The organism is Massilia aurea (genome assembly GCF_040790145.1).
GTDB lineage: Bacteria > Pseudomonadota > Gammaproteobacteria > Burkholderiales > Burkholderiaceae_D > Telluria > Telluria aurea_C.
Genome location: NZ_JBFMMP010000011.1, coordinates 56,864 through 114,534 on the forward strand (window position 1 = coordinate 56,864; position 57,671 = coordinate 114,534).

Genomic DNA, 57,671 nt, shown 5'->3' on the forward strand with positions numbered 1-57,671 from the left:
ATGCCGATGGCTTGCTGGTCGACTCGACCGGCAAGAAAGTCCAGGGCTATGGCCCGACCGTCGGCGGCGTGCTCGGCACGATGGGCGACATCGAGATCCCGACCGGCCAGATCCCGGCCGTGTCCAGCACCAGGGTGGCGTATGCCGGCAATATGTCGGGCGACTGGGTGACCCCGGCGGCCGCGTTCAATCCGGCCGACGGCAATACCTACAATATGGTCAGGCAATCGGTCGTGTACGACTCGCTCGGCACCCAGCACACGGTGTCGCAGTATTTCGTGCGCACCGATGCCGACACCGTCACCGTGCATTACAGCCTGAACGGCGCGGCACCGACCGGCGCCGGCTTCGCCATGAACTTCGGCACCAATGGGCAGATCCTGCCGACCACTACCACCGGCCCGGACCTGACCATTGCCGGCGCCGCAGCCGGCGCGGAAAACCTGGTCTTCAACTTCGACTATACCGGCACCTCCAAGTTCGCCGGCGAAGCGACCAACACCACCAACCGCTCCGACGGCTATGCCTCGGGCACCTTCGTGGGCGTCGAACTGGCCGAAAACGGCTCGATCGTCGCCAAGTACAGCAATGAGCAGCAGCAGGTCGTCGGCACCGTGGCCCTCGCCACTTTCCCGGACGAAGGCAGCCTGGTGTCGGTCAGCGACACGGCCTGGATCGCCAACGCCAATTCGGGCGCGCCGCTGTACACGACGCCGGGCGTCGGCCTGGGCGGCAAGCTGTCCAAGGGCATGCTGGAAGGCTCGAACGTGGACATCACGTCGGAGCTGGTCGGCCTGATGACGTCGCAGCGCAATTATCAGGCGAACTCGAAGGTCATCACCGCCGAGAACCAGATGATGCAGTCGCTGATGCAGGCACTGTAAGCGGCGCGTCATGGATAAGCTCATCTTCACCGCCGTCAGCGGCGCCGAACGCACGCTGCGCGCGCAGCAGGTGCGTGCCAACAACCTGTCCAATGCCGACACGCCGGGCTTTCGCGCCAATATCGAGCTGGCGTCGGTGCAGGCGCTGGCCGGCTACGGCTACGACGACGTACACCTGTCGCGCTCCGAGGCCGATGCGATCTCGACGCGCGCCGGCACCGTGCGCGACACCGGGCGCCCGCTCGACGTGGCCATCGCCGGCGACGGCTACCTGGCGGTCGAATGGGATGGCGGCGAAGCCTATACCCGCAGCGGCGCCATCGACATCGACGCCAACGGCGCGCTGTCGGTGGCCGGCCGCCCCCTGCTCGGCGAAGGCGGCGCGATCGTGCTGCCGCCGCATACTGCGGTCGACATCGCCAACGACGGCACGATCTCGGTGATGCCCGAGGGCGGCACGATCAGCCAGGTGGTCGATCGCCTGCGCCTGGTGAGCGCCGGCGGCGCCGCGCTGACCAAGAACGAGGCGGGCCTGATCGTGCCGCGCGGCGGCGAGCCGCTCGCGCCCGATCCGGACATCACCGTGCGCAGCCGCGTGATCGAAGGCAGCAATGTCTCGGCGGTCGAAGAAATGGTCGCCGTCATGGCCCTGAACCGCAGCTTCGAGATGCAGATGAAGATGTTCAAGGCCAGCGACAGCATGAACGAATCGGGCAACCGACTGCTCGGCGCCTAGCGCCGGCACAACCTACAGGAGCAACCATGAACCCAGCAATGTGGATCAGCAAGACCGGCGTCCAGGCACAGGATGCCAAGCTGCAGGCGATCGCCAACAACCTGGCCAACGTCAACACCGTCGGCTTCAAACGCGACCGCGTCGTGTTCGAAGACCTGTTCTACCAGGTCGATGCGCAGCCGGGCGCCCAGAATGCCGACAACACCGTCACCAACGGCGTACAGCTTGGCAACGGCGTGCGCGTGGTCGGCACCCAGAAGGCCTTTACCAACGGCAGCCTGCAACAGACCAGCCAGCCGCTTGACGTGGCGATCTCGGGCGCCGGCTTCCTGCAGGTGCGCCGTCCGAACGGCGAACCGGCCTACACCCGCGCCGGCCAGTTGCAGGTCGACGCCAACGGCACGCTGACCAATGCCCAGGGCTTGCCGATCGTGCCGCAGATCACGATTCCGCAAAACGCGTCTGGCGTGACCATCGGCGAAAATGGCATGGTGTCGGTGACGATCGCGGGCCAGCCGGCGCCGCAGGAAGTCGGCCAGCTGAACCTGACCGCCTTCATCAATCCGACCGGCCTGCTGGCGCTGGGCGACAACCTGTTCCAGGAAACCGCCGCCAGCGGCGCAGCCAACGAAGGCAGTCCGGGCGATGCCGCGTTCGGCAAGCTCAAGCAAGGCTCGCTGGAAGGCTCGAACGTGCAGGTTGTCGAAGAAATGGTCGACATGATCGCGGCCCAGCGCACCTACGAGATGAACACCAAGGTGCTGTCGGCAGCCGACAATATGCTGCAAACCTTGGCGCAGGCGGCACGCTGATGCGCGTGCCTGCCAACCCGTTGGCCAACGCCTTCGCCGCCGCGCTGTGCGGGTTGGTCCTGGCCGGCTGCTCGTCGCCAATGCCGGTGTCGCTGGCCGACGACGACGCCGTACCGCTGCAGCGCGCCGCGCGCGGCGGCATCTCGGGCGGCGTGTTCACGGCCGACACCGTGTCGCTGACGTCCGACAGCCGCGCCTACCGCGTGGGCGACGCCGTTACCGTGATCCTGCAAGAAACCACCCAGGCCAGCAAGCGCGCCGGCACCAGCATCTCGAAAGGCTCGTCGATCGGGATCTCGCCGCTGGCGGCCCTGGGCAAGATCTACGACAAGGCCGCGATCGACATTTCGGCCGACCGCGATTTCGAGGGCGACGCCACCAGCACCCAGCAAAACGCGCTGTCGGGCGCCCTGACCGTGATCGTGCAGGAAGTGCTGCCCAACGGCCTGCTGCGCGTGGCCGGCGAAAAGAACCTGATGCTCAACCAGGGTGAAGAATTCGTGCGCCTGAAGGGTTTCGTGCGCGCCGCCGATATCGACGCCGACAACCGCATCTCGTCGCTGCGCGTGGCCAATGCCCGTATCGCCTATTCCGCCCGCGGCGCCTTGGCCGAGGCCAACACGCCGGGCTGGCTGACGCGCTTCTTCAACAGCCCCCTGATGCCGTTCTGAGGATGGATATGACTTCGCGCCGGATCGTTCCACTCTTGCTCGCCGCGCTGCTGATAGGCGCGGCCCTGCCCGCGCAAGCCGCGCAAGCGCTGCGCAACCTCGTCAGCGTCGAAGGCGTGCGCGAGAATCCGCTGGTCGGCTACGGCCTCGTGGTCGGCCTGAACGGCAGCGGCGACTCGACCCAGGTGAAATTCTCGAGCCAGTCGGTCGTCAACATGCTCAAGCAGTTCGGCGTGCGCCTGCCGGAAGGCGAAGACGCCAGGAACAAGAACGTGGCGGCCGTGATGGTCTCGGCCACCTTCCCGCCCGGCTACCGGCGCGGCCAGTCGATCGACGTGACGGTGTCGTCGCTGGGCGACTCGAAAAGCCTGCGCGGCGGCACGCTGCTGCTGACGCAGCTGCGCGCGGCCGATAACGAAGTCTATGCGCTGGCCCAGGGCAATGTGGTGGTCGGCGGCCTGAACGCCACCGGCCGCAGCGGCTCGTCGGTCACCGTGAATACCCCGACTGCCGGCCGCGTGCCCAACGGCGCCCAGATCGAGCGCGAGATCGCGACCGACTTCGCCACCCGCCCGCAAGTCACGCTGCGCCTGCGCCAGCCGCACTTCGAAACGGCGACCAATGTGGTCGATGCGATCAACAAGCGCTACGGGCCGGTGGCCACCACGCAGGATGGCACCAGCGTCGAAGTCATTGCCCCCAGCAATCCGACCGAGCGCGTCGCGTTCGTCGCGCGCCTGAGTGCGCTGACGGTGGAATCGGGCATCGACGTGCCGCGCGTCGTGTTCAATTCGCGCACCGGCACCGTCGTCATTGCCGACGGCTTGCGCGTCAAGGCGGCGGCGGTTACCCACGGCTCGCTCAAGGTGATCATTTCGGAAGGCTCGCGCGTCAGCCAGCCGGGCCCGTTCAGCCGCGGCCAGACGGCCGTAACGCCGGAATCGAAGCTGTCGGTCGACCAGGGATCGGCCCAGATGTTCCGCTGGCCGCCGGGCGCGCGCCTGCAGACGATCATCGACACCGTCAACAGCCTGGGCGCCTCGCCCGACGACATCATGGCGATCCTTCAGGCGCTCGACCAGGCCGGCGCGATCGAAGGCGAACTGGTGGTGATCTGATGCGCATCGACGAACTTCGCAGCCCTGCCCCGGCGCCGGACGCCGAGTCCCCGGTCGCCACCAACCCATCCGGACACGACCCCGCCTACGTCGCCAAAGCCACCCAGGCGGCGGTCGAGTTCGAGCGCTTCTTCATCGGCCACATGCTGCGCACGATGCGCGCCTCGACCCGCGAAATGGCGAGCGAGGACAGCGTCTTCAACAACCGCGTCAACCACGACATGCAGGACATGGCCGACGATCTGCTCGCCGGCAATATGGCTGGCCAGCGCGCCTTCGGCATTGCCGACGCCATCCTGCGCCAGCTGGTGCCGGGCGCCACGGGCGGCAAATCCTGATTCTCGCCGTCCGTACGGGCAATTTCCGCGCAAGCTTAACGAGCGGCAATAATTGGTCGCCCTATCAAGATAACCCTGTCTCGAGAAAAATCTCACCATGACGATCATCAATAATGCCCTGTCCGGCGCTCTCGCCGCCCAGATTGCGCTGTCGGCCAGCAGCCAGAACGTCGCCAATCTGCAAACCAAGGGCTATACCCGGCAATCGGCGCTGTTCACCTCCGTTGGCCCCGATGCCAGCGGGCGTTCGGCCGGCAATGGCGTCCAGGTGAGTTCGCTGCTGCGCTTTTCGGACAACTACAAGAGCCAGGCCATGTGGCGCGCCGCGTCCGAGCAAGGCATGTATGCCCAGTCGCAGCCCTACCTGACCCAGCTCGAAAGCGTCATGGGCGACGCGTCGGCCAGCCTGTCGGCCGGCATCGACGACTTTTTCAAGGCCATCAATGCCGTGGCCGGCGACCCGGGCTCGAGCCCGCTGCGTCAGCAAGTGCTTACCTCGGCCAGCCTGATGGGCGAGCGCTTCAATGGCCTGAACAACGTCTTCAACTCGCAGCTGACCTCGGTGCGCCAGCAGCGCAGCGCGCTGGTCGACTCGGCCAACAGCGACATCGCCACGATTGCCCGGCTAAACCAGCAGATCACGGAAACCCAGGCCGGCGGCGTGTCGGCCTCGAGCCTGATCGATGCGCGCGACAACGCGATCGACGCGCTGGCCGCGAAGGTGGCGCTGGAAGTGTCGACCAATGCCGACGGCACGCGCGACGTTTCGCTCAAGAGCGGCCAGGCGCTGGTGATCGGCAGCATGCACGGCACCCTCGAGGCCGCAGCCACCGCCGACGCCCCGCAGGCGTTTTCGATTACCTTCGCGAATGCCACCTTCACGCTCGACGCCACCAGGATGGGCGGCCAGCTCGGCGGCCTGAGCCTGTACGAAGCCAATACCCTGGTGCCGCTGCAAACAGACATCGACGCGCTGGCCAGCACCATCGCCGAACGCGTCAACGACCAGCTGGCGGATGGTTTCACGGCGCCGGGCGCGGCTGGCACGCCGCTGTTCGTCTACACCCCCGGCAGCGGGGCAGACATGCTCAAGATCGTCGACGGTTTCAAGGCCCAGGACCTGGCGTTTTCGAGCGACGGCCTGCCGGGCGACACCGGCAACCTGCAACTGCTGGCCGCGCTCAAGGGCCAGCCGGTCAACCTGCCAGGCATCGGTAACGTGCTGCTGAGCGACGCCGACACCCAGTTGCTGGGCAAGCTGGCGGTCGACAGCAAACTCAATAAAGCCGCCCTGAAGACGACCGACACCGTGCGCATCCAATCGGTCGACGACTGGCAGTCGACCAGCGGCGTGAACGAAGACGAGGAAGCGGTCAAGCTGGTGGAATTCCAGCGCATGTACCAGGCGAATATGCGTGTGATCTCGGTCGCCAACTCGCTGTTCGATTCGATGCTCGCGATGATGGGCTAAAGGAGCAATGATGCGTATCGCAACTTCCCAGTACCAATCGACGATGAACGCGTCGCTCCAGGTGAACCAGGAGCGGGTCAGCTACATCATGCAGCAAATCGCCAGCAACAAGCGCATTCTGCTGCCGTCGGACGACCCGGTCGACAGCGTGCGCCTGTCGCGCCTGGAACGCGAGGAATCGTCGGTCCAGCAATACCGCGACAATATCGGCTCGCTCCAGCTGCGCCTGTCCAAGTCGGAAGGCTACCTGAGCAATATGGTCGGCGAGATGATCGAGGGCCGCGACCTGCTGGTCTGGGCCTCGGACGGCAGCAACGCGCCGGCCGACCTGAAGGCGATGCTCGCGCCGCTGCAGGCGCTGCGCGACAGCCTGTTCTTCACGGCCAACACGGTCGACCAGGAAGGCAACCACCTGTTCTCGGGCACGCTGACCCGGACCGCGCCGATGGCCTTCGATCCGGACGCGCCGGCGGGCACGCGCTATACCTACGCCGGCAACAGCAATAGCCAGAACGTCACGGTGGGCAATGGCCTGACCCAGCCCGCCAACGAAGACCTGGCGGGCCTCGAATCGCTGCTGAACCAGCTCGACGAAAGCATCCGCGTACTGACGGTGCCCGGCGCAACCGCCAACGACCCGGAAGTGCGCACCGTTCTGGCCGCCAACCTGGACGGTTTCGATACGACGCAAGGCTTGATCTCGGGCAAGATCGCCACGCTGGGCGGACGCCAGAACGTCATCCAGACGCTGGACGACAACCACGCCAACATCAGCTTGTCGAACAAGATGGCCATGACCGACATCGGCCAGCTCGACGTCGGCGTCGCCGCCACGGAGCTGAGCGGGTATTCGGCGGCGCTGCAGGCGACCTACAAGGCCTACGCCAAGATCGGCAACCTGTCGCTGTTCGATGCGCTCTGATGACCATGGACGCACTGACCAGAGCAACCGGCACGCCGTCGGCCGGCGCGGGTAGCAACGCCGCCAGCGGCATCGTCAGCGCCAACACCGGCGCCGCCGGGGCGCTGGCCATCAAGCCGTCCGACACCGAAGCCGGCGCCAGCGCCCGCGCCGCCGGCACCCCGGCGGCACCCGCGCTGCGCCGCCGCACGAACCACAACGTCAATCTGCAAAGCGACGTGGCCCGGGCCCAGCAGGCGCTCGATTATCTGGCGCGCCTGGCCAGCCAGCTCGAAGCGCTCAAGACCGACTTGAGCGCGCGCCTGGCCGGCCGAGGCGCCGCCTCGCGCCAGCTCGAAGTGCGGGCGCGCCAGCTCGGCGAGACGCTGGACGCGCGCCGCAGCGAAGGCGGCGCCGGCCTCGATGCCGAGCTCGACTTCGACAGCGCCCGCAGCGCGCAGCAGCGTTTTCGCATCGACGGCCTCGACCTCGCCAGCCTGCAGGCGGGCGGGCGCCAGACCCTCGGCTTCTCGGTCGGCAGCGCCGGCGGCCCGCAACTGGCGGCCACGTTCGAACGCGGCATGACGGACGAAGAGATCGCGCGCCGCCTGGACCGCACGCTGGCCCCGGTCGGCATTCACGCCGGGCTCGATGCGGGGCGCGCGCTCGTATTTTCCACACCCGAGGCCAACTTCGACGGCATCAAAGACGCCATCGCCGTGACCGGCCGTGGCCGGGTCGACACGGTGCCGCTGCCGGCCTCGCTGGCGCCCCAGGAATGGCAGCTCGGCAATCCGGACGCCTTGCGCCAGGGCCTGCGCGACGTGGTGCAGGCCCTGACCCGCGTGCGCCGCTCGCAGGACACCGCCACGCTTGCCCTGGGCATTGCGATGGCGCGCACGGCGCAGCCCGAGCTGCCGAACGCCGAACTGGCGCAGCTGGCCGCGAATTTCTCGGGCACCGCCGCCAGCCACGATTACCAGTCGCTGCTGGCGATTACGTCGGCCCTCGCCGGCGTCAGCCGCGACCGCGTGCAGGCGTTGCTCGGCCTGCGCTGACGATTGACCGGCGGCCGGTCGGTGCCACTACTCGACTATTCATTGCCAAAAAGGTACGATTACGTACTTAAATTTGTTCTGCGTGGAAGCAATGACCATAAGCTCGAAACAAACATCGACCATCGCCGGATTGACGCGTGACTGGGACTTTCAGCCATCGCTGGTGATGCGGTGGGAGCGACGCAGGATGATTGAAACCTTCGTCCGCGCCGCGCACCGCAGACCCGCCTGGAAGAAGATCAAGGCAATCGTCCCCAAGCCTGCGTGGGTGGCTTACTTCATTTACGCGCCAGATGGCGTCCTGTCATCCGCGCACCGGTTTACGCTTGCTCGCCTGAAGGACACCGGTTTCCCGCTGCTGGTCGTTTGCGCCTGCCCGGATGCACAGCGCCTCCCGGCCGATCTCCCGGGTTATTGCGACGCCTTGCTATGGAAAGACTTGATAGGACACGATTTCTCGGCTTACACACTTGCCCTGCGCCAGATCTGCAAGTACTCCCCTGGGGCAAATGTCATCGTTCAGAATGATTCGGTCTTCGGACCGTTTACTGACTTGCGGACGATTTCTGAACATAGTCGTTGGGATCTGACAGGTTTTACCGCGTCGAGCCAGATGACGAATCATATTCAGTCATACGCGTTCTGTCTCAAGCACGTAGATCGGGTAAAAATGGCGCATCTATCGCCAATATTTTTCCCTGTATTTGCACTGAGCGATCCGCAGGCCGTGGTTTATCTTCAGGAAATCCGTATGGCGCGCGTTGCCGCTCGCAGCATGAAGGTAGGTGCACTCTGGTTCAGCGATGTTAAACAGGTTCTGGATTCCACACTGGTACGGCCAATGGAACTGCTCGATACAGGCTTTCCATATCTGAAACGCTCTCTCGTCACGAAGCACAAGTCGTATATGGAGCGCGACCGTGTGCTCGAACGACTCGAACGATTTGGCCATCCCCTGGACGTCTGACATCACTTTCGACAAGCTCGGGTTGTTCGAAATAAAAAAACCCCGCTGCAAGCAGCGGGGTTTTTTTCGTTCTCTGGAGAACCTGGAAGGAATTAACCTTCGCGGTTCGCCTTCTTGCGCTCGTGCTCTTTCAGGTAGCGCTTGCGCAGGCGGATGCTCTTCGGGGTGATCTCGACCAGTTCGTCGTCCTCGATGAATTCGACCGCGTATTCCAGCGACATCTGAATCGGCGGCACCAGGCGCACTGCTTCGTCGGTACCCGACGAACGCACGTTGGTCAGCTGCTTGCCCTTGATCGGGTTCACGACCAGGTCGTTGTCGCGCGAGTGGATGCCGATGATCATGCCTTCGTACACCGGGTCGTTGTGCGACACGAACATGCGGCCGCGGTCTTGCAGTTTCCAGATTGCGTAGGCAACGGCAGCGCCGTCATCCTGCGAGATCAGCACGCCGTTGCGACGGCCGGCCATTTCGCCCTTGCTGTTGTCGACGGCTGCGTATTCGTGGAACACGTGGCTCATCAGGCCGGTGCCGCGGGTCAGGGTCATGAATTCGCCCTGGAAGCCGATCAGGCCACGCGCCGGGATCAGGTACTCGAGACGCACGCGGCCCTTGCCATCCGATTCCATGTTCTGCAGGTCGCCACGACGACGGCCCAGTTCTTCCATCACGCCGCCCTGGTTGGCTTCTTCGACGTCGACCGACAGGCTCTCGAACGGCTCCTGGCGCACGCCATCGACCATCTTGAACACGACGCGAGGACGCGACACGGCCAGCTCGAAGCCTTCACGACGCATGTTTTCCAGCAGAATCGTCAGGTGCAGCTCGCCGCGGCCCGAGACTTCGAAGATCGTGTCGTCGTCGGTTGGGGCAACGCGCAGTGCGACGTTGGCTTTCAGTTCGCGGTCGAGGCGTTCGCGCAGCTGACGGCTGGTGACGAACTTGCCTTCGCGGCCGGCCAGTGGCGAATTGTTGACCATGAAGTTCATGGTCAGCGTTGGTTCGTCGACGGTCAGCATTTCAAGGGCGTCCGGGGTGTCCGGTGCGCACACGGTCGAACCGATGCCGATTTCTTCGATACCGTTGATCAGCACGATGTCGCCGGCGACGGCTTCATCGACCAGCACGCGCTCGAGGCCCTTGAAGTTCAGGACCTGGTTGATGCGGCCCTTGATCGGGGTCGAACCAGGACCGTTCAGGACGATGACGTCCTGGCCAGCCTTGATGCGGCCGCGCGAGATACGGCCAATGCCGATCTTGCCGACGTACGACGAGTAGTCGAGCGAGGTCACTTGCATCTGCAGCGGACCGTCAGGATTGTCGTCACGCACTGGCACGTGTTGCAGGATCGCTTCGAACAGTGGCTTCATGTCGCCTTCGCGCACATCTTCGGTCAGGCCGGCATAGCCGTTCAGGCCCGATGCGTAGACGACCGGGAAGTCCAGTTGTTCGTCGGTGGCGCCCAGCTTGTCGAACAGTTCGAAGGTCTGGTTGATGGCCCATTCGGCGCGCGCGCCTGGACGGTCGACCTTGTTGACGACGACAATTGGCTTCAAACCGAGTGCCAGTGCCTTGCGGGTCACGAAGCGGGTCTGTGGCATCGGGCCTTCTTGCGCATCGACCAGCAGCAGCACCGAGTCAACCATCGACAGCACGCGCTCGACTTCGCCGCCGAAGTCGGCGTGGCCTGGGGTGTCGACGATGTTGATGTGGGTACCTTCGTACTCGACAGCGCAGTTCTTCGACAGAATGGTGATGCCGCGTTCTTTTTCGAGGTCGTTCGAGTCCATCACGCGGGTTTCCACCTGCTGATTTTCACGGAACGTACCGGATTGACGCAGCAGCATGTCCACCAGGGTGGTTTTGCCGTGGTCAACGTGGGCGATGATTGCGATATTACGAATCGCGCGTTTGGTGTTTGACATGGTCTCTGAGAAGTTGCGTTGTACGGAAGTGTACGGTCTGCCGAGGATCTGCTGAGTTCTAGTGCCGATTTCGGAAACCGACTAGTATAGCAGGTAAAGTTCCGGTCGAACCGGGGTGGCCGTTAAAAGCCTGGTATTTCAAATGCTTGCCCCGCCATGGGGCGCTATCTTCAAGGGTAGCCGCCCAGCATGACAGGGGCGTGACATCAAGCCGCGGTCGAGATCAGGCGCTCTGGCGCCAGGATCGCATACTCCCCTAACAGGCCGGTGCCCAGCAACCCGTCGTCGAGATACACGCGCACCCTCCCCTGTGTCTCTGGAACGACGATCTCTTCCTTGCCGAGCGCCAGGCGCTGGCCCTGCAGGAAGCGGCGCGCCAGCTCAGGCGTCAGCGCGATCGACGGAAAACTCGACAGCAAGGCGTCGACCGGCTGCAGCAGCGACAAGGGGTCGGGGTGCGCCAGCAGATCGTCCAGCGTGATCATGCCGGCGATCGTCAGCGGCCCGACCTCGGTACGGCGCAGCGCGTTCAAGTGCGCGCCGCAACCGAGCGCGGCGCCGATGTCTTCGCCCAGCACGCGCACATACGTGCCCTTGCTGCACGTAACGGCGATTTTCAGGAATGGCGCGTCGTAGGCCACCAGCGACAGCGCATGGATCGTCACCGGCCGCGCTTCGCGCTCGAGCACGATGCCTTCGCGCGCGTATTCGTACAAGGCCTTGCCATCGCGCTTGAGCGCCGAATACATCGGCGGCACCTGCAGGATCGGGCCCCGATAGCGCGCCAGCGCCGCCTCGATCTGCTCGAGCGTCACGTCGACCGGCTTCGTCTCGACGGCGTCGCCTTCGGTGTCGCCGGTGGTCGTCGTGATGCCCAGGTGGACGGTCGCGAGATAAGTCTTGTCGGCTTCGAGCAAGTCCTGCGAAAACTTGGTCGCTTCGCCGAAGCACAGCGGCAGCAGGCCGGTGGCGAACGGGTCGAGCGTGCCGGTGTGACCGGCCTTCTTCGCGTTGAGCACGCGCTTGGCCTTGATCAGCGCGTCGTTGGACGAAAAGCCCACCGGCTTGTCGAGCAGCAGCACGCCATTGACGAGGTCGCGCGGCTTTTTGGCGGGACGACCGTTCACTCCTTGTCCGCCTCTTCGTTTGCATCCACGGCCGCCGGCGGATTCGATTCCGGATCGTCCTTCGAGCGCGTGGCGTTGGCCTGGTCGATCAGGGCCGACATCTGCAGGCCGCGCACGGTTGACGTGTCGTGCACGAAGTGCAGCGCCGGCAGCGTGTGGATATGCAGGCGCTTGCCCAGCATATTTCGCAGGTAGCCAGACGCCTTGTTCAGGCCTTCCTGCGTCTGGCGCACTTCTTCGGGACCATCCTTGAGCAGGGTGAAATACACCTTCGCGTGCGCGTAGTCGGGGGTCAGCTGCACTTCGCTGATCGTGACCATGCCGACACGGGGATCCTTCAGTTCGAAGGCGATGAGTTCCGACAGATCCTTCTGGATCTGGTCGGCCACGCGCAGGCCGCGCTTGGGAATGCTTTTGCTGTGTTTAGCCATGATATGTACCGCTCATTGTTCTTTTGTTTGCTTCCGTCGTTCCCGCGAAGGCGGGAACCCAAGTCTATCCGAGCAGCCACGACGTCAAACACGGTGGCAATGCCATCACACTTGGGTTCCCGCCTGCGCGGGAACGACGTGCATGGTGTGCAGGCCAATACTCACGTCAAGGCCGGCAGCGAAAAAAGGGCCAGGCCCTTCGCGACGTTGCCGCGAAGCGTCCTGGCCCCCATGTTACGCCAACGTGTCGCTTACAGCGTACGTGCCACTTCGGTGACTTCGAACACTTCCAGGACGTCGCCGACCTGGATTTCGTTCTGGCCCTTGAGCGACAGGCCGCACTCGAGACCGGCGCGCACTTCTTTGGCGTCGTCCTTGAAGCGCTTGAGCGAATCGATCTCGCCAGTCCACAGCACGATGTTGTTGCGCAGCAGACGAACCGACGACGAACGCTTGACCACACCATCGGTGACCAGGCAACCGGCAATCGCGCCGACTTTCGAGACCAGGATGACCTGGCGAATCTCGACCTGACCGGTGATGGTCTCGCGCTTTTCTGGCGCCAGCATGCCCGACAGTGCGGTACGGACTTCGTCGATCGCATCGTAAATGATGCTGTAGTAACGAATGTCCACGCCGTTCGACTCGGCCAGCTTGCGCGCCTGGGCATCGGCACGGGCGTTGAAGCCGATGATGACTGCCTTCGACGCGGTTGCCAGGTTGACGTCCGACTCGGTGATGCCGCCGACCGCTGCGTGCACGATCTGGACCCGCACTTCCGAGGTCGACAGCTTCTGCAGCGAACCGACCAGTGCCTCTTGCGAACCCTGCACATCGGTCTTGACGATGAGCGGCAGGTTCTTGACTTCGCCTTCGGCCATTTGCTCGAACATGTTCTCGAGCTTCGCGGCTTGCTGCTTGGCCAGCTTGACGTCACGGAACTTACCTTGACGGAACAGGGCGATTTCACGCGCCTTGCGCTCGTCGGCCATGACCATGACTTCTTCGCCGGCGGTTGGCACTTCGGTCAGGCCCTGGATTTCCACTGGGATCGATGGACCGGCCGAGGTGATCGTCTTGCCGTTTTCGTCCAGCATGGCACGAACACGACCGAACGAGGAACCAGCCAGCACGACGTCGCCGCGCTTCAGGGTACCCGACTGCACCAGGATCGTCGCGACCGGGCCACGGCCCTTGTCCAGACGGGCTTCGACCACCAGGCCACGGGCCGGGGCTTCGGTCGGTGCTTTCAGTTCCAGCACTTCGGCCTGCAGCAGCACTTGCTCGAGCAGATCGTCGATACCGGTACCGATCTTTGCCGACACCGGCACGAATGGCGATTCGCCACCGTATTCTTCAGGCACGACGCCTTCGGCAACCAGTTCTTGCGTGACGCGGTCGGTGTTCGAACCCGGCTTGTCGATCTTGTTGATCGCCACGACCAGCGGCACACCAGCGGCTTTTGCGTGAGCAATTGCCTCTTTGGTTTGCGGCATCACGCCATCGTCCGCCGCCACCACCAGGATGACGATGTCGGTGGCCTTGGCGCCGCGGGCACGCATGGCGGTGAACGCCTCGTGACCCGGGGTATCAAGGAAGGTGATCATGCCGCGCGGGGTATCCACGTGGTATGCACCGATGTGCTGGGTAATACCACCGGCTTCGCCAGAGGCCACTTTTGCGCGACGGATGTAATCGAGCAGCGACGTTTTACCATGGTCGACGTGACCCATGACGGTGACCACCGGTGCGCGCGCGGTCGATTCGAACTCGGCGTGCTCGCCCTGGTCGGCCAGCAGTGCCTCGGGATCGTCCTCGGCGGCAGCGAAGGCTTTATGGCCCATCTCTTCCACCAGGATCATCGCGGTCTCTTGATCAAGCACCTGGTTCATCGTGCACATCTGGCCCAGCTTCATCAGTTGCTTGATGACTTCGGATGCCTTGATGGCCATCTTGTGCGCCAGTTCGGCCACGGTGATGGTTTCTGGCACGTGCACATCGCGCACGATCGCCTCGGTCGGCGCCTGGAAATTGGTTTCGCGGTCATCATGACCACGACGACCGCCACGGCCGCCACCAGCACGCCAGCCGTCACGGCCGCCAGTGCTGCTGCCCGCGCCGCCGCGCGTTTTCACGCTCGGGCCGCCACGTTTCTTGGCATCGTCCGACCAGGTCGACGACACATTGGCCGACTTGATCGACTTCTTGTCGCCTGGCTTCTTGGCGTCGTCTTTCTTGGCTTCGCCCGGCTTCTTGTCGGCAGGCTTGTGCAGCGTGCCGGCAGGAACTGCTGGTGCGACCGGCTTCGGTGCTGGCTCAGGCGCCTTGATCACACGGCGCGGCTGGCTCATCATCAGCTTGATCTGGGCCACTTCATCGGCCACGGCCTTGCGTGCGCGCTCGGTGGCGGCAACGCGTTCGGCCGCTTCCTTGCTCGCCGCTTCATTGCGGGCCTTGACTTCTTCAGCGGCGCGCTTGGCGGACTCGTCGGCCACACCGGCGGCGGCTTCCTTGGCGCCGGCAGCGGCTTCCTTGGCAGCACCGGCGGCGACGGCAGCGGCAGCCGATTTCTCGGCGGCGTCGCGCTTGGCTTGTTCAGCCGCATCGCGCTTGGCCTGCTCTTGCGCAGCCTGGGCTTGCGCCTTTTCTTCGGCTTCGAGTTTGATCAGGCGCTCTTGTTTCTCGCGCAGATCAGCCTCTTGACGGGCGATCGCTTCGTTCTGGCGCGCTGCTTCCTCTTCGCGACGTGCTTGTTCAGCAGCGTCGACGACCGGCTCTTCAGGTGCTTTGGTCGTGACCAGGTCGTCGCGCTGCACGAAGGTGCGCTTCTTGCGGACTTCGACCTGGATGGTGCGCGATTTGCCCGACGAATCAGCTTGCTTGATTTCGCTGGTTTCCTTGCGCGTGACCGTGATCTTCTTCTTTTCACCGGTGTCGGCGGCGCCGTGGGTACGACGCAGATGGTTCAGCAGCTTGTCCTTATCATCTTTCGACAACGGATCTGACGTCGAACTTTTTTCGACGCCGGCCGAGCGCAGCTGCGTCAGCAGCAGGTCTGCAGGCATCTTCAGCTCGGTGGCAAATTGGGCTACGTTGTTACTCGCCATTCAGTCCTCTTTTCTATGTGTCGCGACAGATGATAAAGATTTGCTCAAGCTTTGGCCGTTTCAGCCAGGCTCCAGGCTTTCGCCTGCAGTGCTTTCGCCCGGTCGTCGTACTTGCCATCGACCAGCTTCATCTCGTCGTCGGTCACATCATTAAATTCACTCTTGATCAGGTCGCGGGCACGTTCCGACGGCAGCGCCAGGATGGCGCCAAACTCGTCATAGGCCAGTGCCGCGAATGCTTCGACCGTCTTGATACCAGCCAGGCCAAGCTTGCCGGCAACGGTACGGTCCATGCCTTCCAGATTGACCAGAGCTTCTTCCATGCCTTCGAGGCCTTCTTCGGAAGCGATCGCCTCGGTAACCAGCGCATCGCGTGCACGGGTACGGAGTTCGTTGACGGTGTCTTCGTCGAACGATTCAATTTCCAGCATTTCGGAAATTGGGACATACGCGATTTCTTCCAGGCTCGAGAAGCCTTCTTCCACCAGGATGTCGGCCACTTCCTGGTCGACGTCCAGTTTTTGCATGAACAGCACGCGAATCGCGGCTGACTCTTGCTCCACCTTGTTGGCCGATTCCTCGGCCGTCATGATGTTGATCTTCCAGCCGGTCAGCTCGGACGCCAGGCGCACGTTCTGGCCCGAACGGCCGATCGCGATGGCCAGGTTTTCTTCGTCCACGACGACATCCATCGCGTGCTTTTCTTCATCGACCATGATCGACGAAACATTGGCCGGGGCCAGTGCACCGATGACGAACTGCGCCGGATCATCCGACCACAGCACGATGTCGACGCGCTCGCCGCCCAGTTCGCCAGTAACGGCCTGGACGCGCGAACCGCGCATGCCGACGCAGGTGCCGATCGGGTCGATACGCTTGTCGGCGGTGAACACGGCGATCTTGGCGCGCACGCCGGCATCGCGGGCAGCCGATTTAATCTGCAGCAGGCCCTGCTCGATCTCTGGCACTTCGAGTTCGAACAATTTCATGATGAAGTCAGGCGCGGTACGCGACAGGATCACCTGCGGGCCACGCATATTGCGGTCCACACGCAGGATGAATGCACGCACGCGGTCGCCAATACGCAGGTTCTCTTTCGGGATCATCTGGTCGCGCGGGAGGCGCGCTTCGATCTTGCCCGATTCGACGATCGCGTCGCCGCGTTCCATGCGCTTGATGGTGCCGGTGACGAGCGAATCGCCACGTTCCAGGAAGTCTTGCAGGATCTGTTCGCGTTCGGCATCGCGCACGCGCTGCAGCACGACCTGCTTGGTGTCCTGGGCGAAGCGGCGACCGAAATCGACCGATTCGATCGGCTCTTCGATGTATTCGTCGACTTCGATGTCCGAGATCTGCTCTTTGGCTTCAAAGTGCAGGATCTCTTGATCAGGCAACTGCAGGCCGGCTTCGTCGGGAACGACGTGCCAGCGGCGGAAAGTCTCGAATTCGCCGGTGTCGCGATCGATTGACACGCGAATGTCGACTTCGCCCTCATAGCGCTTCTTCGTGGCCTGTGCCAGCGCGAACTCGAGCGCTCCGAAAACGACTTCCTTGTCGACGTTCTTTTCGCGCGCAAGCGCATCCACCAGTAACAAAATTTCGCGACTCATGCTTTGCGACTCCTAAAATCCACCTGCGGCACCAAACGTGCCTTATCCAATTCGGCCAGCGTAAATTCCATCAACGCCGGACCATCTTTACTGTCAAATTCCAAGCCAACCTTGTCGTTCTCGACGCCGCGCAGGATACCGGTGAATGTCTTGCGGTTATCACTGCCCGGCACCGCGACACGCAGCTTGACCGTGCACTCATGGCCGGCAAAGCGCGCGAAATCGGCGAGGGTTCGTACCGGGCGATCGAGGCCCGGCGACGAAATTTCGAGTCGTTCGTAATCGACGTTTTCCACGGTGAAGACGTGCGACAGCTGGTGACTCACCTTGGCGCAATCTTCCACCGTGATCGGGCCCTTTTCGTCCGCGTCGGCAGCCGGAAAATCGATATACACACGCAGGATCCCGCGCTCGCCTCGTTCCACATCGACGAGTTCATAGCCGAGACCACCCACGGTCGTGGCGATTAAGTCAAACTGCTGCACGGCACTTCTCCAGGGCTTCTAAAACGATTTACCAAAAAAAAAATGGGCATCTGCCCATCTTTTTGTACTTGCAACCCAACCAAATATGACGCTTACACCGGATGCACGCTGAACAACACGTTGGGAAGGTCTTCGATTAGGCTGCAAATTATACTGCTTTTCGGCGTGCCTCGCAATCGTCACGCCGAAATGAACGGCTATACAACAGTTGGCAGGCTGCCATCGACAGCCGCCAAAAGATGCAGCATCAGCCGCGGCGACCGCGACGCGGCACCGCATGCTCGGCGCCACCGCGCGGCCCCTGGCCACCGCCGCCACCGCCGCGACGTGCGCCGCCACCGGTGTTGGCAAAGCCGAACGTGGTCTGCAACGGATCGGGCTGGCGTGGACGGCTGCTGCCGCCGGCGCCAGCGCCCTTGCCGCCCTGCCCGCCACCGCCGAAGCCGGCGCCGCGCCCCTTGCCGCCGCCCTGGCCACCCGGCCGGCCACCGACTGGCTTGCCGCCAGGCACTGGACCATTCAGGATGCCCTGGCCGCGGGTGCTGCCCACGCGCGCCACTTGCGGACCGAACGGATCGACGTTGCGGTTGGCATCGGCGCGGTCGATGCGGTTGCCATCGCTGCGGTCGCTGCCACGGTCGTCGTCACGCTCGGCACTGCGCACGTTGCCGCGCTCGGGGCCACGGCCGTTGCTACGCTCATTTCCGCGCTCATTGCCACGCTCATTTCCACGCTCACCGTCACGCGCGCCGTTCGGACGCGGACCCTTGCCCGGCTTGCCGCCCGACTTGCCGTTTTTCTCCGGCGCCGCTTTTTTCTCGACACCGAAGGCCGTCATCAGCGAACGGACATCGTTTTCTTCGAACTCTTCCCAGCGCCCGCGCTTGAGGCCGCTTGGCAGGGTCATCGCGCCGTAACGGGTACGGATCAGGCGCGAGACGGTCAGGCCGACCGCCTCGAACATGCGGCGCACTTCACGGTTGCGGCCTTCTCCGATGACCACGCGGTACCAGCGGTTGATGCCTTCGCCGCCGCCGTTCTGGATCTTCGAGAATGCCGCCTTGCCGTCGTCGAGGTCGACGCCGGCCAGCAGTTTCTGGCGCATGCCTTCCTCGAGCTCGCCCAGCGTACGCACCGCGTATTCACGGTCGATATTGTAGCGCGGGTGCATCAGACGGTTGGCCAGGTCACCCGACGTGGTAAACAGCAGCAGACCTTCGGTATTGAAGTCGAGGCGCCCGACGGCCAGCCACTTGCCGGCCTTCATCGACGGCAGGCGATCGAACACCGATGGACGGCCTTCCGGATCGTCGTGGCTAACGATTTCGCCGGCCGGCTTGTGGTACACCAGCACGCGCGGCGGCTTGCTGCTCACGCGGCGCTGGATCAGCTTGCCATTGATGCGCACGGCATCGGTCGGCAGGATGCGCTGGCCGATGTGGGCCGGCTCGCCATTGACCGACACGCGGCCGGCGACGATCAGGTCTTCCATGTCGCGACGCGAACCCAGGCCCGCTTCGGCCAGCACCTTGTGCAGCTTCGGCGCGTCGTCGTCGGCGGTCAGGTCGCGGCGCACGGCCTTGACCGGCGCATTGCGGCGCGCGCCGTCGTTGGCGTCGAAATCGTCCGAGGTGACGAACGAGAACACATTGTCGGCCTCGTCCATCGGCTGTTGCCTGCCGCCCGGCTTGCCCGGCTTGCCGTTGCGGCCGATCTGCTTGACCGGCTGGCCCTGGCGACCGGCGCCCTGCACCGGACGGTTGCTCTGCTGGTTGCGCATGCCCGGCTTTTGCTGGCCACGGCCGCGGCCTTGCGGCGCGCCGTCGACGGCAGCAGCGGCGGCAGCGTTCTCGGCAGGCGCGTCGCCCGCTGGCGCGGTGGCTTCAGCGACCGCCGGGGCCGCCAATTGTTCCAGCGCTTCGCGTTCGGCGCGCTTTTCGCGCATCTGGCGCGGACCGCGTGGCTTCGGCGCCGGTGCAACGTCGGCGCCCTCGGCGGCCGGCGCTGCCGCCATTTCTTCCTTGGCAGCCTGCACTTCCTTGGCGGCCTTCATGGCGCGCGGCTTGCGCACCTTGGCGACCGGCGCCTCGGCGGCCGGCTCGGCAGCAACGGGGGCGTCGGCAGTGACCTCGGCAGCAACGGCGACCTTGCGGGTACGCTTCGGCTTGGCCGTCGCTTCGGCGGCAGGTGCGGCGGACTCGGCAGCAGCGGCTTCGGCCGCGATCACGGCCTTGGTGCGGCGCTTCGGCTTGGCAACGGCGGTATCGGCTGCGTCGACAGGCTTGTTTTCGGTAGGTTCAGTTGGGTTCATCATTCGTATCTTTATTGTGCTGACCCGCCTCGGCAATTCCGTCGTCTGTCAGGTCTTGTATCGACACTTCAATCGGTGAAGTGTTCAGTTGTGGGACGGACGCGCCGGCGTCCGCCTTCTCAAAATTGTCGTTCAGTGCCGCTTCCAATACTTCAAGGCTACGTGCATCGGGCCCATCGGCGATCGCCTGCAGCGGCGGCAGTTGCGACAGCGACGCCAGGCCCAGGTCATCGAGGAACTGGCGCGTGGTGCCCAGCAGCGCCGGGCGCCCTACTACCTCGCGGTGACCGAGAACATCGATCCAGCCGCGGTCTTCCAGCATCTTGATCGTCTGCGAATTGACCGCCACGCCACGAATTTCTTCGATGTCGCCGCGCGTAACCGGCTGGCGATAGGCAATGATGGCCAGCGTTTCCAGCGTCGCCCGCGAATACTTCGGCGGCTTCTCGGGCGAGAGCCGGTCGAGATACGGCTTCATGTCGGGCCGGCTCTGGAAGCGCCAGCCCGAGGCCAGGCTGACGATCTCGATCCCGCGCCCGTCCCAGTCGTGGCGCAGTTCTTCCAGCAAAATCTTGATCGTGTCGGCGCCAACGCCGGCGCCATGGCTGCGACCGCTTGCATCGACCTCGGCGAACAGCTTCTTCATGCCGTGGATCGACATGGGCTCGCGGGCGCACAGCAATGCGGTTTCGAGGACGCGCTTGGCCTCGTCAGTATTCATAGTGCGATGTCGTCAATCCACAAACAATAGCGGTAGCAGAAACAGAACCCGCGCAACAGGGACAGGAAACACGACCAACGTCGGGCAACCATGCAAGGCGCCATGCGGCGCGTGTGCGGCGACCCTGCTGTTCTCGCGATCTGCTACCTGACACTGGAATCCGTGGGTCCGGGGCTGAAGCGCCGGACAGTCTATTACACGACGGGCAAGGAACCCGCCGAGGGCAACCTGCCTCTGGGTGTTGATGCTCGTTGCGAAACGCGGCGCATCGACGCACTCGCCATGTTCGGGAGGCGCCGGGGAGCGGCCTGTGCGGCACGCGGGCGGACGACGACGTTTCTTGCAACTGGCGGCCATTGTAACCGATAAAACCGCGCAGCGGACAAGGGACAATCCGTGCGCGTGGGGCCGATTGGCGTCAGTCTGACAGTTTTTCCGACAAAATCGCCGACACGCCAACAAATGCCGGGTACTCGGCAGTGATGACATAGGTCGGCACGGCCGTCAGGTAATGGACAAAACGGCCTTTTTGCTCGAAGCGGCGACGGAACGACGAACGGTCGAAACGCGCGCCCAGGCGCGGCACGATGCCGCCACCTATATAAATACCGCCTTGGGCGCCAAGCGTGACGGCCAGGTTGCCGGCCACGGTGCCGAGCATGCCGCAGAATGCTTCGAGCACGGCGTCGCACAGCGGGCATTCACCCGACAGCGCGCGGCGCGAGATTTCAGCGGCGCTCAGGCGTTCATCCGGGCTGCCGGCGCGATCGGCCAGCGCGCGATAGATCAGCTCGACACCGGCGCCGGACAGGAAGCGCTCGAACGAGACATGGTCGTATTCGCGCCAGGCAAATTGCAGGATGGCGACCTCGGCGTCGTTGATTGGCGCGAAGCTGACATGCCCGCCTTCGCTGCGCAACGCCGTCCAGGAATTGGCGCACGGGATCAGGCCCGAGACGCCCAGGCCGGTGCCGGCGCCAATCAGGCCCAGCGCCGTGTCCGGTTGCGGCACGCCGCCACCGACCTGGCGCTTTTGCTCGCCCAGGTGCGGCAGCGAACGGGCCAGCGCCGAAAAGTCATTGACCACCAGCAGAATCTCGAAGCCGCATTCGACCCGCAAGGCCTCGGTGGAAAATTCCCAGTGGTGGTTGGTCATGCGCACATAGTCGCCCGTGACCGGGTTGGCAATGGCCAGCGCCGCATGGTGGATCGGGTTGCCGGTCAGCGCCTTGACCGCAGGGCTGGCAAGATAGGTGCGCATCGCATCGCCCAGCGTCGGGTAGGCGGCGCACGGCAGGATCTCGATGCCGTCGAGGCGGCCCGGACCCAGTTCCAGCGCAAAACGGCAATTGGTGCCGCCGATATCGGCCAGCAGGCGGGGGCCGGCGGCATGCAGGCGGGAGGTCTCGGTCATTGACATGGATGCGGTCATTGCAGGCACAGTGAAGGCGAAGCCGCAAGCTTACTAAATACTTTGCCTTCAAGACAAGAACTATCTGTAGTTTAGGTACAGAAACCGCACTGTGTCAGGGCTCACTCACTTTTGTTCGCCAAAAAACAAGTAGCTGTACTACTTGAGTGCCATCAACCGTTGGGGCCGATCAGCACGGCGCCGGATCGAGCGCGGGCGCCCCGCCATTGTGCGCGTTCCACGCGTCAAGCCCGCCCTTGAGCGGCCGCGCGCGGTGAAAACCGTTGACCACGAACTGGTGCGCGACCTGGGCGGCCGTGACGTCGTTGGGGCAACTGCAATATACGACAATATGGCGGTCGCGGTCGAGTGTCGCCATCAGCTGCTCGGGCTGGCAAGCGCGGAACACGAGCGCACCGGGAATGGCCGCCTCCATCGCCTGCGCACTGAGGCTGCGCGCATCGATGATCACCGGCGCGTCGCCGCTGTCGATCAGCGCCAGCAATTCGGCCATCTCGATGCGCTCCACGGCGCTGCGCGAGCGGTGCCGACGCCGCTCGGCGTACTTGAAGGCGATGAACAGGCCCAGCACGCTGGCCACGACGATCAGCGCCGTGCTGCCCATCGTCGATAGCGTATCGAGCACGTCGTCGACGCTGGCATGGAACCACGCGCCGAGCAGGATGCCGGTGCCGCTCCAGAGCGCCGCGCCCGTGACGGCGTACAGCAGGAACGGGCGTGCGGCCACGCCCATCGCCCCCGACAGCGGCGCGGCGATGGTATTGAAGCCGGGGACGAACTTGGATACCAGCAGCGACTTGACGCCGAACTTGCTGAAGCGGTCTTCGGTCTGGTTGACGCACGAATCGGGGGACAGCGAAATCTTGCACAGCAGGCGCAGGATGCGCTTGCCATAGAAGCGACCGGCACGGAACCAGAACACGTCGCAGATCAGGCAGGCGCCGATGGCGGCCAGCCATACGAGCTGCCAGCTGACGTCGGACTCGACCGACAGCGCGCCGGCCACGATCAGGATCGGGTAGGCGGGAATGGGCAGGCCAAACTGCTCGACAAGAACGATGCCGAACACGATCAGCACGCCATAGACTTGAATGAGTTCGACTAACTGGGGCATCTGCCTAGTGTACGTGAATCGGGATCAGGGCACAGGAATGTGTCCTGGTTCCGCCAGCGCATTTGGCATTTCTGCAACGGTTCTTTCGGGGGATTGACGAAAAGCGCGCTCACAGAGTGCGCGGGATCGCCGCCAGCAGCGAGCGCGTGTACGGATGCTGCGGATTGCGGTACAGCGTATCCGAATCGGCCACTTCCACCACGGCGCCGTTGTGCATCACCATCACTTGGTCGGCGATGTACTTCACCACCGACAGGTCGTGCGAGATGAAGATATAACTCAGGCCGAATTCGTCCTGCAAATCCTGCAGCAGGTTGAGCACTTGCGCCTGCACCGACACGTCCAGCGCCGAGACCGATTCGTCACAGACCAGGATCTCGGGCTTCATCGTCAGACAACGCGCAATGGCGATGCGCTGGCGCTGCCCACCAGAAAATTCATGCGGATAGCGCCCGTACGCCGCGTCCGGCAAGCCCACCCGCCCCAGCAAGGCGCGCGCCAGCGCGGCGCGCTCGGCATCGCTCGCACCGATGCCATGGATGCGCATCGGTTCCAGCAAAATCTGGCCGACCGTGAAACGCGGATTGAGCGAGGCATACGGGTTCTGGAAAATGATCTGGATGCGCCGCTTGTAGGGCTGAAACTCGCGCTCGCTCATCGCCACCAGGTCGCGTCCCTCGAACAGCGCCGAGCCGCCCGTCGCGCGGTGCAGCCGCAGCAGCGTCAGGCCCACCGTCGTCTTGCCCGAGCCCGATTCGCCGACCACGCCCAGCGTCTTGCCGCGCGCCAGCGTGAACGACACATCTTTCACCGCCTTGAATTCGCGCTTGCCGAACAGGCCATCGCGCGACCAGAAACTCTTGGCCAGGTTCTTCACCACCAGCAGCGGCGCATCGTCGACCTGTGTCCCGCGCACCCGCTGCGGCAATTGCTCGCCAGTGAGCACCCGGCCTTCGAGGACATCGTCGATCACCGGCAGGCGCAGCGGGCGCGCATCGGGCGACGGCCGGCAATGCAGCAGCGCCCGTGTGTAAGCGTCGCGCGGCGCGCCGAACACTTGCCCGGCCGCGCCCTCCTCGCGCACCTCGCCGTGACGCATCACGATCACGCGGTCGGCGATCTCGGCCACCAGGCCCAGGTCGTGCGTGATGAACAGCACCGCCATGCGGCGCTCGCGTTGCAGGCGCGCGATCAGGTCCATGATCTGCTTCTGGATCGTCACGTCCAGCGCCGTGGTCGGCTCGTCGGCGATCAACAGCCTGGGCTCGCAGGCAATCGCCATCGCGATCATCACGCGCTGCTGCTGGCCGCCGGACATCTGACCGGGATAAGCGTCGATCTTTTGCTGCGGATCGGGAATGCCCACCTCGGCCAGCAACTCGAGCGTGCGGGCCCGCGCCGCGCGCTTGCTCATGCCCATGTGCTGGCGCAGCACTTCACCGATCTGGAAACCCACCGTGAACACGGGATTGAGCGACGACATCGGCTCCTGGAAGATCATCGCGATGTCCTTGCCGCACAAGGCGCGCCGCTCGGCCAGCGGCAGACCGAGCAGCTCGCGGCCGGCAAATGCGATGCGCGAGGCAGGATCGATGAGCGTGGTTTCCGGCGGCAGCAGCCCCATCACGGCCAGTGAACTGACCGACTTGCCGCTACCCGATTCACCGACCAGCGCCACCGTGCTGTTGTCCGGCACGTCGAACGACACGCCTTTCAGGGCCTCGCTCGTGCGGTGCTTGTCGACCCGAAACGCGATGCGCAGATCGCGCACGCTGAGTAAAGGCGTCATTTGCTGGGTCATTTGATCTTGGGGTCGAGCGCGTCGCGCAAGGCGTCGGCGAACAGCGAAAAACTGGTGACGAGCACCGCCATGGCGCCGGCCGCGGCCGCCAATTGCCACCACTTGCCGAGGATGAGTTCATTCTGCGCCTCGTTGAGCATGCTGCCCCACGAGACCGTGCCCACCGGCACGCCAAAGCCCAGGAAAGACAGGATCACTTCGGCCTTGATGAAGCCGACGACCAGGATGGACATCTGCACCAGCGCCACGTGTGAGACATTCGGCAAGATATGCCCGAACATGCGCTGCCAGTTCGAGGCGCCGATGGCGTTGGCCGCCATCACGTATTCGCGCGCGCTGTGCTTGATGTATTCGGCGCGCATCAGGCGAAACGGTCCCGTCCAGCCAGTCAGGCCCAGAATGAGCACAATGGTCGCTACGCCCTTTTGCTGCAGAACGGCGGCCACGGTCAGGATCATCAAAATCGACGGAATCGACGTGAAAATGCTGTAGAACCAGTTGAAGAGATCATCGACCCAGCCGCCGAAAAACCCCGCCACCGCGCCGAACAGCGTGCCCAGCGTCACGGCCAGCAGGGCCGCTACCAGACCCACGACGATCGACGTTTCGCCGCCCTTGATCGTTTTCTTGATGATGTCGTGGCCCCATTTATCGGCGCCAAACGGCAGCGTCGTACGCTTCTCGACCGGCGGATGCGTGGCCGCCACCTGCGCCTGCAGCGCCGCCAGATCGGCCGCGAGCGGATCGAAGGCGTTCGGCGGCGTGGCGCGCGGCAGTTGCGCTTGCGCCAGTGCGCGCGCCGTCGCATCGGCGCCCACAAAGCCTGGCGGCGCGTAATTGACCGCGACCTCGTCTTCCCAATCGGCCGCCACCAGACCGGTACCGGACAGCAGTACCAGCAGCAAAAACCCTGCCACGACGGCCAGCGCCGCCATCGCCACGCGGTCGGCACGCAGGCGGCGCCAGGCCAGCGTCCAGAGACCGGCCGAATCGAAGGACGTTGGCATCGTCGTCATCAGAATTGCACGCGTGGATCAACGGCGCGGTAGAGCAGGTCGGCCAGCAGGTTGAACACCATCGTCGCCGCCGCCACGTACACGGTGATCGCCTTGATCACCGGAAAATCGCTGCGCTCGACGGCAAGAATGACTTCACGCCCGATACCGGGGATGCCGAAGAAACGCTCGAGCAGAAACGCCCCGATGAGCAGCGCCGGCAGGTTCGCCATCACGTGCGTGATGATGGGAATGGCGGCGTTGCGCAGCACGTGCACCCAGACGATGCGGGGTTCACTGAGCCCCTTGGCGCGCGCGGTGCGTACATAGTCCTGCCCCACTTCGTCGAGCACGAAGCTGCGGTACAGGCGCAGTGTGGGCGCAATCGAGACCGCCAGGCCGATGATGATCGGCAGCAGCGCAAAATGTAGCAAATTCTCCACCAGGCTGCTGCCCCAGCCCTGCACCGGAAACAGGCCAAGTTGATAGGCGAACACGTACTGGAACACCGAGATATACACCAGGATCGAGATCGACATGCCCACCGTGCACGCCACCATCACGGCGCGGTCGGTCAGCGAGCCGCGAACAAAAGCAATACCCAGCGCCAGCGCGATGCCGAACAACACTTCGAGCACTGTCAGCGGAATCAGCACCGTGAGCGACGGACCCAGGCGGCTGGCGATGATGTGCGCCACCGGCTCACCCGTGCTCCAGGCATTGCCGAAGTCGAACGTGAGGATTTGCTGCACGAAGATCCACAGCTGCACTGGATACGGCTGGTCGGTACCCAGCTGGCGCCGGATATTCTCGATGGCGTTCGCGTCGGCCATCTTGCCGGCCAACAGATAGGCCGGATCGCCGCCGACCCAGTTGAACAGCAAGAACACCAGCAGCACGACGCCGGCCATGGTGGGCAGCATCTGCCACAGGCGCCGGACGATATAAGCAACCATGAAACTCCCGAACCGGAACCAGGCACATGCGCCATTTCCCGCGAAATCCGCAGCGTCGATGAAGGCGTTGCGAACTCGACACCATAGCGCATATCGGCGCGTGCCGACAGATGCGCAATGTCATGCGGCGATAGATATGGGTTATCCGATGTACGTACGTTTGTGACGCGAGATGGCGGCTGCCCGATAATTTTTCAGTATGCACGGTACATACGCGATAACAGCACTACCTGCCAAAATAGCGTCGTTTATCCAAACGAAATGGCCTTCCAAACTATATTTCCCCCATCTTATTCCAGAATATATTTTCCATGACAGTTTAGTGACTAGCATCAAAGCATCCCGGTGTACACACGAAAATTGTCACAGTTGTATTTTTGATTCGTAAAGACTTTGTGCATTGACACCACCTTGTCGGAAATGTTTTTATTGCCAAGTAGTAAAAAAGACGCTGCTATTCGCGGTGGCAATCCAATGAAATAACTGCATGGCGACAACCGCCGGCAGGTCTTACTGGGGAAATTCGACATGATGGTTGAAACAGTTTTATCTCGATCGGTTCGACTGATCTGTGCAGGCGGCATGGTCGTCGCGTTCTCGGCGGCCCACGCCCAGGACACGGCGCCCGCCGCTGCCGAACCTCAGCGCGTGGAAGTGACCGGTTCACGCATCGCTACCGCCAACCTGGAAAGCGTCAGCCCCGTCACCGTCGTGGGCGCCAAGGACATCGCGCTCGAGGGCGTGAAGTCGGTTGAAAGCCTGCTCAACAACCTGCCACAGGTGTTCGCCGACCAGGGCGGTTCGATCTCGAACGGCTCGTCCGGCACGGCCACCGTCAACCTGCGCAACTTCGGCGCCGACCGCACCCTGGTGCTGGTCAACGGCCGCCGCCTGCCAGCCGGCAGCCCACGTAACACCGCAGCCGACTTGAACCAGATTCCAGCGGCGCTGATCAAGCGCGTTGAAGTGCTGACCGGCGGCGCCGGCGCCATCTACGGCTCGGACGCCGTGGCCGGCGTGGTCAACTTCATCATGAACGACACCTTCCAGGGCGTTCAGATCGACAGCAACTACCAGTTCTACAACCACGACCAGAATGGTGGCGCTGCCGCCCAGGCCGCGGAGCGTCGCGGCTATCCGCTGCCGGACGACGTCGGCGCCGATGCCAAGATCAAGGACATCAGCCTGCTGCTCGGCGGTAACTTCGCCGATGGCAAGGGCAATGCCGTGGTCTACATCGGCTACAAGAAGGAAGACCCGGTCCTGCAATCGCAGCGCGACTATTCGTCGTGCTCGCTCGATGGCTTCAGCACGGGCAACACCTTCAACTGCGGCGGTTCCGGCACCAGCTTCCCGGGGCGCTTCCTGACCGACAATGGCGGCTTCACGGTGGCCGATGCCGCCGGCAATGTCCGTCCTTACGTCGCCGCGACCGACCAGTACAACTTCGGCCCGCTGAACTACTACCGTCGTCCGACCGAGCGCTACACGTTCAGCTCGTTCGCGCACTACGACATCAACGACAAGGCGCGCCTATACACCGAGGCCAGCTTCCACGACGACAGCACCGTGGCGCAGATTGCGCCGTCGGGCCTGTTCGGCCAGGATGCATCGGGCACCAATGCCATTCGCTACGAAAATCCGCTGCTGTCGGATGCATGGCGTCGCACGCTGGGCCTGAACGCGCCGGGCGACACCGCCGATCTCCTGATCTTCCGCCGCAACGTCGAAGGCGGCGGTCGCCAGGATGACCAGCGCCACACCTCGTACCGCGGCGTGATCGGTGTCAAGGGCGACCTCGGCCCATGGCGCTACGACGCCTTCCTGCAGGCAGGCAAGGTGCTGTACTCGGAAACCTACCAGAACGACTTCTCCATCGCCCGCAGCTCGCGCGCCCTGGACGTCATCACCGGCGCCAACGGCCAACCGGTCTGCCGCAGCTTCGCCGATGGCACCGACCCGAACTGCGTTCCCTACAATATCTGGAGCCTGGGCGGCGTCACGCCGGAATCGCTGGCCTACCTGCAGACCCCTGGTTTCCAGAAGGGCAGCACCTCGCAGACCGTGCAGGGCATCAACCTGTCGTCCGACCTCGGCGAATACGGCCTGCAAGTGCCGGGCTCGACCGAAGGCGTCGGCATCGCGCTGGGCTGGGAACACCGCACCGAAAAACTCGACCTGGCCACCGACGCGGCATTCTCGACCGGCGACCTGGCCGGCCAGGGCGGCCCGACCCAGGGCGTGAACGGTCAGTTCAGCGTGCGCGACTACTTCGTCGAAACCCGCATCCCGCTGCTGCAGAAGCAGCCGTTCGCCGAGCAGCTGACCCTGACCGGCAGCTACCGCAAATCGGACTACTCGACCGGTCACAAGACCAACTCGTACGGCGTTGGCGCCGAATGGGCGCCGGTGAAAGAAGCGAAGTTCCGCTTCAGCTACCAGCGCGCAGCGCGCGCCGCCAACATCGTCGAGCTGTTCAGCCCAGCCGGCCTCGGCCTGTTCGGCATGTCGAACGACCCATGCGCAGGCGCGACGCCATCGGCTAGCCTGGCACAGTGCCAGCTGACCGGCGTCACCGCCGCCCAGTACGGCACGATCCAGGACAGCCCGGCCCTGCAGTACAACCAGATCGGCGGCGGCAACCCGAACCTGGAACCGGAAACGTCCGACTCGTACACCCTGGGCCTGGTCCTGACCCCGATGCGCGACCTGTCGATGACCATCGATGCGTTCGACATGAAGGTCAAGGACACCATCGGCGGCTTGCCAGCCTCGACCACGTTGACCCAGTGCCTGAACACCGGCAACCCAACCTTCTGCGACCTGATCACGCGTGACCGTCTGGGCACCCTGTGGGCGCTGCCGACCGCACAGGTCGTCGCGACCAACCAAAACCTGGGCATGATGGCGACCAAGGGTATCGACCTTGGCATCAACTACCGCTACAAGATGGGTACCTGGGGCGGCCTGGACCTGTCGCTGATGGGGACTTACCTGAAAGAGTTCAAGCAGGAAGACTTCCCGGGTTCGGGCGAGTACGATTGCGCCGGCTACCACGGTACCTCGTGCGGCACCCCGATGCCAAAATGGCGCCACAAGCTGCGCGCTGTCTGGGCAACCCCGGTGCGTGGCCTGGAAGTGGGCGCCACCTGGCGCTACGTCCGTGGCACCAAGCTCGATCAGTCCAGCGACAATCCGATCCTGGCAGGCGACTTCGAGCCGGCTGACGAGAGCCTGGCCGCACGCAGCTACCTGGATCTGGTCGGTAACTATCGCTTCAACGAGAACTTCACCTTCCGCGTCGGCATGAACAATGCACTGGACAAAGACCCTCCTGTCTCGGGCGTCGTCGCTGCCGTGTTCGGCAACGGCAACACCTACCCACAGGTGTACGATGCACTGGGTCGTCACATCTTCCTGAACCTGACCGCCAAGTTCTAATCCGGCGAGCAGACAGCAAAGCGGCGCACCTCGGTGCGCCGCTTTTTTTATTGCTGCCTGCTCAGGCTTGCTGCTTCACTCCTGCCGCAAGCGGCGCTGGCGCACTGCTTGCGCCAATCCCTCCAGCACCTGCAAGCTGCTGTCCCAATCGATGCAGCCATCGGTCACCGACTGGCCATACGTCAATTCCTTGCCCGGCACCAGATCCTGGCGCCCGGCCACCAGGTGCGACTCGATCATGACGCCCACGATGCGGTCGTCCCCGGCCGCGATCTGCGTGGCGATATCGGCGCACACCGGTATCTGGTTCTCGGGCTTTTTCGAGCTGTTGGCATGCGACGCATCGATCATCAGGCGGCTGGCCAGGCCCAGCGCGGCGATCTGGCGGCAGGCTTCGTCGACGCTGGCGGCGTCATAGTTCGGCGTCTTGCCGCCGCGCAGGATGACGTGGCAATCCTCGTTGCCCGAGGTCGACACGATGGCCGAGTGGCCGCCCTTGGTCACCGATAAAAAGTGGTGCGGCTGCGAGGCGGCCTTGATCGCCTCGGTCGCGATCTTGATATTGCCGTCGGTACCGTTCTTGAAGCCAACCGGGCACGACAGGCCGGACGCCAGCTCGCGGTGCACCTGCGATTCGGTCGTGCGCGCGCCGATCGCGCCCCAGCTGACCAGGTCGGCGATGTATTGCGGGCTGATTACGTCGAGGAACTCGGTGCCGGCCGGCAGACCCATCTCGTTGATGTCGCGCAGCAGCTCACGCGCCATGCGCAGGCCATCGTTGATGCGGAAGCTGTTGTCCATGTACGGGTCGTTGATCAGCCCCTTCCAGCCCACCGTCGTGCGCGGCTTTTCAAAGTAGACCCGCATCACGATCTCGAGTTCACCGGCGAAGCGCCGGCGCTGCTCCACCAGCCGGCGCGCATATTCCAGCGCCGCCTTCGTATCGTGGATCGAGCACGGCCCGATCACTACCATCAGGCGGTCGTCCTGGCCGTGCAGGATGCGGTGCAGGTCGACGCGCGCGCCAGCCGCCGTCTGCTCGGCCGCCGGGGTGACGGGGTACTCGCGGATCAGGTGCGACGGCGGCGTCAGTTCCTTCATTTCACGGATGCGTAGGTCGTCGGTGCGGGGCATGCTGGACTCTCTTTCGTGCTCGGTTGGTTCGGCTTTTTTGTGGCCTGAAAATAAAAAAAACCGCCATTTCTGGCGGTTTGTCTGGATGCTGCCGGGACTTTTTACTGCGCGTACCCGCTGCTGTTCCACCGCCTGAGGCTGGAATGGCTAAAGTAAAAAAAGCGGGTAAAGAAAGCGTGGCGCATGGTGTCGTCCGTATTTGGTCGATTGACTATAGCAACAACCCGCAAAGCTTGGCAAGCCCTTTGTCGGTCGGCTACAGCTTGTACAGACAACAATCGGTTGCGCCAAAAACACGGCTACTCGCGCTGTTGACAGCCACCTTGCGCCCGATCACGCCAGTGAGCCTTGCCAATGCAACAGTCACTCCATTCCAACCAAGGAGTCGATTCATGACTGAAACCCTGCTCTCCCGCTACCTGCGCCGCATCTTTGCGGGCGGCGGCGCTGCCACCGCCACCGCCACTGCCACTGCCAGCCTCATGCTGGCCTTGCCGGCGCCGGTGCTGGCCCAGCAAACTGCAACGGCGTCCATCGCGCGCGTTGAAATCACCGGCTCGAACATCCGCCGCGCCCAGGCCGAAACCGCCTCGAGCGTCCTGACCGTCAACCGCAACGACATCGAGCGCTCCGGCAAGACCACGGTGGCCGAACTGCTGCAGACGCTGGCGGTCGACAACCAGGGCTCGGTGCCGGTCAGCTTCGGCAACGGCTTCGCGGCCGGCGCCTCGGGTATCTCCTTGCGCGGCCTGGGCGCGGCCTCGACCCTGGTGCTGCTCAATGGCCGGCGCATGGCGCCGTACGGCCTGGCCGACGACGGCCAGAAAGTGTTCGCCGACCTCAACGTCATCCCCACCGACGCCGTCGAACGCATCGAGATCCTGAAAGACGGCGCCTCGGCCATTTATGGTTCGGACGCCATCGCCGGCGTGGTCAACATCATCCTGCGCCGCGATTTCAAAGGCAGCAGCGCCCGGGTGCTCGGGGGCACCGGCGTGGCCGGCGACGGCCAGCAGCACAATGTGGCGCTGGCCTGGGGCATGGGCGACCTCGACACCGACCGCTACAACTTCCTGGTCAACGTCGAGTACAAGCACACGCAAGAGATCTGGAACCGCACGCGCGGCAACCGCGACTACATCGGCAAGATCGACCTGCGGCCGTGGGGCTTCTCGGCACAGGAAGGCTTCGGCGGCACCGGCGCCATCACCGGCAACAATGCGGGCGGCAATGCCATCAACGGCAATGTGCGCAACCCCGACACGCTTGATTATTACAACCGCGGCAACCTGGCCGGGCCGGGCTTTACGCGCACCTTCCCCGGCGCGGCTTGCGGTAACTTCACGAATCATCCGCAGGGCGATCCGGGCGGCGGCTGCGTGGTCGATTCAAGCTACCTGTACAACCAGATTCAGCCCGACAGCGAATACGTCGCGCTGTTCAGCCGGGGCACGCTCAAGCTCGCGGGCGACACCGAAGCCTATACCGAACTGAATGTCTACAATAGCCTCAACCAATCGTCGTCGACGCCCAACCCCATCGCCGCCTCGGTCGGCTATCCCGGCGGGCCGGTGAGCAATGCCGGCGTGCAGTTCGGCGCCAACCACCCCGACAACCCGTATTTCGGGCGCGCCGCTCGCCTGCGCTACCTGCCGTTCGACGTCGGCCCGCGCGTCTCGAACATCGAGTCCACCTTCGTGCGCGCCCTGCTCGGCGCGCGTGGCACCAACCTCGGCTGGGATTGGGACAGCTCGCTGCTGTACTCGCGCAGCAAGGTCAACAACGAACGCGCCGGCTACCTGCAGCGCGACGCCACCTTCGCCCTGCTCGACCCGTCGCCGACCAATGTCGCCGCCGCATTTGCCGGCAGCCCGGCCTACCGCGCGCTGCCGGTCGGCACTTACTGGCGCATCGGCGAAAACGCCGGGCTCAATGCCCCGGGCGTGTACGCGGCGCTCGCGCCCACGATCGCCAACGATGCCCATACCGAAATCGCCCAGGTCGACTTCAAGGCCACGCGCGAATTCGGCAAGCTGCCCGGCGGCCCGCTGGGCGTGGCGCTCGGTTTCGAGTTCCGCCACGAATCGGCCGAACTCGAACCCACCGCCGGCACCGAGCGCGGCAACATCATCGGCCTGGGCTACTCGGCCTATGATGGCCAGCGCAACGTCACCGCGCTGTACGGCGAGGTGCTCGCGCCCGTGCTGCCGGGGCTGGAAGTCACGGGCGCGCTGCGCTTCGATGATTTCACCGATGTCGGCCGTGCCTGGACGCCAAAGGCCGGCGTGAAATGGACGCCGGTGCGCCAGTTCGCCCTGCGCGCCACCTGGGCCAAGGGCTTCCGCGCCCCAAGCCCGGCCGAAAACGGCGTGGGCGGCCTGGCTGCGTTCTCGTCGGCCGACGATCCCGCGCGCTGCGCACTGGGCGTGGCCACGGCCTGCAATCCCGGTTCGGTCTCGATCATCACCTCGCCGAACCCGGCCTTGAGCCCGGAACGGTCGCGCAGCTTCAATGTGGGCGCGATCTGGGATCCGCTGCCGCGCACCAGCATTTCGCTCGACGTCTGGCAGATCCGGCGCAAGAACGAGATCAACCAGGAACAGATCGACGCGGCGATTGCCGCCGGGCGCGTGGCGCGCGACATTTCCACCGCCGTGCCGTCGATCCCGGGCGACCCGGGCGCGATCACGGCCGTGCTGGCCAGCTACGTCAATTCGGCCAGCACCAAGGTGCGCGGGGTCGACCTCGACGCGCGCCAGGGGGTCGTGCTGCCGGGCGGCTGGGGCAACCTGACCTTCGACGCCAAGTACACCTTTCTCGACAAATGGGAACGCGAAGAGCAGGACGGCACCACGCGCGACTACGCCGGCACGCATGGCAACTGCGACGTCACCAACTGCGTCGGCACGCCGGACCACAAGGCCAATCTGCGCGCCACATGGGAGCGCAATGCCTGGCGCCTGTCGGCCAACCTGAACTACCGGGGCCGGATCGACAACACGCTGTTCAAGGATGACCCGGACGGCTGCGCGACCCACTTTGCCAACGGCGACGACGCGCCAAGTGGTTGCGAACTGGCCTCGTTCACCACGGTGGACCTGGTGTTTCGGTGGAAGCCGCAGCCGCGCTGGGAAGTGTTCGGCTCGATCCAGAACGCGTTCGACAAGCAAGCGCCGCTCGACCCGCTGACGTACGGGGCGGTGTCGTACAACCCGCTCGATTATTACGGGGCGATCGGGCGCTACTTCACGCTGGGGGCGAAGTATTCGTTCTGAGGATGTGTCGTTTGTGGGGTTGGTGCGGCCGGCGAGGCGGCCGCACCAACCCGACAAGCTCAGGCGGTGCCGCCCACCGTCACGCCATCGATACGCAAGGTCGGCTGTCCAACGCCCACCGGCACGCTCTGGCCTTCCTTGCCGCACACGCCCACGCCCGAATCGAGGCGCATGTCATTGCCAATCATCGAGATGCGGTTCATCACTTCAGGGCCATTGCCGATCAGCGTTGCACCCTTGACCGGGTAGGTCACCTTGCCGTCTTCGATCATGTAGGCCTCGCTGGCCGAAAACACGAACTTGCCGTTCGTGATATCCACCTGGCCACCGCCAAAGTTCACCGCATACAGGCCGTTCTTGACCGACGCCAGGATTTCTTGCGGGTCACGCTCGCCGGCGAGCATATAGGTATTGGTCATGCGCGGCATCGGCAGGTGCGCGAACGATTCGCGGCGCGCGTTGCCCGTCACCGGCATCTTCATCAGGCGTGCATTCATGGTGTCCTGGATATAGCCTTTCAGGATGCCGTCTTCGATCAGCGTCGTGCACTGGGTCGGATTGCCTTCGTCATCCACATTGAGCGAGCCGCGGCGATCCTGCAGCGTGCCGTCGTCGACGATGGTGACGCCCTTGGCCGCCACGCGCTGGCCAATCATGCCGGCATACGATGACGAACCCTTGCGGTTGAAGTCGCCCTCGAGGCCATGGCCGACCGCTTCGTGCAGCAGCACGCCAGGCCAGCCCGGGCCGAGCACGATGGTCATCGGGCCCGCCGGCGCCGGGCGCGCTTCCAGGTTCACGCAGGCTGCTTTCACCGCATCGGTCGCATAGCGGTCGAGCACCTCGTCGGTGAAGTAGCCGTAATCGAAGCGGCCACCGCCACCGGACGAGCCGACTTCGCGCCGGCCGTTCTGCTCGGCAATAACGGTGACCGACACGCGCACCAGCGGCCGAATGTCGGCCGCCAGCACGCCGTCGCTGCGCAGCACCAGCACCACGTCATATTCGCCGGCAAGGCCCGCCATCACCTGCACCACGCGCGGGTCTTTCGCACGCGCCATTTTCTCGACGCGCTCGAGCAGCGTTACCTTGGCCGTCGCATCGAGCGAGGCCAGCGGATCGTTGGGCAGGTACAGCGAACGCCCGCCGCTGTGCTGGGTGCTGCGCGCGATCTTGATGCGCCCGGCGCCCTGGCGCCCGATGGTGCGGGTGGCGGCAGCGGCGTCCAGCAGCGCCTGCTCTGAAATCTCGTCGGAATACGCGAACGCGGTCTTCTCACCCGACACGGCGCGCACGCCCACGCCCTGGTCGATCGAGAAACTGCCGCTCTTGACGATGCCTTCTTCCAGGCTCCAGCCTTCACTCTTGGTGAACTGGAAGTACAGGTCAGCGTAGTCGACCTTGTGCGTGAACATCGTCCCCAGCGCGCGCAGCAGCTTGTCTTCGTCCAGGCCGAACGGCGTCAACAACACGTCACGGGCAACGGCGATGGAGGAAAGGTTCGGTTCAAATGGCGTCATTTGTGGTTGGCTTCATGCGTTCGGTTGGAACGGGCATTGTGCCATATCCGCCCCGTTCGCACCGGCGCACGAGGCGCCATACCCACGGCGCCAGGCAACTCACATCTTGCGATGGCGCAGCGCCGGCAGACTGTCGCGCACGCCCGTCAGGAAGCCTGGGTCGAGCGCGCCCGTGATCACGCCCTCGCCTTCCGGCAACACCGCCTTGACCTCGCCCCACGGGTCGACCAGCATGCTGTGGCCCCAGGTGCGGCGGCCGTTGGCGTGCAGGCCGCCCTGGGCCGCGGCCAGCACATAGCACTGGTTCTCGATGGCGCGCGCCCGCAGCAGCACTTCCCAGTGCGCGCGGCCGGTGGTGTAGGTAAAGGCGGCAGGCACGATGATCAGGGCGCACTCGCCCATCGCGCGGTACAGCTCGGGGAAACGCAGGTCGTAGCACACCGACAGCCCGACGCGGCCGAACGGCGCATCGAACACGCCGACCGACTCGCCCGGCACGATCGTGCGCGCCTCGTCGTACGATTCGGCGCCCTTGTTGAAGCCGAACAGGTGGATCTTGTCATAGCGGCTCATCGACACGCCCTGCGGGTCGTACACGAGCGTGGTGTTGAGCACCTTGCCGGCGCTGGGCGAGACGATCGGCAGCGTGCCGCCCACGAGCCAGATGCCGTGCTCGCGCGCGAGCCCGGCCATGCAATCCTGGATCGGGCCGGCGCCCGGCTCTTCGGCCAGCGCCACCTTGTCGGTATCGCTCATGCCCATGATCGGCCAGTACTCGGGCAAGGCCACGAGCGTGGCGCCCTTGCCGGCAGCCTCGGCCACGAGGCGGCGCACGGTGACCAGGTTGTCTGCAAGCTGCGGGGTGGAAACCATCTGGACGGCGGCTACGGTTGTCATCTCACTCCTTCTTGGCATCAGGGCCGGCTGGGGCTGCAGGCGCGGCAGCGGTCACATCGGGCGGATTGGCGATCTTGGTAATGGTCGGCGATTTCCACGGTCCTGTCACCTGCATCTGGTACGTGAGCGCCTTCATCACCGGCGCGCGCAGGAACAGCTGGGCGAGGTAACCGCCCAGGCCCAGCACCGGATTGACCGCCAGGCCATACACCAGCGGCCCGGTGCCCAGGTTGAACTCGGGGATCACCACCACGCGCAGATTGGTCGATTCATTGGCGATGTCGGCCGTGCCGTTCATGAGGACGGTGGCCGCCACGCCATGCATCTTGAGGTTATCGGTGCGCACCACGCCGCGCGCGATCATGGCGTTGGCGGTGATGCCATCGAACGCCAGGCCTTCCGAGAACACGTCATGGAAGTCGAGCTTGAGCAGGCGCGGCAAGGCTTGCAGGCTCAGCACGCCCAGCAGCTTGGCCGCGCCCGGGTCCTGCTTGAGGAACTGGCCGGACTCCACGTTCATCTCGATCTGGCCCGACAGGCTCGGGATGTCCATCGCATACGGCAGGCCGGCCCACGAGATATCGCCGCGCAGGTAGCCATTGCCGCGACCAATGGTGTCCGGGAAACCCACGCGATCGAGCAGGCGCCCGGCATTGTCCATGTCGAGCGAAAAATTCAGGCTGGTATTGCTCTTGCCATCCTTGGTCAGCCAGCGCCCCGACGCCTTCAACTTGCCATCCGGATTACTCAGCGCGATGCGGTCGATGCGCCATTCGCTCCCGGCCAGTGCGCGCACATTGCTGGCATTCAGTTCCAGGCGGCCGAGGTTTTTATTGAACAGCTCGAACCGTTCGGCCACGATGTCGAGCGACGGGATGCTGGCCGTGGCGCCCTTGTTCGATTCGAGCAGATCCTTGACCTCGGCCTCGGCGGATTCAGGAATCACGAGCGAGGCCAGGCGCGCCGTGACCTTGCCCAGGCCGCTGGGCGTCTCGGCCCAGGTGAGGTAGCCGCTGGCCTGGCGCGAATGCAGGTTGGCGCGCCAGGTGTCGCCCACGTGGGTCGCGCCGATGACCACGTCGGCCACGCGCCGCTCGCCGACTGTCAGTTCGCTGACCCGGCCGGCCACCACCGTCGGCAGCACATATTGGGTGAAATCGGCGCCGCTCGCCGGGGCCGCATCGGCTGCAGCGGCCGGGGTATTCGCATCCATGCCAGCAATGGCGCGGCCCGCCGCCAGCCACTGGTCGACATTGAGCGCCTTCATGTCCAGGTGCGCCATCAGTCCTTCATCCGGGCGCGGCGCCGGCACGTTCACGCCGATGCCGCCGTGGGTCACGCGCCAGGCGCCCTTGCCCTGCTTTTCGCGCTCGTAGCGCGCCGCCAGGCCCTGCCCCACGCCGACGCGGATGACGTCGCGCGCCAGGCCCTCCACGGTCGGCTCGCCCTCGAGCACGAAGTGCAGCGGCAGGGTCGCGTCCTGGGCCTTGTTCAGGGGCGAAGGCAATGTCACCCCCAGGCCGCCCAGTGTCGAATCGACCGTGATCGTGCGGTGGCCGCCCTTGACCACGATGTCGCCGCGATACGGTGTGCTGCCCGACAGCCGTTCGGCCAGGCGTCCCAGCGCCGGCGCCGGCGCGGTGCGGCGCATGCCCTCGGCCGACAGCGTGCCGGCCAGCGTCACGCGCGTGCTGCCGTCGGGCGCCGTGCCACCGCCCACGGCCAGCGGCGCGCCCAAAAAGTCGGCGCCGATGCCTTCCAGGCCGAAACCGTGGTCGTGGAAGGCGATTTTTCCCTGCGCATTCTGCAGCGGCGGCAACTCGGGGAACAGCACCACCTCGTTGCCCAGCAAATGCAGATTGCCCTGCACCTTGGCCTCGTTCAGGTGCGACAGCGGCAGGCGCAGTTTGAGGTCGAGCCTGGCGTTGCCGGTGCCGCGCGTGTCTTCGGTGAAGTTGCCGATCCAGCCCAGCACCGGCGTGGCCGCCACGTAGCGCAAGAATTCCTGCAGCGGCGCGGCGCCCATGCCATCGATTTCCAGCATCATCTTCTCGTGCGCGCCCAGGTCGGGGATCACGGCCTTGACGTTCGACAGCCCCACGCCCAGCGTGCGCAATGTCTTGCCATTGATTTCCATGCGCGCGCGGTCGAACACGATGCGCCCGTCAATGGCTTCGGCCAGCGGCCACAGCGGCGTGCCGTCCGGATGGCGGTGGCCGGGCGCGTATTCGAGACGGGCGCCGGCCAGGCGCCCGGCCACGCGAAATTCGCCACGGGCGCGCTCGGCGGCATTGGTCGCATGAAACGGGAAGTGCGCCAGGTCGCCGCGCAGGCGCAGCGTGGTGTCGTGCAATTGCCCGCCCTGCAGCGCGCCGACCAGCCAGTCATGCAGGCTGTGCGGCGTCGCCAGTGGCAAAAAGCTGCCGATCCGGTCGATCGCAAAACCGTCGAGGCTGCCGGTGAAGTCGGCCTTGCCGGGCCCGTGGCCGGGCGTGAGCGGCAGGATGTGACGGCCCGAGAGCGAACCGGTGAGCGCGCCCTGGACAAAGTCCAGCGCCTCGACGTCGACCTGCAACTCGCGGCCGGGCTCGAGCTGCCAGCGCGCATCGAGCGCCAGCCGGTCGAACGGCATGCGCGGCTCGGCGAACCAGGCCGGCAGGTTCAGGGCAAATTGCTGCGAATCGAGCTTGACGCTGCCGGCGCGCTCGTTGGCATCGATGTGACCGCTCAGGTTCTCGAAACCCGGCGTGGCGGCCTGCCCCGGGCGCGCGGCCTGGGGTTTGAGCGCCAGCCCGGCCACATCGCCACGAATGCGCCAGCCGGTCACGCCCGGATAGCGGCCATCCCATTCGACACCGACATCCTGCAATTGCCCGCGCGGCGCGTAGTCGGCCAGCAAACCGCGCTGCACCGGCGAAATCGGCAGGTACTGGGCCAGCGCCGCCAGTGCGCCGATGTCGAGGCCCTGCGCGCGCAGCGTGCCACGCTCGGGCTTGCCGGCGGTGGCCGGACGCCAGGTCTGTTCGAGCGTGGCCGGCGGCAAGGCGCGGCCATCGCGCGCCACCACCGTGAAATTGTCGAGCCGCATCGAATGGCCGTTGGCGCCGAAGGTCGGCTTGCCGTCGACCTTGCCAGGCAACAGCGTTTCACGCGCGCTCAGGCGGCCCGACACGCGCGCCAGCGCCAGCGGCGCGATGTCCTTGCCGAGGCGTGCATTCACGCCCGCCAGCGCCAGGTCGGCGGTAAAGCCCGCCAGGCGCGCCTGGTCAACGTTGATCCAGGCGCGCAGCGAACCGCGGCCCCGTTCGAGCTGGATCGGATAGTCAACAAAACGCTTCCAGGCGCCCAGGTCGACGTCGCGCAGGTCGGCGTACAGTTCGCCCTTCCAGCGCGCGACGTCCGACGGTCGTTGGCCGAAGCGGTGCTTGAAACGCGCGCGGATGTCGATCGGGCTGCCCAGCCGCGCCGGTGGCGTGGCGGTCAGGGACACGTGGTGTGCATCCCAGCGATTGAGCAGCGCCAGCGTGACGCCCTGCAGCGCCAGCGGCGGCGTGCCGCGCAGCTCGTCGACCCAGTCGACGCGGCCGTCGCGGATCACGATTTCACGCTGGCGCAGCAGCCAGTCGGCGCCGGCGCCATCGCCCTGCGGCTGATCGAGCCGCACGCCGGCGACGACCAGCACGCCGTCGCGGCCGCGCCGCACGGCCAGGCGCGGGCCGATGATTTCCAGGGAAGCAAAACGCGGCTCGAGCGCGGCCACGCTCCACCAGCCAACCGTCGCGTCTACTTGCGGCAAGGCGAGCACCTGGCGCCCCTTGCGGTCGTGCAGGCGCACATCGCGCAGCGACAATACGGGCCGCATGCCGTGCCAGGACGCGGTCAGGCGCGAGATCGTGACGCGGCTGCCGATGGCTTGGCCCGCCGCGCGCTCGATGTCGTTCTTGTACAGCTCGATATTCGGAAGGATGGCGTAGCGCAGCACCAGGAACAGCACGGCCAGCGCGAAATACACGAGCAGCACCAGCTTGATGGCAAAGCCGAGCACGTGGTGCGACGCCAGGTTCGCGAAGCGATAGCACGCGCGAAACCGGCGCCAGCGCGCGGCCACCGGCCGGGACGCGGACGCCGCCTGCGGATCCGGGTTGTGCATCAAGGTGCTAATAACAAAGGCTCGCCGAAAAATGTACAGCTTAAAAAACAGGTCGCTTGCATGCGCTGCGGCGTCTACCTTACCATCGGTGCTGACCCGGGCAGCGTCGACGGCCTGTGAGCGGGCCATTCTAACGCATCGACTGCCTGCCGGCCCCGACTAACGGCCTATTGAAGCGGCCGCCCATCGCGTTTCCCAGGATCAACGATGACCGAAGTTTCCCCTGTAGCACAACCAGTCCCTGCAAGTGTCCCTGTGACTGCGTCGCGTTTCGTCGCGCGCTGGCTGAGCGCGGCGCCCGAGCGCGCCGGGCAGTTGGCAAGCTTGTCCGCATTATCGCTGGCCGACACCGATTTCCGCGCCCTGCTGGACGGCGAGCTGGCCAGGGGTTTGCCGCTCGAACGCGCCATGCGCCGGGTGCGCAACCTGTTGATCTCGACGATCGTCGCGCGTGATCTCGGCGGCCAGGCCGACCTGGACGAGGTCGTCACGGCCATGACGGCGTTTGCCGACTTCGCGATCCAGACCCACGTGGCCAGCCTGATGGCCGAGCTGGTGGCGGCCCACGGCATGCCGGTCGGCGACGAATCGGGCCGCCCGCAGCACCTGATCGTGCTGGCCATGGGCAAGCAGGGCGGCGGCGAACTCAATGTGTCGTCGGACATCGACCTGATCTTCGTGTACCCGGAGGACGGCGACACGGCCGCCGCGCCCGGCCAGCGCCAGTTGTCGAACCACGAATTCTTCATCCGCCTGGGCCGGCGCCTGAGCGCGGCGTTGTCCGAAGTGATCGAAGACGGTTTCACGTTCCGGGTCGACATGGCGCTGCGCCCCAACGGCAAGTCGGGCCCGCTGGCGGCCAGCTTCGGCATGGTCGAGGAATACCTGATCGTCCAGGGCCGCGAATGGGAACGCTATGCCTGGGTGAAGGCGCGCGCCGTCACGGGCGAGCCGGCCGACATCGCGGCGCTCGACGCCATCGTGCAGCCGTTCGTGTTCCGGCGCTATCTGGATTTTGGCGTGATCGACGCGATCCGCACGATGCACGCCCAGATCCGCGCCGAAGTGAAACGCCAGGAACGCCTGCACCCCGAGCGCAGCCACAACGTCAAGCTGGGCCGCGGCGGCATTCGCGAAATCGAATTCCTGGCCCAGGTGTTCCAGCTGATCCGTGGCGGGCGCGACCCGGCCCTGCGCGAACGCTCCACGCGCAAGACGCTGGTGTTGCTGGCCGAGCGTGAGCTATTGACAGTCGACACGGTCGAACGCTTGCTGGCCGCCTACACCTTCCTGCGCAACCTCGAACACCGGGTGCAATACCTCGAAGACGCCCAGACCCACACCCTGCCGGTGAGCGACGAAGACCGCCTGAGCGTGGCGCGGATGATGGGTTGTCCCGATGAGGCCACGCTGCTGGCGCGCCTGGAAGAACAGCGTACCTTCGTTGCGCAGCAGTTCGACGCCATCTTCGCCGACAAGGAAGCGCCCGACCAGGACCCCGACGCGCCGGCCCTGGCCGACGACCTGGACAACCTCGATGCGCTGGCAGAGCGCCTGGCGTCCCTAGGCTTCAACGACACCCGCGCCGCCGCCAGCCGCTTGACCACGACGCTGCAGGGCGCGCGCCTGGCCAGCCTGCCCGACTTCAGCCGCGTACGCCTGCTGGCCCTGGTCGAAGCCGCCCTGCCCCTGATCGCCACCGTCGTGACCGACGCCGGCATGGGCAGCCACGCCGCCACGCTGGGCCGCCTGCTCGACCTGTTTGAGGCGATCGCGCGCCGCTCGGCCTACCTGGCGCTGCTGACCGAATACCCGCACACGCTCGAGCGCGTGATCCGGATGATCAATGCCAGCGGCTGGGCCGCGACGTTCCTGACCCAGCACCCGATCCTGCTCGACGAGTTGCTGGACGACCGCAATGCCGGCGCCGAAGCCTTGCCGCAACTGGCGGCCACCCTCGACGCGCAACTGACCGATGCCGCCGGCGACACCGAGCGCCAGCTCGACATCCTGCGCGAAACCCACCATGCGCAACTGTTTCGCCTGCTGGCACTCGACCTGGCCGGCGAGCTGTCGGTGGAGCACCTGGCCGACCACCTGTCGGCGCTGGCCGACACCATCGTCGGGGCGGTAGTCACGCATGCCTGGCGCGCGGTCAACGGCCGGCACCGCGAGGTGCCGCGCTTCGCCGTCATCGCCTACGGCAAGCTGGGCGGCAAGGAACTGGGTTACGTGTCCGACCTCGACGTCATCTTCCTGTACGACGACGACGACGGCGACGCGCCGCCCCTGTACGCCAAGCTGGCCCAGCGCTTCATCACCTGGATGACGGCGCCCACGCCGGCCGGCATCCTGTTCGACATCGACATCGCCCTGCGCCCGGACGGCGCGAGCGGCATGCTGGTCTCGTCGATTGCCGCCTTCGAGCGCTACCAGAGCGACGCGGCCTGGATCTGGGAACACCAGGCGCTCACGCGCGCGCGCTTTTGCGCCGGCGACGCCGCCATCGGCGCGCGCTTCGAGGCGATCCGCGAGCAGGTGCTGCGCAAGGATCGCTCGACCCAGGCGGCGACCCTGAAAAACGAGGTGGTGCAGATGCGCGCGCGGATGCATGGCGCGAACCTGAACCGCAGCACGCAGTTCGACCTCAAGCACGACGCCGGCGGCATGATCGACATCGAGTTCATCGTGCAATACCTGGTGCTGCGCCATGCACATGCCTACCCGCAGCTTACTGCCAACGCCGGCAATATCGCCCTGCTGCACCTGTGCGGCGAGCTGGGCCTGATCGACGCGCTGCTGGCCAGCCAGGTGGCGGCCGCCTACCGCGCCATGCGCAAGCTGCAGCACAGCGTCCGCCTGCAAGGGCACGACAAGACCCGCGTCGAGCCGGCCCAGGTGGGCACCCATCCGGACAGCGTGCTGCGCCTGTGGCATGCCTGTTTTAGCGATTGATGCTATGCGCACCACCCTGGTGCGCATGGTATTCCTCCGCACTACCTCCACCCAAAAGCATGTTTTATTGCACGGTAAAAGTACGTACGTACTGCTGACTTTTTAGTCATTTAATTTCTTTTTGTTAACTGTTGTATTTGCCACAGATTCGCCCTCCTCGCTTATTGACACCCGTTAACACGGGATGGTTTGATACCTGCGGTGCATGCACTACCGACAAGCGGTATCGCCCTGGCTCGGGCATGCACTGGTTACACCGATCAATCATAAAAGTCCGCTTCACACCCGTGGGGCGCAGTATGGAGAGCACATGCAACAACGTACCAAGATCGCATTAGCCGTGGCGCTTGCGCTGCCCTCGTTGACCGCCATCGCGCAAGAAGCTCTGCAGCGCGTTGAAGTGACCGGTTCCCGCATTCGCCAGGTCGATCTGGAAACGGCGCAGCCGGTCCAGGTGATGAGCCAGGAACAGATCCAGAAGAGCGGCCTGGTCACTGTCGGCGACATCATCAACAGCATGTCGTCGGCCGGCGTGCCGGCCTTCTCGCGTGGCTCGTCGCTGGGCGCAAGCCGCGAACAGGGCGGCCAGTTCCTCGACATGCGCAACCTGGGCGCGCAGCGCCTGCTGGTGCTGGTCGATGGCAAGCGCTGGACGCAGTCGGTCAGCGGCTATACCGACATGTCGACCATCCCGTCGGCACTGATCGAACGCGTCGAGATCCTGAAGGATGGCGCCTCGTCGATCTACGGTTCGGATGCAATCTCGGGCGTGGTCAATATCATCCTGAAGAAAACCATGCAGGGCGGCCAGGTCAGCGTATACCACGGCCAGAACGAAGAAAACGACGGCAAGACCAAGGATTATTCGGTCACCTACGGCGCCGGCGACGACAAGGCTTCGCTGCTGTTCGGCCTGACCCACACAGACCAGGGCGGCGTCTGGGCGCGCACGCGCGACATCACCGCCACCACCAACGGCCCGACCCGCCCGAATTCGGCGCTGGGCAGCGGCCCGTGGGGCCGTATCCGCCAGGTCAGCCCGACCGGCGCCGTCACGGGCTTTGACCGCGTGCTGAACCATAGCGGCGGTCCGCTGGGCGACGGCACCGGCCAGGATTCGCGCAATCCGGCCAACTACCACACCTTCACCAACGCGCCGGACGACCTGTTCAACTCGACCAGCCAGATGCACTTCCTGACCCCGAGCAAGCTGACGTCGCTGTTCGTCAAGGGCGAAGTCGAGCTGCCGGCCAATATGCGCTTCAAGACCACCGCGATGTACGCCGACCGCAAATCGTCGCGCACCGTCGCCGGCTATCCGCTGAGCTCGACCTCGCAAGCCAAATATCCGGTGTATGTCGACAAGGACAGCTACTACAACCCGTACGGCAACGCGGTAGCCGGCGCCGGCAACGGCCAGGACCTGTTCTTCTACCGCCGCACGATCGAAGTGCCGCGCGTGACCGACAACAGCAACCGCAGCCTGCACATCGACGCCTCGCTGGAAGGTGAATTCACCATCCGCACCCTGCCGTGGAACTGGAGCGTCGGCTACAACCACAGCAAGGTCGACGGCCAGGTCACCGGTTATGGCGACCTGAACCTCATCAACCTCAAGCGCGCCCTCGGCCCGTCGTTCATGAATGCCTCGGGCGTCGTCCAGTGCGGCACCGCCGCCGCGCCGATCGGCCTGGGCGAATGCACCCCGTGGAATATCCTGGGCGGCCCGTCGGCCTCGACCCCGGAGGCGCTGGACTACGTGATGGCGACCGCCCAGGCCACCTACAGCTCGGTCGTCAACAGCGCCACCGCCGACCTGTCCGGCGAACTGTTCACGCTGCCGGCCGGCGCGGTTGGCATTGCCGGCGGTATCGAACACCGCGAAGTGCGCGGCGACGACGTGCCGGGCCAGTTCGAACGCTCGGGCTATTCCTCGAGCCTGGCCGGCAATCCGACCTATGGCCGCTACACCGTGCGTGAAGCCTACCTCGAAGCGAATATCCCGCTGCTCAAGGATGTGCCGTTTGCCCAGCTGCTCAGCGTCAACCTGGCGTCGCGCTATTCGGATTACTCCAACTTCGGCTCGACCACCAACAGCAAGGCCAGCTTCATGTGGAAACCGGTGCGTGACGTCCTCACGCGCGGTACCTACGCAGAAGGCTTCCGCGCGCCGACCCTTGGCGACACCTTCGGTGGCGGCTCGCAAACCTTCGCCAGCTACCTCGACGCCTGCGACAGCGTGGTCGGCGAAGCGGCCGTCAACCCGACCGTGGCCCAGCGCTGCGCCGCGCGCGGCGTGCCAGCCGGCTTCCGCCAGAAGAACCAGACGGGCGCCAACGTGCCCGCCACCGGCGGCCAGACGCCGTTCCCGTTCACCACGGGCGCCGGCAACAGCTTCCTGCTGCCCGAAACCGCCAAGACCCGCACGCTGGGCCTGGTCCTGAGCCCATCGAGCGTGCCGGGCCTGTCGGTCTCGGTCGACTGGTTCAACATCAAGATCGACAACCTGATCACGGGCGTGTCGGCCACCGACACGATCGAAGAGTGCTTCCTGTACAACGTGGAAAACTTCTGCTCGCTGATCACCCGTGACGCTAGCGGCCAGGTGGTCGATCTGCAGATCGGCAACACCAACCGCGGCAAGGTCGAGACCGAAGGCGTCGACCTGGCGATCAACTACCGCATGCCGCGCACGGCCTGGGGCCAGTTCGGCATCCGTAGCGAAACGACCTACACGGACACGTACAAGCAGCAGTCGACCCCGGATTCGGAATGGGTCGAATACGCTGGCGAATACGACACCTTCCGCGTCAAGTCGAACACCTCGCTCGACTGGAACATGGGCAACTGGAGCGCGACCTTCACGGCCCGCTTCTACAGCAGCCAGAAGAACCGCTGCTTCTCGCTGACCCTGCCAGGCGAATGCTCGGACCCGACCGCCAAGACCAGCTGGGGCACCGGCTACACCCGCGCCAAAGAGATGTGGTACGGCGACCTGTCGATTGGTTACGCCCTGCCGTGGAACGCCAAGCTGCTGCTCGGCGCGAACAATATCTTCGACAAGAAGCCGGTCATCAACTACAGCGCAGCGTCGGCCACCGGCGGCAATTCGTCGTCGTCGGCAGTGAGCCCGGAACTGCCGATCGATCGCTTCGTGTACGTTCGATACAATCAAGCGTTTTAAGCCAAGTTGATGTAGTCCGCAATTTAATTGCGCGAAAAGCCCGCCCGGCGCAAGCCGGGCGGGCTTTTTTGCGTCTGGCCAAACTTAGATCAGCAAATAACCGCACAGTCAATTACATGTGGCATCTGAAAATAGTAAATACACATTTCTGCAACAAAACTGTCACATTCTCACCCTAATGGTGCGTATGCATTGACAGCGAAGTCCTGCGAATGGTTTTATTGCTGACTTGAAAAGTCGTTTAACCAAATTAGTTGGCGTTTTTCAGCGAGTCGCCCCGCGACATTTTTCGGTGGCAGGTCCTTATCCAGGTCCCGCCGCGCATACACCCCTAGGAGTTCTGCAACATGATGGAAACACTCTTGTCCCGTTCGGTCCGCGCTATTTGCCTCGGCGGTATGACCCTTGGCATGACCGCCGCGATCGCTCAGGAAGTTGCTGCGCCACAGCGCGTCGAAGTGACCGGTTCGCGTATTCGCCAGGTTGACCTGGAAACGGCGCAGCCGATCCAGATCATGAGCCAGGAACAGATCCAGAAGACCGGTCTGGTGACCGTCGGCGATATTCTGAACAACCTGTCGTCGGCCGGCGCGCCTGACTTCTCGCGTTCGGGTTCGCTGACCTCGAACACCGAAGCTGGCGGCCAGTACGTCAGCCTGCGCAACCTGGGCGCAAACCGCCTGCTGGTGCTGGTTGACGGCAAGCGTTGGACCCAGACCGTTGCCGGCTACACCGACTTGTCGACCATCCCGTCGGCGATGATCGAACGCATGGAAATCCTGAAGGACGGCGCTTCGTCGATCTACGGTTCCGACGCGATCGCAGGCGTGATCAACATCATCCTGAAAAAGAACATGCAGGGCGGCCAGCTGTCCCTCTACACCGGCCAGAACGAAAAGAACGACGGCAAGAACAAGGACTTCTCGCTGACCTACGGTGCCGGCGATGAGAAAGCGTCGCTGATGTTCGGCCTGTCGCACACCGAGCAAGGCCGTGTGGGCACCCAGACCCGCGCCATCACCTCGACCTCTTACGGTCCAGAGCACCCATTCGACGGCCTGGGCGCTGGCCCATGGGGTCGCATCACCGCGGTCAACCCACTGACCGGCGGCTCGCTGACCAGCGCCGCAGCTGGCGGCTTCAATCGCTACCTGAACCACACCGGTTCGTATGATGGCGCAGGTGTCGGTGCGAACTCGCGCGACCCGAACAGCTACCACGCTTACACCGGCAACAACGACGACAAGTACAACTCGAGCCAGGACATGGACTTGCTGTCGCCGAACAAGCTCGACACGCTGTTCGTCAAGGGTGAAGTTGCCCTGCCGAAAGACATGCGCCTGAAGACGACCGCGATGTACTCGCAGCGTCAGTCGCTGCGCCAGATCGCCGGCTACCCACTGCAGTCGACGTCGCAGGCCAACTACCCGGTCTACATCGACAAGGACAGCTACTACAATCCGTACGGCAGCAGCGTCGTCGGCGCCGGCCTGGGCCAGGACCTGTTCTTCCAGCGTCGTACCATCGAACTGCCACGCACGACCGAAAACGAAAACCGCACCCTGCACATCGACGCCGCCCTCGAAGGCGACTTCATGGTTAAGGACCTGGCGTGGAACTGGAGCGTTGGCTACAACCACAACAAGGTCTCGGGTACCGCTACCGACGCTGGCAACATCAACCTGCTGAACCTGAAACAAGCTCTGGGCCCGTCGTTCATGAACTCGGCCGGTGTCGTCCAGTGCGGTACTGCCGCCAACCCGATCGGCCTGTCGTCGTGCACCCCATGGGACATCCTGGGTGGCCCGTCGGCATCGACCCCTGAAGCGCTGGCTTACGTCAACAGCGTCGGCACCAAGACCTACAACTCGACCATCAACAGCGCAACCGCCGACATCGCCGGCGAACTGTTCCAGCTGCCAGCTGGCGCAGTGGGCGTCGCAGTCGGTATCGAGCACCGCGAAGTCAAGGGTTCGGACGTTCCTGACCAGTTCTCGCAGTCGGGTTACTCGACCAACCTGTCGGGTCAGGCAACCTACGGCCGCTACACCGTGCGTGAAGCGTATGCCGAGCTGAACATTCCAGTGCTGAAGGCCATGCCGTTCGCAGAACTGCTGAGCTTCAACCTGGCAACCCGCCACTCGGACTACAGCAACTTCGGCGTGACCAACAACAGCAAGGCCAGCTTCATGTACAAGCCGGTCAAGGACGTGCTGATCCGTGGTACCTGGGCTGAAGGCTTCCGCGCTCCAACCCTGGACGACGTGGCAGGCGGCGGTTCGCAATCGTTCGACACCTTCACCGACCCATGCGACGCCGTGTTCGGCGAAGCATCGCGCAATCCAAGCGTGGCAGCACGTTGCACCAGCGGCTTCAATGGTATCGCTGCAACCCCGCTGAACTACCGTCAGCTGATGCAAGCTGGCACCCCGATCACGAGCTCGAACGGCACCCAGTCGCTGGTCGCCTTCAACTCGGGCGCCGGTAACGAGTTCCTGACCCCGGAAACCGCTACCACCAAGACCGCCGGCTTCGTCTATAGCCCGTCGTTCGTGCCTGGCCTGTCGGTTGGCCTGGACTGGTACAACATCTCGATCAAGAATCGCATTACCGCGATCAGCGCATCGTATGTTGCCAACGAGTGCTACATCAACGGCAGCGCCAACTTCTGTTCGGCAATCCGTCGTGACCCGGTCACCGGCCAGATCAGCCAGCTGTCGCGCGGTAACGCCAACCTGGGCGAAATGGAAACCGAAGGTCTGGACCTGGCAATCAACTACCGCCTGCCACGCACCGCCTACGGCCAGTTCAGCTTCCGTAACGAAACCTCGTACGTCGACAAGTTCCGCACCCGCAGCGGCGCTGACTCGGAGTGGAACAACTACGCCGGCGAGTATTTCTACAACCGCGTGAAGTCGAACACCTCGGTCGACTGGGCAATGGGCAACTGGAGCGCCACCTGGGGCTTCCGTTACTACAGCCCGGTGAAAGACCTGTGCTGGGACAGCGATGTCGAGTGCAACCTGCCAACCTGGGAAGGTCCTAACGGCACCGGCGCGAACAAGCTGGGTTCGAACATCTTCCACGACGTGAGCGTTGGCTACAAGACCTCGTGGGATGGCCGTTTCCTGGTCGGCGTGAACAACGTCTTCGACAAGGGCCCGCGCATCGTGTACAGCACCCAGGCATCGGCTTCGGCGGTTGACGCAGACATGTCGCTGGACCGCTTCTTCTACGTCCGCTACACCCAGAACTTCTGATAGAACGGGGCCGCAAGGCCCTGTCCTGAGAAGCTCTCCGAATGCCCGCCCGGCCTAGCCTGGCGGGCATTTTTACTTCCCCCCCCTGCCCGCCAGGCGCGGACGCTGTATCATGGCGGTTTGCCTGCGGCGCCGCCGCGTCACTCCCTCCCCGTATGACCATCAAACTCAAGAACGCAAAAGACATCGCCAAGATGCGTGTGGCCGGCCGCATGGCTGCCGAAGTGCTGGAAATGATCAAGGAATTCGTCGTCCCCGGCGTTTCCACCGAAGAGCTCGACCGCCGCTGCCACGACTACATCCGCAAGGTGCAGAAGGCCACGCCGGCCAACGTCGGCTACCACGGCTTCCCGAAAACCCTGTGCACGTCGATCAACGGCGTGGTGTGCCACGGCATTCCGAGCGAAAAAGACGTCCTCAAGGACGGCGACATCGTCAACATCGACGTCACCGTGATCAAGGATGGCTGGCACGGCGACACGAGTCGCATGTATTTCGCCGGCACGCCCTCGCCCGAGGCGAAAAAGCTGGTGGAAGTGACCTATGAAGCGATGATGGCCGGTATTCGCGCGGTCGGCCCGGGCGCGCGCCTGGGCGACGTGGGCCACGCGATCCAGAAGCTGGCCGAGGGCGCCGGCTACTCGGTCGTGCGCGATTACTGCGGCCACGGCATTGGCCGCGTGTACCACGAAGAACCGCAAGTGCTGCACTACGGCCGCCCGAACACGGGCCTGCTGCTGAAGGAAGGCATGACCTTCACGGTCGAGCCGATGATCAATATTGGCGCAGACGACGTGATCCAGCTGGACGACGGCTGGACCGTGATGACGCGCGACGGTTCGCTGTCGGCGCAGTGGGAACACATGCTGGTGGTAACGAAGAACGGCGCCGAGATCCTGACGCCGTGGCCGGACGCGCGCTGAACGTGCCAGCCTGACATCGCGAAGCAAAAAAAGGGCCGGATCCCGTCAAGGATCCGGCCCTTTCTGCATCTGCCTGCTACATTGCAATTAGAACTTGTAATTACCCGTCACGTACAGCTGACGGCCAAGCGGATCGGCGTAGCGCGGGTCGAAACCGACCTGGTGGCCCGACGACGCGCGCAGCGACAGCGGCGGCTTGCGATCGGCAATATTCTTCATGCCGGCGCGCAGCGTGAAGGCATCGGTGAACGCGTAGCGGCCTTGCCAGTCAAACGTCAGGAACGACGGCACGTCCAGGCGGAAGCCCGGCACGTTCACGCCGGTGTCCAGGTTGCGCACGGTGGCCGCCGCATCGACGTAGCCGTTGCGGTAGTTGACGATCAGCGAGTTCGACAGCTTGCCCGTATCGAGCGAACTCGACAGGCGGACGATGTGGCGGAACGTGACGGCGTTGTTGATGCCGAAGTAGTTCAGGCTGTTGGTGAACTCGTTGCTGGTACCCGGGCGCGTGTAGTCGGCCTTGAGCATGTAGGTGCCGTTCAGCGTCGTCGTCCAGGTGCCGAAACCGAAGCGCTGGCGGCCGGTCAGGTCCCAGTCGATGCCGCGGTTGTGCGCCTGGCCGATGTTCACCGACGACTGCAAGAACGCCCAGTAGGTGTTGCCGGTGGCAGGTTCCGTGTAGGTCTGGAACAGCGCGCGGAACTTGGTCGTATCCGCCCAGGCCTGCTGTTCGCTGACGGCGCTGACCGCATCCTTGATCTTCACGTCCCACAGGTCCAGGCCAGCCGAGAAGCGCGGCGACGGCTCGAAGCGCATGCCGACGGTGAACTGCTTCGAGGTTTCAGGCCGCAGGTTCTCGTTACCGGTCGAGAGCACGTTGTACTGCGTGGTGCCTGGACGGCACAGGGTCGGATCCTGGATCGGGCAACCCCACGACGATGCCGTGAAGCCGGCATTGACCGTTGGCTGGGCCAGGCTGAGCATGTCAGGCGCCTTGAAGCCGGTGCCGTACGAGCCGCGGAACAGCAGTTGCGGCATCGGCTGGTAGCGGGCCGAGACCTTGTACGTGGTCTTCGACTGGTCGGTGCCGACGGTGCGGCCGGTGACGCCATTGTCGATCGCCGAGATGCTGTCGTAACGCAGCGCCGCCGTCACTTCGATCTGCTTGGTCAGCGGCGCCAGCACTTCGGCGAAGGCGCCGACGTTGTCGCGCTTCATGTCGTACTGGGCTGGCGCGTTGAAGTTGTAGATCACGCCATTGACCGCATCGGCCGATGGATCCTGCTGATAGTGGTACTCGCGATAGTCCGCGCCGATGGCCAGCTGCGCTGCGCCGCCGCCGAGGGCGAACAGCTCGCGCGAACCGCGTACGTCGGCCGCCTTGAGGGTGGTCGAGGCTTCACGGATCGAACCGTGGAAGACCGAGTCGTCGATCAGTCGCTGGGTCTCTGCGCTTTGGGCGCCGATCGGTGCGAACGGATCGAACAGGCGGTTGGTCAGCATGTTGCGGAACTCGGCGTTCTTCATGTAGCCGCCGACGTAGCGCTCGTCGATCGAGTTTTCCGACCAGGTCAGCGCGCTGTTGATGTTCCAGCCGGCGAATTCGCCTTCGATGCCCGCCACCGCGTGCTTCGACTCGGTGATGGTCTGGCTGTCGCGGGTACCCCAGTCATAGGCGCGGTAGTTGCCCGAGACGGTGTTGACGCGGCTGAGCTGGGTCGCGTTCAGGTACGGCGCGACATACTGATTGAACTGCGGCGAGCCGGCCACGATCGTGAACGGCGCGGTGTTCGGCGCGATGCGCGCGGTCAGGTCGAAGCGCGAATAGGCGATGTCGGTGAAGACTTCCCAGTTGTCGCCCAGCTTCTTCGTGCCTTTCAGGAACAAACTGTCGCGCTTGTTTTCCGGGACCATCTCGACGGTCTGGATATAGTCGAACGTGCAGTTGCGCGCGGTGGTGCCGTTGTTGTTGATGCTCGGTACGGTCAGCGTCGGGCAATTGTTGTTCGCCAGCAGGTATGGCGAGAAGCCAACCGATGGCAGCGCGGCGACGCCGGCCGGATTGCGGAACGCCACGGTGACGTTGGCCGGCACCGATGCGGTGCTGGTGTTGTCGTAGACGTAGTTGGTGCCGTTGCGCGAGAACTTGCGGAACGCGGTGTTGGCGAAGTCGCGTTCGGTCGACAGGATCTGGTCCTGCTCGTCGCGGCGGTAGCTGGCCAGCACGTTCCAGCCGTCGGTGTCCATGTCGCCAAAGCCGTAGGTCGCGGCGATGTAGCGCGAACCGCCTGCTGCGCCGGCGGTCGGCTGGCTGTAGTTCGCCTCGATGTCGCCGCCCTGCTGGTTCTTTTTCAGGACGAAGTTGATCACGCCCGCAATGGCGTCCGAACCGTACAGGGCCGAAGCACCGTCGGTCAGGATCTCGACGCGCTCGACGGCGCTCATCGGGATGGCCTGCAGGTTGACCGTGCTGCCCGAACCCTGCGGCGCCAGGCGGCGGCCGTTGAGCAGCACCAGCGTGTACGCTTCGCCGATGTCGTGGATCGATGCCGAAACGCGGCCGCCCGAGTTGGTGCCGGCGGCGATGGCGCCGATGGTGAAGCCCTGCATCGCCGGCAGGGTCTGGATCAGTTCGGCGACGCTGGTCGCGCCGGTCTTGGCAATCGCTTCCTGGGTCAGCGTCTGGATCGGCAATGCGCCCTCGACGTTGATGCGCTTGATCGCGGAACCGGTCACTTCAACGCGCTGGATCGGGGCTTCCTGGGCCGCCGCATGGGCCACGGCGAAAGTCGATGCCAGGCCAAGGGCAAGGCGTACTGCACGTACGCTCATTTTCTCGTTCAACTTCATTGGATCATCCTTAGTGTCATTCATGAACGCGCCGGATCGGGGCATGTCTCTCACTGCCCGGCGTCCGGCGCCGATTCATTATGGCAACGACATTGCCGGATACCTAGACCGATATATCCGGCGATGAGCAGACGGAATCGGTGCGTGTGACACTCGATGTATTTACTTCACGTAAATTGCTGTAAAGATCAGTCAAGTGAGTTGATCGTACGGCGGCAGCCGTTGTCACGATGCACGCAATCGACACGAACTATTTACAAATCCGTTGTTAAGCTACAACCGTGCATATATAAAAAAACCCCGGAGGCCATTCGGCGTCCGGGGTTCGGTGATGCTGGCTAACGTTACTTGGCGTTCATCAGTGCGACGGTGGTGTCGAGCATGCGGTTCGAGAAGCCCCACTCGTTGTCGTACCACGACGTCACCTTCACCAGGCGGCCCGACACTTTGGTCAGGGTCGCGTCGAAGTTCGACGAGGCCGGATTGTGGTTGAAGTCGACCGACACCAGCGGCTCGGTCTGGTACGTCAGGATGCCGCTCAGGGCGCCATCGGCGGCCGTCTTCATGATCTGGTTGATTTCATCGACGGTGGTGTCGCGCTTGGCGATGAAGGTCAGGTCGACGATCGACACATTGATGGTCGGCACGCGAATGGCGAAGCCGTCCAGCTTGCCGTTCAGTTCCGGCAGCACCAGGCCCACTGCAGCAGCGGCGCCGGTCTTGGTCGGGATCATCGACTGCGTGGCCGAACGGGCGCGGCGCAGGTCTTCGTGCATCACGTCGGTCAGCACCTGGTCGTTGGTGTACGAGTGCACGGTGGTCATCAGGCCGGTTTCCAGGCCGATGGCGTCATGCAGTGGCTTGACCAGCGGGGCCAGGCAGTTGGTGGTGCACGATGCGTTCGAGATCACGGTATCGCTCGACTTGAGCACATCCTGGTTCACGCCGAACACGATGGTCGCGTCGACATCCTTGCCGCCCGGCGCCGAGATGATGACTTTCTTGGCGCCGCCCTTGATGTGGGCCGAGGCTTTTTCTTTGGTGGTGAAGAAACCGGTGCACTCGAGCACCACGTCCACACCCAGCTCGCCCCATGGGATCTCGGCCGGGTTGCGCTGCGCGAACACGCGGATCGGATCGCCGTTGACGATCATGTTGTCGCCTTCGACCGTGACGGTGCCAGGGAACTTGCCGTGGGCCGTGTCGTAGCGGGTCAGGTGGGCGTTCGACTCGGCATTGCCGAGGTCGTTGATTGCCACGATCTGGATGTCCTGTTTCTTGCCGCCTTCATAGAATGCGCGCAGGATATTGCGGCCGATACGGCCATAACCATTGATTGCAACTTTGATCGTCATGCTTGGCTCCTGATTAGAAAAAAACTTTTTTCGTAACGAACATAGTAAAACGGACTGTCCGGTGAGGGCAGTCCGTCTTCTGGCGAATGCTTACGCTGCGATAACTGATTTGGCCTTGGCAACCACGTTCTCGACGGTGAAGCCGAAGTGCTTGAACAGCACTGGCGCCGGCGCCGATTCGCCGAAGGTGTCGATGCCGACCACGGCGCCTTCCAGGCCCACGTACTTGTACCAGAAGGCGGTGATGCCGGCTTCGATGGCCACGCGCGGCGTGCCGCGGGTCAGGACCGATGCCTTGTAGGCAGCATCTTGACGGTCGAACACGTCGGTCGACGGCATCGAGACGACGCGGGCGGCGATGCCCTCGGCGGCCAGGGCGTCGAAGGCCTTGACGGCCAGTTCGACTTCGGAACCGGTGGCGATGAAGATCACTTTGGCATCCGGCGTATCGCGCAGCACATAGCCGCCCTTGGCCACGTCAGCCACCTGCTCGCTGTCGCGCACCATGAACGGCAGGTTCTGGCGCGAGAAGATCAGGGTCGACGGGCCATCCTTGCGCTGGATTGCCGCGCCCCATGCCACGGCCGATTCAACGGTGTCGCATGGACGCCAGTTGTCCAGGCCCGGGATCAGGCGCAGCGACGAGACGTGCTCGATCGACTGGTGGGTTGGTCCGTCTTCGCCCAGGCCGATCGAATCGTGCGTAAACACCGAGATCGAACGGATCTTCATCAGCGAGGCCATGCGCAGCGCATTGCGGCTGTAATCCGAGAAGGTCAGGAACGTTGCGCCGAACGGGATGAAGCCGCCATGCAGCGCCACGCCGTTCTGGATCGCCGCCATGCCGAACTCGCGCACGCCGTAGTTGATGTGGTTGCCGGCAATGCCCGAACGCACGGCCACCGATTCTTTCCAGTTGGTCAGGTTCGAGCCGGTCAGGTCGGCCGAGCCGCCCAAAAATTCTGGCAGGCTGGCAGCCAGCGCCTGGATCGCATTCTGCGAGGCTTTGCGGGTGGCGATGGTCTCTTGCTTCTCGATGCAGCTCGCAATCGCCGCATCCAGCGCCTTGGTGAATTCGCCGGACAGTTCGCCCTTCATGCGGCGCTCGAATTCCGATGCCAGCTCTGGGTGCGCGCCGCGGTAGGCCGCGAACAGCGTGTTCCATTCGCTTTCAGCCTGGGCGCCGCGCTCTTTCGCGTCCCATGCTTCATACAGGTCGGCAGGAATGTCGAACGGGATCGGATCCCATACCAGGTGCTGGCGCACGGCGGCAATTTCTTTGTCGCCCAGTGGCGCGCCGTGTACTTTGTCGCCGCCTTCCAGGTTCGGGGCGCCCTTGCCGATGATCGTCTTGCAGCAGATCAGCGTTGGACGGTCGGACGTCTTGGCTTGCTCGATCGCCGCATCGATGGCCGCGACGCTGTGGCCGTCGACCTTCGGGATCACGTTCCAGCCATAGGCCTCGAAACGCTGTTGCGTGTCGTCGGTGAACCAGCCTTCGACGCGGCCGTCAATCGAGATGCCGTTGTCGTCGTACAGCCAGATCAGCTTATTGAGCTTGAGGGTGCCGGCCAGCGATGCTACCTCATGCGAGATGCCTTCCATCAGGCAGCCGTCACCCAGGAACGCGTAGGTGTAGTGATCCACCACGTCGTAGCCCGGACGGTTGAATTCGTAGCCCAGCAGCCATTCGGCCAGCGCCATGCCCACCGAATTGGCGATGCCCTGGCCCAGTGGGCCGGTGGTCGTTTCCACG

36 protein-coding genes (2 of these 36 running past the window's edge) are annotated in these 57,671 nt (G+C 64.3%); 16 read left to right on the top strand and 20 right to left on the bottom strand.

Annotated features, from left to right (window positions below; all coding sequences use genetic code 11):
- From AB2N08_RS15660 to AB2N08_RS15705, 10 genes are all read left to right on the top strand, one after another.
- On the top strand, positions 1 to 884 hold the 3' portion of the coding sequence (locus tag AB2N08_RS15660; RefSeq protein WP_367611593.1) for a flagellar hook protein FlgE. The gene continues 307 nt to the left of window position 1, outside the view; only the last 884 of its 1,191 coding nucleotides appear in the window; its start codon lies beyond the left edge, outside the window; the stop codon is at positions 882 to 884.
- Between the two features lie 10 nt (positions 885 to 894).
- The gene (locus AB2N08_RS15665; RefSeq protein WP_367611594.1) at positions 895 to 1,620 is read left to right on the top strand and encodes a flagellar basal body rod protein FlgF; all 726 of its coding nucleotides are present in this window, start codon (positions 895 to 897) and stop codon (positions 1,618 to 1,620) included.
- 26 nt (positions 1,621 to 1,646) lie between these two features.
- On the top strand, positions 1,647 to 2,432 hold the full coding sequence (flgG, locus tag AB2N08_RS15670; protein WP_367611595.1) for a flagellar basal-body rod protein FlgG: 786 nt from the start codon (positions 1,647 to 1,649) through the stop codon (positions 2,430 to 2,432).
- On the top strand, positions 2,432 to 3,103 hold the full coding sequence (gene flgH / locus AB2N08_RS15675) for a flagellar basal body L-ring protein FlgH (RefSeq protein WP_367611596.1): 672 nt from the start codon (positions 2,432 to 2,434) through the stop codon (positions 3,101 to 3,103). The genes flgG and flgH overlap by 1 nt, the downstream gene beginning before the upstream one ends.
- Positions 3,104 to 3,111: 8 nt before the next feature.
- Complete coding sequence (locus AB2N08_RS15680) at positions 3,112 to 4,221, top strand: flagellar basal body P-ring protein FlgI (protein WP_367611597.1); 1,110 nt, start codon at positions 3,112 to 3,114, stop codon at positions 4,219 to 4,221.
- Positions 4,221 to 4,559: a rod-binding protein gene (locus tag AB2N08_RS15685; RefSeq protein WP_367611598.1), complete on the top strand. Its 339-nt coding sequence runs from the start codon at positions 4,221 to 4,223 to the stop codon at positions 4,557 to 4,559. The genes AB2N08_RS15680 and AB2N08_RS15685 overlap by 1 nt, the downstream gene beginning before the upstream one ends.
- Positions 4,560 to 4,656: 97 nt before the next feature.
- Positions 4,657 to 6,030, top strand: a complete 1,374-nt coding sequence (flgK, locus tag AB2N08_RS15690; protein WP_367611599.1) for a flagellar hook-associated protein FlgK — start codon at positions 4,657 to 4,659, stop codon at positions 6,028 to 6,030.
- A 10-nt stretch (positions 6,031 to 6,040) separates the two neighbouring features.
- On the top strand, positions 6,041 to 6,952 hold the full coding sequence (gene flgL / locus AB2N08_RS15695) for a flagellar hook-associated protein FlgL (RefSeq protein ID WP_367611600.1): 912 nt from the start codon (positions 6,041 to 6,043) through the stop codon (positions 6,950 to 6,952).
- Positions 6,952 to 7,989, top strand: a complete 1,038-nt coding sequence (locus tag AB2N08_RS15700) for a hypothetical protein (protein WP_367611601.1) — start codon at positions 6,952 to 6,954, stop codon at positions 7,987 to 7,989. Before flgL ends, AB2N08_RS15700 begins: the two co-directional genes overlap by 1 nt.
- Positions 7,990 to 8,080: 91 nt before the next feature.
- Positions 8,081 to 8,956, top strand: coding sequence for a hypothetical protein (locus AB2N08_RS15705; RefSeq protein WP_367611602.1), 876 nt, complete (start codon positions 8,081 to 8,083; stop codon positions 8,954 to 8,956).
- A 92-nt stretch (positions 8,957 to 9,048) separates the two neighbouring features.
- Here AB2N08_RS15705 and typA read toward each other — a convergent pair whose 3' ends face one another.
- The 13 genes from typA to AB2N08_RS15770 form a co-directional block, all read right to left on the bottom strand.
- Entirely contained in the window at positions 9,049 to 10,881 is a 1,833-nt protein-coding gene (typA, locus tag AB2N08_RS15710; RefSeq protein WP_367611603.1) for a translational GTPase TypA, read from the bottom strand.
- A gap of 206 nt (positions 10,882 to 11,087) precedes the next feature.
- Positions 11,088 to 12,008, bottom strand: coding sequence for a tRNA pseudouridine(55) synthase TruB (truB, locus tag AB2N08_RS15715; protein WP_367611604.1), 921 nt, complete (start codon positions 12,006 to 12,008; stop codon positions 11,088 to 11,090).
- On the bottom strand, positions 12,005 to 12,439 hold the full coding sequence (rbfA, locus tag AB2N08_RS15720) for a 30S ribosome-binding factor RbfA (RefSeq protein WP_367611605.1): 435 nt from the start codon (positions 12,437 to 12,439) through the stop codon (positions 12,005 to 12,007). Before rbfA ends, truB begins: the two co-directional genes overlap by 4 nt.
- Positions 12,440 to 12,690: 251 nt before the next feature.
- Positions 12,691 to 15,546: a translation initiation factor IF-2 gene (gene infB / locus AB2N08_RS15725; RefSeq protein WP_367611606.1), complete on the bottom strand. Its 2,856-nt coding sequence runs from the start codon at positions 15,544 to 15,546 to the stop codon at positions 12,691 to 12,693.
- Between the two features lie 44 nt (positions 15,547 to 15,590).
- Positions 15,591 to 17,156, bottom strand: a complete 1,566-nt coding sequence (gene nusA / locus AB2N08_RS15730; protein WP_367611608.1) for a transcription termination factor NusA — start codon at positions 17,154 to 17,156, stop codon at positions 15,591 to 15,593.
- Positions 17,153 to 17,641, bottom strand: a complete 489-nt coding sequence (gene rimP / locus AB2N08_RS15735; protein ID WP_367611609.1) for a ribosome maturation factor RimP — start codon at positions 17,639 to 17,641, stop codon at positions 17,153 to 17,155. Before rimP ends, nusA begins: the two co-directional genes overlap by 4 nt.
- A gap of 247 nt (positions 17,642 to 17,888) precedes the next feature.
- Positions 17,889 to 19,952 (bottom strand): 23S rRNA pseudouridine(2605) synthase RluB, encoded by a 2,064-nt coding sequence (gene rluB, locus AB2N08_RS15740; protein ID WP_367611610.1) that lies wholly within the window; start codon positions 19,950 to 19,952, stop codon positions 17,889 to 17,891.
- Positions 19,939 to 20,673 (bottom strand): SMC-Scp complex subunit ScpB, encoded by a 735-nt coding sequence (gene scpB / locus AB2N08_RS15745; RefSeq protein ID WP_367611612.1) that lies wholly within the window; start codon positions 20,671 to 20,673, stop codon positions 19,939 to 19,941. The genes rluB and scpB overlap by 14 nt, the downstream gene beginning before the upstream one ends.
- 418 nt (positions 20,674 to 21,091) lie before the next feature.
- Positions 21,092 to 22,087: a glucokinase gene (locus tag AB2N08_RS15750; RefSeq protein WP_367611614.1), complete on the bottom strand. Its 996-nt coding sequence runs from the start codon at positions 22,085 to 22,087 to the stop codon at positions 21,092 to 21,094.
- 187 nt (positions 22,088 to 22,274) lie between these two features.
- Positions 22,275 to 23,219: a VTT domain-containing protein gene (locus tag AB2N08_RS15755; protein ID WP_367611615.1), complete on the bottom strand. Its 945-nt coding sequence runs from the start codon at positions 23,217 to 23,219 to the stop codon at positions 22,275 to 22,277.
- 109 nt (positions 23,220 to 23,328) lie between these two features.
- Positions 23,329 to 25,020: an ABC transporter ATP-binding protein gene (locus AB2N08_RS15760; RefSeq protein WP_367611616.1), complete on the bottom strand. Its 1,692-nt coding sequence runs from the start codon at positions 25,018 to 25,020 to the stop codon at positions 23,329 to 23,331.
- The gene (locus AB2N08_RS15765; RefSeq protein WP_367611617.1) at positions 25,017 to 26,036 is read right to left on the bottom strand and encodes an ABC transporter permease; all 1,020 of its coding nucleotides are present in this window, start codon (positions 26,034 to 26,036) and stop codon (positions 25,017 to 25,019) included. The genes AB2N08_RS15760 and AB2N08_RS15765 overlap by 4 nt, the downstream gene beginning before the upstream one ends.
- Positions 26,036 to 26,971, bottom strand: a complete 936-nt coding sequence (locus AB2N08_RS15770) for an ABC transporter permease (RefSeq protein ID WP_367611618.1) — start codon at positions 26,969 to 26,971, stop codon at positions 26,036 to 26,038. Before AB2N08_RS15770 ends, AB2N08_RS15765 begins: the two co-directional genes overlap by 1 nt.
- 582 nt (positions 26,972 to 27,553) lie before the next feature.
- Between AB2N08_RS15770 and AB2N08_RS15775 the strand changes: the two genes are divergently transcribed.
- Complete coding sequence (locus AB2N08_RS15775) at positions 27,554 to 30,412, top strand: TonB-dependent receptor domain-containing protein (protein WP_367611619.1); 2,859 nt, start codon at positions 27,554 to 27,556, stop codon at positions 30,410 to 30,412.
- Between the two features lie 75 nt (positions 30,413 to 30,487).
- Here the strand turns inward: AB2N08_RS15775 and aroG are convergent, their stop codons facing one another.
- Entirely contained in the window at positions 30,488 to 31,546 is a 1,059-nt protein-coding gene (gene aroG / locus AB2N08_RS15780) for a 3-deoxy-7-phosphoheptulonate synthase AroG (RefSeq protein ID WP_367611620.1), read from the bottom strand.
- Positions 31,547 to 31,938: 392 nt separating this feature from the next.
- Here aroG and AB2N08_RS15785 point away from each other — a divergent pair, with 392 nt between their 5' ends.
- On the top strand, positions 31,939 to 34,821 hold the full coding sequence (locus AB2N08_RS15785; RefSeq protein WP_367611621.1) for a TonB-dependent receptor: 2,883 nt from the start codon (positions 31,939 to 31,941) through the stop codon (positions 34,819 to 34,821).
- Positions 34,822 to 34,880: 59 nt separating this feature from the next.
- On the opposite strand, the gene tldD is transcribed toward AB2N08_RS15785, so the two are convergent.
- The 3 genes from tldD to AB2N08_RS15800 all read right to left on the bottom strand — a co-directional run bounded on the left by tldD (position 34,881) and on the right by AB2N08_RS15800 (position 41,388).
- Positions 34,881 to 36,341, bottom strand: a complete 1,461-nt coding sequence (tldD, locus tag AB2N08_RS15790) for a metalloprotease TldD (RefSeq protein WP_367611622.1) — start codon at positions 36,339 to 36,341, stop codon at positions 34,881 to 34,883.
- 99 nt (positions 36,342 to 36,440) lie between these two features.
- On the bottom strand, positions 36,441 to 37,238 hold the full coding sequence (locus AB2N08_RS15795; RefSeq protein WP_367611623.1) for a carbon-nitrogen hydrolase family protein: 798 nt from the start codon (positions 37,236 to 37,238) through the stop codon (positions 36,441 to 36,443).
- A 1-nt stretch (position 37,239) separates the two neighbouring features.
- Positions 37,240 to 41,388, bottom strand: a complete 4,149-nt coding sequence (locus AB2N08_RS15800) for a YhdP family protein (RefSeq protein WP_367611624.1) — start codon at positions 41,386 to 41,388, stop codon at positions 37,240 to 37,242.
- A 207-nt stretch (positions 41,389 to 41,595) separates the two neighbouring features.
- Here AB2N08_RS15800 and glnE point away from each other — a divergent pair, with 207 nt between their 5' ends.
- From glnE to map, 4 genes are all read left to right on the top strand, one after another.
- The gene (gene glnE / locus AB2N08_RS15805; protein ID WP_367611625.1) at positions 41,596 to 44,343 is read left to right on the top strand and encodes a bifunctional [glutamate--ammonia ligase]-adenylyl-L-tyrosine phosphorylase/[glutamate--ammonia-ligase] adenylyltransferase; all 2,748 of its coding nucleotides are present in this window, start codon (positions 41,596 to 41,598) and stop codon (positions 44,341 to 44,343) included.
- Between the two features lie 310 nt (positions 44,344 to 44,653).
- Positions 44,654 to 47,527 carry a TonB-dependent receptor domain-containing protein gene (locus tag AB2N08_RS15810; RefSeq protein ID WP_367611626.1) on the top strand — a complete coding sequence of 958 codons (2,874 nt, stop codon included), beginning with the start codon at positions 44,654 to 44,656 and terminating at the stop codon, positions 47,525 to 47,527.
- Between the two features lie 410 nt (positions 47,528 to 47,937).
- Entirely contained in the window at positions 47,938 to 50,787 is a 2,850-nt protein-coding gene (locus AB2N08_RS15815; protein WP_367611627.1) for a TonB-dependent receptor domain-containing protein, read from the top strand.
- 155 nt (positions 50,788 to 50,942) lie between these two features.
- Complete coding sequence (map, locus tag AB2N08_RS15820; RefSeq protein WP_367611629.1) at positions 50,943 to 51,710, top strand: type I methionyl aminopeptidase; 768 nt, start codon at positions 50,943 to 50,945, stop codon at positions 51,708 to 51,710.
- Between the two features lie 87 nt (positions 51,711 to 51,797).
- On the opposite strand, the gene AB2N08_RS15825 is transcribed toward map, so the two are convergent.
- From AB2N08_RS15825 to tkt, 3 genes are all read right to left on the bottom strand, one after another.
- Entirely contained in the window at positions 51,798 to 54,542 is a 2,745-nt protein-coding gene (locus AB2N08_RS15825) for a TonB-dependent receptor (protein ID WP_367611630.1), read from the bottom strand.
- Positions 54,543 to 54,904: 362 nt separating this feature from the next.
- A complete protein-coding gene (gap, locus tag AB2N08_RS15830) occupies positions 54,905 to 55,915 on the bottom strand; it encodes a type I glyceraldehyde-3-phosphate dehydrogenase (protein ID WP_367611631.1) in 1,011 nt (336 codons plus the stop codon).
- 90 nt (positions 55,916 to 56,005) lie between these two features.
- Positions 56,006 to 57,671, bottom strand: partial view of a transketolase gene (gene tkt, locus AB2N08_RS15835; RefSeq protein ID WP_367611632.1) — the 3' portion only. Its footprint extends 332 nt past the window's final position; the window shows 1,666 of its 1,998 coding nt (coding positions 333-1,998); its start codon lies off the right edge, out of view; its stop codon occupies positions 56,006 to 56,008.

What these genes read in the sequence shown, in the direction of transcription:
- AB2N08_RS15665 (WP_367611594.1), top strand. Translation starts at nt 895, where the DNA reads ATGGATAAGCTCATCTTCACCGCCGTCAGCGGCGCCGAACGCACGCTG.
- flgG (WP_367611595.1), top strand. Translation starts at nt 1,647, where the DNA reads ATGAACCCAGCAATGTGGATCAGCAAGACCGGCGTCCAGGCACAGGAT.
- flgH (WP_367611596.1), top strand. Translation starts at nt 2,432, where the DNA reads ATGCGCGTGCCTGCCAACCCGTTGGCCAACGCCTTCGCCGCCGCGCTG.
- AB2N08_RS15680 (WP_367611597.1), top strand. Translation starts at nt 3,112, where the DNA reads ATGACTTCGCGCCGGATCGTTCCACTCTTGCTCGCCGCGCTGCTGATA.
- AB2N08_RS15685 (WP_367611598.1), top strand. Translation starts at nt 4,221, where the DNA reads ATGCGCATCGACGAACTTCGCAGCCCTGCCCCGGCGCCGGACGCCGAG.
- flgK (WP_367611599.1), top strand. Translation starts at nt 4,657, where the DNA reads ATGACGATCATCAATAATGCCCTGTCCGGCGCTCTCGCCGCCCAGATT.
- flgL (WP_367611600.1), top strand. Translation starts at nt 6,041, where the DNA reads ATGCGTATCGCAACTTCCCAGTACCAATCGACGATGAACGCGTCGCTC.
- AB2N08_RS15700 (WP_367611601.1), top strand. Translation starts at nt 6,952, where the DNA reads ATGACCATGGACGCACTGACCAGAGCAACCGGCACGCCGTCGGCCGGC.
- AB2N08_RS15705 (WP_367611602.1), top strand. Translation starts at nt 8,081, where the DNA reads ATGACCATAAGCTCGAAACAAACATCGACCATCGCCGGATTGACGCGT.
- typA (WP_367611603.1), bottom strand. Translation starts at nt 10,881, where the DNA reads ATGTCAAACACCAAACGCGCGATTCGTAATATCGCAATCATCGCCCAC.
- rbfA (WP_367611605.1), bottom strand. Translation starts at nt 12,439, where the DNA reads ATGGCTAAACACAGCAAAAGCATTCCCAAGCGCGGCCTGCGCGTGGCC.
- infB (WP_367611606.1), bottom strand. Translation starts at nt 15,546, where the DNA reads ATGGCGAGTAACAACGTAGCCCAATTTGCCACCGAGCTGAAGATGCCT.
- nusA (WP_367611608.1), bottom strand. Translation starts at nt 17,156, where the DNA reads ATGAGTCGCGAAATTTTGTTACTGGTGGATGCGCTTGCGCGCGAAAAG.
- rluB (WP_367611610.1), bottom strand. Translation starts at nt 19,952, where the DNA reads ATGAACCCAACTGAACCTACCGAAAACAAGCCTGTCGACGCAGCCGAT.
- scpB (WP_367611612.1), bottom strand. Translation starts at nt 20,673, where the DNA reads ATGAATACTGACGAGGCCAAGCGCGTCCTCGAAACCGCATTGCTGTGC.
- AB2N08_RS15750 (WP_367611614.1), bottom strand. Translation starts at nt 22,087, where the DNA reads ATGACCGAGACCTCCCGCCTGCATGCCGCCGGCCCCCGCCTGCTGGCC.
- AB2N08_RS15755 (WP_367611615.1), bottom strand. Translation starts at nt 23,219, where the DNA reads ATGCCCCAGTTAGTCGAACTCATTCAAGTCTATGGCGTGCTGATCGTG.
- AB2N08_RS15760 (WP_367611616.1), bottom strand. Translation starts at nt 25,020, where the DNA reads ATGACCCAGCAAATGACGCCTTTACTCAGCGTGCGCGATCTGCGCATC.
- AB2N08_RS15765 (WP_367611617.1), bottom strand. Translation starts at nt 26,036, where the DNA reads ATGACGACGATGCCAACGTCCTTCGATTCGGCCGGTCTCTGGACGCTG.
- AB2N08_RS15770 (WP_367611618.1), bottom strand. Translation starts at nt 26,971, where the DNA reads ATGGTTGCTTATATCGTCCGGCGCCTGTGGCAGATGCTGCCCACCATG.
- AB2N08_RS15775 (WP_367611619.1), top strand. Translation starts at nt 27,554, where the DNA reads ATGGTCGTCGCGTTCTCGGCGGCCCACGCCCAGGACACGGCGCCCGCC.
- aroG (WP_367611620.1), bottom strand. Translation starts at nt 31,546, where the DNA reads ATGCCCCGCACCGACGACCTACGCATCCGTGAAATGAAGGAACTGACG.
- AB2N08_RS15785 (WP_367611621.1), top strand. Translation starts at nt 31,939, where the DNA reads ATGACTGAAACCCTGCTCTCCCGCTACCTGCGCCGCATCTTTGCGGGC.
- tldD (WP_367611622.1), bottom strand. Translation starts at nt 36,341, where the DNA reads ATGACGCCATTTGAACCGAACCTTTCCTCCATCGCCGTTGCCCGTGAC.
- AB2N08_RS15795 (WP_367611623.1), bottom strand. Translation starts at nt 37,238, where the DNA reads ATGACAACCGTAGCCGCCGTCCAGATGGTTTCCACCCCGCAGCTTGCA.
- AB2N08_RS15800 (WP_367611624.1), bottom strand. Translation starts at nt 41,388, where the DNA reads ATGCACAACCCGGATCCGCAGGCGGCGTCCGCGTCCCGGCCGGTGGCC.
- glnE (WP_367611625.1), top strand. Translation starts at nt 41,596, where the DNA reads ATGACCGAAGTTTCCCCTGTAGCACAACCAGTCCCTGCAAGTGTCCCT.
- AB2N08_RS15810 (WP_367611626.1), top strand. Translation starts at nt 44,654, where the DNA reads ATGCAACAACGTACCAAGATCGCATTAGCCGTGGCGCTTGCGCTGCCC.
- AB2N08_RS15815 (WP_367611627.1), top strand. Translation starts at nt 47,938, where the DNA reads ATGACCGCCGCGATCGCTCAGGAAGTTGCTGCGCCACAGCGCGTCGAA.
- map (WP_367611629.1), top strand. Translation starts at nt 50,943, where the DNA reads ATGACCATCAAACTCAAGAACGCAAAAGACATCGCCAAGATGCGTGTG.
- AB2N08_RS15825 (WP_367611630.1), bottom strand. Translation starts at nt 54,542, where the DNA reads ATGAGCGTACGTGCAGTACGCCTTGCCCTTGGCCTGGCATCGACTTTC.
- gap (WP_367611631.1), bottom strand. Translation starts at nt 55,915, where the DNA reads ATGACGATCAAAGTTGCAATCAATGGTTATGGCCGTATCGGCCGCAAT.